At 43.1% G+C, this 57,671-nt stretch carries 49 protein-coding genes, 4 tRNA genes and 1 other RNA gene (2 of these 54 cut by a window edge); 28 read left to right on the top strand and 26 right to left on the bottom strand.

Translation table 11 applies throughout. The features are described from left to right. Position 1 carries a 1-nt sliver of a sodium:alanine symporter family protein gene (locus FTU72_RS00855; protein ID WP_180052286.1) on the top strand. 1,346 nt of this gene lie to the left of the window's left edge, so just 1 of its 1,347 coding nucleotides falls inside the window; its start codon lies beyond the left edge, outside the window; the stop codon is cut by the window's left edge — 1 of its three bases falls inside, at position 1. A 73-nt stretch (positions 2-74) separates the two neighbouring features. Here the strand turns inward: FTU72_RS00855 and FTU72_RS00850 are convergent, their stop codons facing one another. Continuing rightward, on the bottom strand, positions 75-500 hold the full coding sequence (locus tag FTU72_RS00850) for a hypothetical protein (RefSeq protein ID WP_180052287.1): 426 nt from the start codon (positions 498-500) through the stop codon (positions 75-77). Positions 501-689: 189 nt separating this feature from the next. On the opposite strand from FTU72_RS00850, the gene radA reads away from it, so the two are divergent. The 10 genes from radA to FTU72_RS00800 all read left to right on the top strand — a co-directional run bounded on the left by radA (position 690) and on the right by FTU72_RS00800 (position 14,833). Further along, on the top strand, positions 690-2,078 hold the full coding sequence (radA, locus tag FTU72_RS00845) for a DNA repair protein RadA (RefSeq protein ID WP_005236740.1): 1,389 nt from the start codon (positions 690-692) through the stop codon (positions 2,076-2,078). A gap of 117 nt (positions 2,079-2,195) precedes the next feature. Beyond that, complete coding sequence (locus FTU72_RS00840; RefSeq protein ID WP_180052288.1) at positions 2,196-3,200, top strand: Tim44 domain-containing protein; 1,005 nt, start codon at positions 2,196-2,198, stop codon at positions 3,198-3,200. 249 nt (positions 3,201-3,449) lie between these two features. Further along, the gene (locus FTU72_RS00835) at positions 3,450-3,974 is read left to right on the top strand and encodes a tetratricopeptide repeat protein (RefSeq protein ID WP_180052289.1); all 525 of its coding nucleotides are present in this window, start codon (positions 3,450-3,452) and stop codon (positions 3,972-3,974) included. Positions 3,975-4,279: 305 nt separating this feature from the next. Beyond that, positions 4,280-5,662 (top strand): adenosylhomocysteinase, encoded by a 1,383-nt coding sequence (gene ahcY, locus FTU72_RS00830; RefSeq protein ID WP_180002089.1) that lies wholly within the window; start codon positions 4,280-4,282, stop codon positions 5,660-5,662. Positions 5,663-5,855: 193 nt separating this feature from the next. Then, positions 5,856-6,692 (top strand): methylenetetrahydrofolate reductase [NAD(P)H], encoded by an 837-nt coding sequence (gene metF, locus FTU72_RS00825; protein ID WP_005236747.1) that lies wholly within the window; start codon positions 5,856-5,858, stop codon positions 6,690-6,692. 31 nt (positions 6,693-6,723) lie between these two features. Further along, positions 6,724-7,434, top strand: a complete 711-nt coding sequence (locus FTU72_RS00820; RefSeq protein ID WP_166137762.1) for a 16S rRNA (uracil(1498)-N(3))-methyltransferase — start codon at positions 6,724-6,726, stop codon at positions 7,432-7,434. 177 nt (positions 7,435-7,611) lie between these two features. Beyond that, a complete protein-coding gene (locus FTU72_RS00815; protein ID WP_180052290.1) occupies positions 7,612-10,488 on the top strand; it encodes a bifunctional diguanylate cyclase/phosphodiesterase in 2,877 nt (958 codons plus the stop codon). A 141-nt stretch (positions 10,489-10,629) separates the two neighbouring features. After that, on the top strand, positions 10,630-12,909 hold the full coding sequence (locus tag FTU72_RS00810; RefSeq protein WP_179992796.1) for an NADP-dependent malic enzyme: 2,280 nt from the start codon (positions 10,630-10,632) through the stop codon (positions 12,907-12,909). 83 nt (positions 12,910-12,992) lie between these two features. Next, the gene (locus FTU72_RS00805; protein WP_180052291.1) at positions 12,993-14,225 is read left to right on the top strand and encodes a multifunctional CCA addition/repair protein; all 1,233 of its coding nucleotides are present in this window, start codon (positions 12,993-12,995) and stop codon (positions 14,223-14,225) included. Positions 14,226-14,392: 167 nt separating this feature from the next. Next, positions 14,393-14,833 carry a GNAT family N-acetyltransferase gene (locus tag FTU72_RS00800; RefSeq protein WP_180052292.1) on the top strand — a complete coding sequence of 147 codons (441 nt, stop codon included), beginning with the start codon at positions 14,393-14,395 and terminating at the stop codon, positions 14,831-14,833. A 39-nt stretch (positions 14,834-14,872) separates the two neighbouring features. Here the strand turns inward: FTU72_RS00800 and epmA are convergent, their stop codons facing one another. The 3 genes from epmA to FTU72_RS00785 form a co-directional block, all read right to left on the bottom strand. Further along, complete coding sequence (epmA, locus tag FTU72_RS00795; RefSeq protein WP_166137777.1) at positions 14,873-15,853, bottom strand: EF-P lysine aminoacylase EpmA; 981 nt, start codon at positions 15,851-15,853, stop codon at positions 14,873-14,875. After that, entirely contained in the window at positions 15,850-16,917 is a 1,068-nt protein-coding gene (locus tag FTU72_RS00790; RefSeq protein ID WP_179992799.1) for a 4-phosphoerythronate dehydrogenase, read from the bottom strand. Before FTU72_RS00790 ends, epmA begins: the two co-directional genes overlap by 4 nt. A gap of 211 nt (positions 16,918-17,128) precedes the next feature. Continuing rightward, positions 17,129-18,352 (bottom strand): acyl-CoA dehydrogenase, encoded by a 1,224-nt coding sequence (locus tag FTU72_RS00785; protein WP_179992800.1) that lies wholly within the window; start codon positions 18,350-18,352, stop codon positions 17,129-17,131. 257 nt (positions 18,353-18,609) lie between these two features. Here FTU72_RS00785 and FTU72_RS00780 point away from each other — a divergent pair, with 257 nt between their 5' ends. After that, a complete protein-coding gene (locus FTU72_RS00780; RefSeq protein ID WP_179992801.1) occupies positions 18,610-19,563 on the top strand; it encodes a LysR substrate-binding domain-containing protein in 954 nt (317 codons plus the stop codon). 55 nt (positions 19,564-19,618) lie between these two features. On the opposite strand, the gene FTU72_RS00775 is transcribed toward FTU72_RS00780, so the two are convergent. The 3 genes from FTU72_RS00775 to greB form a co-directional block, all read right to left on the bottom strand. Then, positions 19,619-19,709, bottom strand: a tRNA-Ser gene (locus tag FTU72_RS00775). Positions 19,710-19,969: 260 nt separating this feature from the next. Further along, positions 19,970-20,060 (bottom strand) — tRNA-Ser (locus tag FTU72_RS00770). An 88-nt stretch (positions 20,061-20,148) separates the two neighbouring features. Then, the gene (gene greB / locus FTU72_RS00765; protein ID WP_159123487.1) at positions 20,149-20,643 is read right to left on the bottom strand and encodes a transcription elongation factor GreB; all 495 of its coding nucleotides are present in this window, start codon (positions 20,641-20,643) and stop codon (positions 20,149-20,151) included. Between the two features lie 364 nt (positions 20,644-21,007). Between greB and FTU72_RS00760 the strand changes: the two genes are divergently transcribed. Next, positions 21,008-22,123 carry a transglycosylase SLT domain-containing protein gene (locus tag FTU72_RS00760; RefSeq protein ID WP_179992802.1) on the top strand — a complete coding sequence of 372 codons (1,116 nt, stop codon included), beginning with the start codon at positions 21,008-21,010 and terminating at the stop codon, positions 22,121-22,123. Between the two features lie 93 nt (positions 22,124-22,216). Here FTU72_RS00760 and FTU72_RS00755 read toward each other — a convergent pair whose 3' ends face one another. Further along, positions 22,217-22,603 carry an SCP2 sterol-binding domain-containing protein gene (locus FTU72_RS00755; RefSeq protein ID WP_004784757.1) on the bottom strand — a complete coding sequence of 129 codons (387 nt, stop codon included), beginning with the start codon at positions 22,601-22,603 and terminating at the stop codon, positions 22,217-22,219. A 218-nt stretch (positions 22,604-22,821) separates the two neighbouring features. After that, positions 22,822-23,748, bottom strand: coding sequence for a tRNA 2-thiocytidine(32) synthetase TtcA (gene ttcA, locus FTU72_RS00750; RefSeq protein WP_005236792.1), 927 nt, complete (start codon positions 23,746-23,748; stop codon positions 22,822-22,824). Positions 23,749-24,249: 501 nt separating this feature from the next. On the opposite strand from ttcA, the gene FTU72_RS00745 reads away from it, so the two are divergent. Both FTU72_RS00745 and htpX read left to right on the top strand, forming a co-directional pair. Then, a complete protein-coding gene (locus FTU72_RS00745; RefSeq protein WP_200228892.1) occupies positions 24,250-25,122 on the top strand; it encodes a lytic transglycosylase domain-containing protein in 873 nt (290 codons plus the stop codon). A 178-nt stretch (positions 25,123-25,300) separates the two neighbouring features. Beyond that, positions 25,301-26,206 (top strand): protease HtpX, encoded by a 906-nt coding sequence (gene htpX, locus FTU72_RS00740; RefSeq protein ID WP_166137792.1) that lies wholly within the window; start codon positions 25,301-25,303, stop codon positions 26,204-26,206. Between the two features lie 74 nt (positions 26,207-26,280). Here the strand turns inward: htpX and FTU72_RS00735 are convergent, their stop codons facing one another. From FTU72_RS00735 to FTU72_RS00715, 5 genes are all read right to left on the bottom strand, one after another. Then, a complete protein-coding gene (locus tag FTU72_RS00735; RefSeq protein ID WP_005236796.1) occupies positions 26,281-26,862 on the bottom strand; it encodes a DUF4112 domain-containing protein in 582 nt (193 codons plus the stop codon). Positions 26,863-26,937: 75 nt separating this feature from the next. Further along, the gene (gene mgtE, locus FTU72_RS00730; protein WP_180052293.1) at positions 26,938-28,272 is read right to left on the bottom strand and encodes a magnesium transporter; all 1,335 of its coding nucleotides are present in this window, start codon (positions 28,270-28,272) and stop codon (positions 26,938-26,940) included. Between the two features lie 41 nt (positions 28,273-28,313). Continuing rightward, positions 28,314-31,439 (bottom strand): efflux RND transporter permease subunit, encoded by a 3,126-nt coding sequence (locus tag FTU72_RS00725; protein ID WP_180052294.1) that lies wholly within the window; start codon positions 31,437-31,439, stop codon positions 28,314-28,316. A gap of 172 nt (positions 31,440-31,611) precedes the next feature. Further along, positions 31,612-34,707: a multidrug efflux RND transporter permease subunit gene (locus FTU72_RS00720; protein WP_179992804.1), complete on the bottom strand. Its 3,096-nt coding sequence runs from the start codon at positions 34,705-34,707 to the stop codon at positions 31,612-31,614. Positions 34,708-34,963: 256 nt separating this feature from the next. Continuing rightward, a complete protein-coding gene (locus tag FTU72_RS00715) occupies positions 34,964-36,565 on the bottom strand; it encodes an isocitrate lyase (protein WP_159123482.1) in 1,602 nt (533 codons plus the stop codon). 680 nt (positions 36,566-37,245) lie between these two features. Here FTU72_RS00715 and FTU72_RS00710 point away from each other — a divergent pair. The 3 genes from FTU72_RS00710 to FTU72_RS00700 all read left to right on the top strand — a co-directional run bounded on the left by FTU72_RS00710 (position 37,246) and on the right by FTU72_RS00700 (position 40,023). Beyond that, positions 37,246-38,235 carry a LysR family transcriptional regulator gene (locus FTU72_RS00710; protein ID WP_004784775.1) on the top strand — a complete coding sequence of 330 codons (990 nt, stop codon included), beginning with the start codon at positions 37,246-37,248 and terminating at the stop codon, positions 38,233-38,235. A gap of 131 nt (positions 38,236-38,366) precedes the next feature. Beyond that, entirely contained in the window at positions 38,367-39,689 is a 1,323-nt protein-coding gene (locus FTU72_RS00705) for a hemolysin family protein (RefSeq protein ID WP_004784777.1), read from the top strand. 55 nt (positions 39,690-39,744) lie between these two features. Beyond that, on the top strand, positions 39,745-40,023 hold the full coding sequence (locus FTU72_RS00700; protein WP_180052295.1) for a hypothetical protein: 279 nt from the start codon (positions 39,745-39,747) through the stop codon (positions 40,021-40,023). 38 nt (positions 40,024-40,061) lie between these two features. Here the strand turns inward: FTU72_RS00700 and FTU72_RS00695 are convergent, their stop codons facing one another. Then, entirely contained in the window at positions 40,062-40,568 is a 507-nt protein-coding gene (locus FTU72_RS00695) for a hypothetical protein (protein WP_159123480.1), read from the bottom strand. A 168-nt stretch (positions 40,569-40,736) separates the two neighbouring features. Between FTU72_RS00695 and FTU72_RS00690 the strand changes: the two genes are divergently transcribed. The 3 genes from FTU72_RS00690 to FTU72_RS00680 all read left to right on the top strand — a co-directional run bounded on the left by FTU72_RS00690 (position 40,737) and on the right by FTU72_RS00680 (position 42,503). Further along, on the top strand, positions 40,737-41,465 hold the full coding sequence (locus tag FTU72_RS00690; protein WP_159123479.1) for a hypothetical protein: 729 nt from the start codon (positions 40,737-40,739) through the stop codon (positions 41,463-41,465). Positions 41,466-41,635: 170 nt separating this feature from the next. Next, a tRNA-Leu gene (locus FTU72_RS00685) sits at positions 41,636-41,721 on the top strand. Between the two features lie 92 nt (positions 41,722-41,813). After that, positions 41,814-42,503, top strand: coding sequence for a hypothetical protein (locus FTU72_RS00680; protein WP_005236809.1), 690 nt, complete (start codon positions 41,814-41,816; stop codon positions 42,501-42,503). Positions 42,504-42,531: 28 nt separating this feature from the next. Here FTU72_RS00680 and FTU72_RS00675 read toward each other — a convergent pair whose 3' ends face one another. From FTU72_RS00675 to rlmE, 5 genes are all read right to left on the bottom strand, one after another. Next, on the bottom strand, positions 42,532-42,846 hold the full coding sequence (locus FTU72_RS00675; RefSeq protein WP_125278212.1) for a DUF5713 family protein: 315 nt from the start codon (positions 42,844-42,846) through the stop codon (positions 42,532-42,534). A gap of 105 nt (positions 42,847-42,951) precedes the next feature. Next, the gene (gene folP, locus FTU72_RS00670) at positions 42,952-43,803 is read right to left on the bottom strand and encodes a dihydropteroate synthase (protein ID WP_005236811.1); all 852 of its coding nucleotides are present in this window, start codon (positions 43,801-43,803) and stop codon (positions 42,952-42,954) included. 78 nt (positions 43,804-43,881) lie between these two features. Next, a complete protein-coding gene (locus tag FTU72_RS00665; RefSeq protein WP_159123477.1) occupies positions 43,882-44,496 on the bottom strand; it encodes a GNAT family N-acetyltransferase in 615 nt (204 codons plus the stop codon). 106 nt (positions 44,497-44,602) lie between these two features. Beyond that, the gene (gene ftsH, locus FTU72_RS00660; RefSeq protein WP_034170205.1) at positions 44,603-46,492 is read right to left on the bottom strand and encodes an ATP-dependent zinc metalloprotease FtsH; all 1,890 of its coding nucleotides are present in this window, start codon (positions 46,490-46,492) and stop codon (positions 44,603-44,605) included. A 133-nt stretch (positions 46,493-46,625) separates the two neighbouring features. Beyond that, entirely contained in the window at positions 46,626-47,276 is a 651-nt protein-coding gene (gene rlmE, locus FTU72_RS00655) for a 23S rRNA (uridine(2552)-2'-O)-methyltransferase RlmE (protein WP_004784794.1), read from the bottom strand. 196 nt (positions 47,277-47,472) lie between these two features. On the opposite strand from rlmE, the gene yhbY reads away from it, so the two are divergent. Both yhbY and FTU72_RS00645 read left to right on the top strand, forming a co-directional pair. Further along, positions 47,473-47,796 (top strand): ribosome assembly RNA-binding protein YhbY, encoded by a 324-nt coding sequence (gene yhbY, locus FTU72_RS00650; protein WP_004784797.1) that lies wholly within the window; start codon positions 47,473-47,475, stop codon positions 47,794-47,796. A gap of 11 nt (positions 47,797-47,807) precedes the next feature. After that, complete coding sequence (locus FTU72_RS00645; protein ID WP_180052296.1) at positions 47,808-48,347, top strand: DOMON-like domain-containing protein; 540 nt, start codon at positions 47,808-47,810, stop codon at positions 48,345-48,347. 276 nt (positions 48,348-48,623) lie between these two features. Here FTU72_RS00645 and FTU72_RS00640 read toward each other — a convergent pair whose 3' ends face one another. Beyond that, a complete protein-coding gene (locus FTU72_RS00640) occupies positions 48,624-48,848 on the bottom strand; it encodes a hypothetical protein (protein ID WP_159123475.1) in 225 nt (74 codons plus the stop codon). Positions 48,849-48,950: 102 nt separating this feature from the next. Continuing rightward, complete coding sequence (locus FTU72_RS00635; RefSeq protein ID WP_004784804.1) at positions 48,951-49,439, bottom strand: hypothetical protein; 489 nt, start codon at positions 49,437-49,439, stop codon at positions 48,951-48,953. 310 nt (positions 49,440-49,749) lie between these two features. Between FTU72_RS00635 and carA the strand changes: the two genes are divergently transcribed. From carA to greA, 3 genes are all read left to right on the top strand, one after another. Continuing rightward, positions 49,750-50,889: a glutamine-hydrolyzing carbamoyl-phosphate synthase small subunit gene (gene carA / locus FTU72_RS00630; RefSeq protein WP_005236823.1), complete on the top strand. Its 1,140-nt coding sequence runs from the start codon at positions 49,750-49,752 to the stop codon at positions 50,887-50,889. Between the two features lie 13 nt (positions 50,890-50,902). After that, entirely contained in the window at positions 50,903-54,133 is a 3,231-nt protein-coding gene (carB, locus tag FTU72_RS00625; RefSeq protein ID WP_159123473.1) for a carbamoyl-phosphate synthase large subunit, read from the top strand. 85 nt (positions 54,134-54,218) lie between these two features. Then, the gene (gene greA, locus FTU72_RS00620) at positions 54,219-54,695 is read left to right on the top strand and encodes a transcription elongation factor GreA (RefSeq protein WP_005236827.1); all 477 of its coding nucleotides are present in this window, start codon (positions 54,219-54,221) and stop codon (positions 54,693-54,695) included. Positions 54,696-54,771: 76 nt separating this feature from the next. Here greA and FTU72_RS00615 read toward each other — a convergent pair whose 3' ends face one another. Further along, positions 54,772-55,353 (bottom strand): TetR/AcrR family transcriptional regulator, encoded by a 582-nt coding sequence (locus FTU72_RS00615; protein WP_159123472.1) that lies wholly within the window; start codon positions 55,351-55,353, stop codon positions 54,772-54,774. Between the two features lie 139 nt (positions 55,354-55,492). Between FTU72_RS00615 and FTU72_RS00610 the strand changes: the two genes are divergently transcribed. Then, positions 55,493-55,897, top strand: a complete 405-nt coding sequence (locus tag FTU72_RS00610) for a RidA family protein (RefSeq protein ID WP_159123471.1) — start codon at positions 55,493-55,495, stop codon at positions 55,895-55,897. 98 nt (positions 55,898-55,995) lie between these two features. Beyond that, entirely contained in the window at positions 55,996-56,622 is a 627-nt protein-coding gene (locus FTU72_RS00605) for a CatB-related O-acetyltransferase (RefSeq protein WP_180052297.1), read from the top strand. Here FTU72_RS00605 and FTU72_RS00600 read toward each other — a convergent pair. The 3 genes from FTU72_RS00600 to rnpB all read right to left on the bottom strand — a co-directional run. Beyond that, entirely contained in the window at positions 56,606-57,397 is a 792-nt protein-coding gene (locus FTU72_RS00600) for a hypothetical protein (RefSeq protein WP_252720837.1), read from the bottom strand. The genes FTU72_RS00605 and FTU72_RS00600 overlap by 17 nt on opposite strands. Before the next feature lie 53 nt (positions 57,398-57,450). Next, positions 57,451-57,527 (bottom strand) — tRNA-Met (locus tag FTU72_RS00595). A 72-nt stretch (positions 57,528-57,599) separates the two neighbouring features. Continuing rightward, positions 57,600-57,671, bottom strand: an RNA gene (rnpB, locus tag FTU72_RS00590) — RNase P RNA component class A; it runs 306 nt beyond the window's last position.

Genomic DNA, 57,671 nt, shown 5'->3' with positions numbered 1-57,671 from the left:
ATAAAATTTAAAACCCTTAATAAAAAAGCCACTTTCTTAGTGGCTTTTTTATCAATTTAAGTTTGCTAAAACTATCAGTTCACACGGCCAGAAAATTCATCATCATGAGCTTGATTTAGATTTAAGAACTCTTCACGATCGGCTTCAATCTCAAGAGCAGTTTCTAGAGATAATACAAAGAACAGTACACCCGGAATTTTCATTTCCCCTTCGGCATCTTCCAGATGTTCACTGACCATTTGGTAAATTGGATTGGCTTCATCAAATGGCACATCGATATAAAGATCACCTGAATAACTTTCAATTACGCCAGGCTGTTCTATGCCCATACAGGGTGCAAAATTAATTTGGCGTTGCTCTAGCCATTCCATCAGGTTCTGACGTAAATGATAGGACTCAGCATCTGCATTTTCATGTTCGTAATTTTCAAAATGTACAAATAATACATCACGGTCTTTTTCACGTGCGATCGCATCGATATGTTTTAAAAGTTGTGGCATGTCAGGTTTCCTGTACCCGTGATGAATTTTCTCATTATAGAAGATATTTTACTTTCATGTAGAAAGGTGCATCCATAAGCGTCATATGTTGACGTAAATCACTGACTTTTTTCAGCTAAAGGTCTTGGTTTTCAGTCTCATTCACCGCTATGCTGTAGCCCCCATTCCCAATATTTATTTTCGGAAATTATGGCTAAAGCAAAAAGTGTGTATCGTTGTGAACAATGTGGAGCAGACCATCCCAAATGGGCGGGTCAGTGTTCTGAATGTGGGGAATGGAACAGTCTGGTAGAAGTCAGTATTGCGCCTGCAACGACACATCGTGCTCAGCCAAAAATTGGGGGCTATGCCGGTCAGGCAGCTGCGATTACTACCTTAAATAAAGTGTCTGTTTCACATGAAACCCGTCTGCAAACCGGGATTGGCGAATTTGACCGAGTCTTAGGTGGTGGTCTGGTCACAGGTTCCGTGGTGCTAATTGGTGGTGACCCGGGGATTGGTAAGTCAACTATCCTATTGCAAACCGCAACCCATATGGCAGCAGGCAATAGCTCTGCCCTGTATGTGACAGGTGAAGAATCTTTATCTCAGGTGGCATTACGCGCCCAGCGTCTGGACTTACCAACTAACCAACTGAAAGTCATGGCAGAAACCTGTGTGGAACGCATTTGCGAGGTGCTTGCACAGGAACGTCCTGCTGTTGCGATTTTGGACTCGATTCAGACTTTATATACCGAAACCTTGCAGTCTGCACCAGGTGGTGTGTCACAGATTCGTGAATCTGCAGCCCTACTGACCCGTTTCGCCAAAAATAGCGGCACTGCCCTGTTTATTGTTGGTCACGTGACCAAAGAAGGTGCCTTAGCAGGTCCGCGTGTATTGGAACATATGGTGGACTGTGTGCTGTATTTTGAAGGCCAGTCGGATTCTCGTTACCGTATGATCCGCGCAGTCAAAAACCGTTTCGGTGCAGTCAATGAACTTGGCGTCTTTGGCATGACCGATAAAGGTCTGCGTGAAGTCGCCAATCCATCTGCCATTTTCCTCAGTCGTTATGATGAAGCGATTCCAGGTTCCATCGTCATGATTAGCCGTGAAGGAACTCGCCCACTTTTGGTTGAAGTTCAGGCTTTGGTCGATGATGCCCATGGTCAGCCACGCCGTGTAGCCTTAGGTTTAGAACAGAATCGTCTGAATATGCTGCTGGCTGTAATGCATCGTCATGGTGGCGTACAAACATCCGGTCAGGATGTCTATGTCAATATCGTCGGTGGTTTAAAAATTACCGAAACCGGTTCTGACCTGGCTGTACTTTTAGCCTGTGCATCCAGTATCCGGACTAAAGCCTTGCCTCAGCAACTCGCTGTTTTTGGTGAAGTTGGTCTTTCTGGCGAAATTCGTCCGGTGCCGAATGGTCAGGAACGTCTGAAAGAAGCCGTCAAACATGGTTTTAAATATATTATTTTACCGCGTGCCAATGCACCGCAAAAACCGATTCCCGGCGTACAGGTCATTGCTGTAGCCCGATTGCATGAAGCCCTGAGTGAAGCCATGAGCCTAAGTGATGAACTCAGTTAGTTTTAATCGATAAATCTTGCAAAAAGCTTAAAAAAATACACATTTTTGATTGAAATCCCCTATAAAGCCTATATAAATAGAGTATTCAAATAAGTTTTTTTCACATAGGAAAATTGAATGGAAGTTCGACAGCGTGGTTTGGTTGCAGGTCTTTTAACAGCAGCATTACTGGTTGCTCCTTTAACTGCTGAAGCAAAACGTGCCGGTGGCGGTAAAAGCCATGGTATGCAACGTTCTGCTGCGCCTACTCAATCTTATCAACAACCTCGTCAAGCTGCGCCAGCACAACAGGCTCCAGCCGCTGGTGCTGCAACTCAGCAAAGATCTGGTCCAGGTGTAGGTAGTATGGTTGCTGCCGGTGTAGCAGGTGCTGCAGTGGGTGCAGTTGCTGCCAATGCGCTGGCTGATGACAAAGAAGTACAAGCGGCTTCTGAAGCTCAAGCAGCTCAACAGCAACAAGAGGAAAAAGGTGGTATTCCTGGCTGGATCTGGATCTTGCTTGCTGCCGCTGTTGCCTTCTTCATTTTCCGTAAGATGGGCGTAAAAAAAAAAGTAGCTTCTAATCCATACGCTCCAAATAGTGGTGCTGGTCATTCAGCACCATTTGGTCAGACACCTCCTCGCGGTGGTGACAACACCAATATTTTTGGTCAGAACGTGGGTGGTAGCACACCAAGCACAAATGCTCCGTTTGGTTCAGCTCCGGTAAATAACGCGCCATTTGGTGCAGCCTATACTAATAGCGGCAACCAGCTTCCAGATGGAACAGAACCTGCGACTTTCTTACGTGTTGCACGTCAGCGCTTCAACCACATTCAGTCAATGAATACGGCGAGCAACATTTCAGAAATTAAACGTTACCTGACCCCTGATCTTTACCAGTCGATGTATAACGATATTATGGCAAATCAGGATCAGGACGTAGCTGAGTTCTCTAACCTGAATGCAATGGTTGTGGATTCCTCGAATGAGAATGGTCAATACGTAGTAAGCGTACGCTTCACTGGTACTGTAAGTGAAGACTTGAATAGCCAACCTCAACCGTTTGCTGAAATCTGGCACTTTGTCAAACCTGCCGGTTCTCAAAAAGATTGGGTGGTTGCAGGAATCCAGCAAGACTAAATTCTTATCTCATTAATCGTATATCAACAGCGGCTTTCGGGCCGCTGTTTTGCTTTCTGAATCATTGAAAACTATTTAAATTTATTCTTGTTCTCTTTCTATTCGTTTTATTGTTATTCCTCTAAACAAATAGCTTAGTTTGCGTGTTTTAAGCTCTATCAGTCGACTTTTATACAAAAGCCAGTTTTCGGATTGGCTTTTTTATTTTGAACCTTTTAATCTAGATACAAAGATATTTGAGATACTGACATGACTGAGCGTGTTTCTCCCCCTGCCACGCTGGCAAACCGCGCACTGGCAGGCAATGCCGAAGCCCAATTTGAGCTTGCCGAACTCTATATGCAAAGCGAGCATGACGAAGACATCATGCTGGCTGAAGAATGGGCATTGAAAGCAGCCAATGGCGGCTGGGTTGAAGCCATGTACTGGCTCGGTGAGGGTTATACGGTTTATGCCAAAGAAATCGCTGAGGAAGACCCTGAAGATTCTAAAGCTCACTTTGAGTTAGCCTATTACTGGTTGAGTAAAGCCAATTTCGAAAAACACCCTGCAGCGACTTTAGAACTGGCTAGTTTTTACCGTCGTGGTAATGTGGTCGAAAAAGATGTTGAAAAATCTATCGCTCTTGTAAAGCAAGCAGCTGAATGGGGCGAAGTTCAAGCCATGCGTGATCTTGCCTTTATTTATGCCAATGGTCTTGGTGTGGCCGCTGATGACATACGGGCAGATTACTGGACTAAGAAAGCAGATGAAATTGAGCAGGACATAGAATAAATAACAAGCCCGTCAGATGATGGGCTTTTTTACGAGAATAAAACTTTATTTCAGTTTTCAAATATCAGGATATTTCTCAAAATATTTTCAAAATTTTCTTATTAGTCAGATAATAAACAATTTCGGATTGGAACCAAATTAATTTCCAAGTACAATACCTCGCTAGTCGAGGGATGCTGCGACGTTTTACAGGTACGAAATGTAAAAGCGCCAGGCTCGACGATCGGTCCAACTTTTTCTAGACAGACCAACAACGGCATCCGCGAACTGAATGATCAATTATTGTTTTTTATAAGGAGATCGTGATGAACGCGGTTAATGCTTCATTTACAGATTATAAAGTTGCTGATATTTCCCTAGCTGACTACGGCCGTAAAGAAATCAAACTTGCAGAAGCTGAAATGCCTGCCCTAATGGGTCTGCGTAAGCGCTACTCAGCTGCCAAACCGCTTGCTGGTGCCAAAATCCTTGGCTGTATCCACATGACTATTCAAACTGCAGTTTTAATTGAAACTCTGGTTGAATTAGGCGCTGAAGTTCGCTGGACTTCTTGTAACATCTTCTCTACTCAAGACCACGCTGCTGCTGCAATCGCTGCTCGTGGTATTCCTGTATTTGCTTGGAAAGGCGAAACAGAAGAAGAATACATGTGGTGTCTTGAACAACAGATCAATGTGAACGGCAAACCTTGGGATGCCAACATGATTCTGGATGATGGCGGTGACTTAACTGCTGTTGTTCACGAAAAATATCCTGAACTGATTGCAAAAATCCACGGGATTACTGAAGAAACAACTACAGGTGTAGCGCGTCTTCTGGAAATGTGGAAAGATGGCTCTCTGAAAGTTCCAGCGATTAACGTCAACGATTCAGTAACCAAGTCTAAAAACGACAACAAATACGGTTGCCGTCACTCTCTAAATGATGCGATCAAACGTGCAACTGACATGCTGCTTTCTGGCCGTCGTGCGTTAGTGATCGGCTATGGTGACGTAGGTAAAGGTTCTGCTCAGTCTCTTCGTCAAGAAGGCATGATCGTACGTGTATCTGAAATCGATCCAATCTGTGCGATGCAAGCATGCATGGACGGTTATGAAGTGGTTTCTCCATACAAAAACGGCGTTCAAACTGGCAAAAAAGAAGATGTGAACGTTGATCTTCTTCAAAATACCGACCTGATCGTGACTACCACTGGTAACTACCACGTATGTGACGCTGCAATGTTGGATACACTGAAAGCTGGTGCAGTAGTTTGTAACATCGGTCACTTCGACACTGAAATCGATACCAACTACCTACGTAGTTATAAATGGGTTGAAGTGAAACCTCAAGTACACCAAGTATATCGTTCAGAAAATGAAAATGATTACCTGATCCTGCTTTCTGAAGGTCGTCTGGTAAACCTGGGTAATGCAACTGGTCACCCATCACGTGTGATGGACGGTTCATTCGCGAACCAAGTATTGGGTCAAATGCACCTGTTCGCTGAGAAATTTGCGGATCTTCCTGAAGATCAAAAACAAGCAGCGATTCGTGTAGAACTGCTTCCTAAGAAATTAGACGAAGAAGTTGCTGCTGCAATGGTTGCCGGTTTCGGTGGTGTTCTGACTCAATTGACTCCAGAACAGGCAGATTACCTAGGTGTACCTGTTGAAGGTCCATTCAAGTCTGATGCTTATAAATATTAATATCCCTCACCCCATCCCTCTCCCTTAGGGAGAGGGTGACCATCCAAATTATTTTCAATGAAGTTTTAATGACTTCAAGTGAAAAAAATATGGGCTTAAACCCTGCATAATTCAGTAATGAATTCTCCTCTCCCTTTGGGAGAGGTCAGGGAGAGGGTGATAAGTAAAAAGTATTTATAAAAAGGATTTGAACATGTCTAAACAGATTCCAATTTCTTTTGAGTTTTTCCCGACCAAAACCGATGCGGGTGCGGAAAAGCTCAAAACCGTACATCAAGAACTACAACTGCTGAACCCAGAATTCTTTTCTGTGACGTATGGCGCGGGTGGTTCAACACGCGAACGTACTTTATCTACGATCAATGACTTTAATGGTAAAGGTACACCCGTTGCCCCTCACCTGTCTTGTATCGGTGATGACAAGGCACGTATCGCTGAACTGCTTGATTTGTATAAGGCACAAGGAATTAACCGTATTGTCGCGCTGCGTGGTGACTTGCCATCTGGTCAGGTGGGCCTGGGTGAATTGCCTTATGCACAGGATCTGGTTCGCTTTATCCGTGAACATTCAGGTGACCACTTCCATATTGAAGTTGCCGCTTATCCTGAAATGCATCCACAAGCAGACAGCTTTGATAAAGATATTCAGCACTTTGTGGATAAGGTAAATGCAGGTGCCAATGCTGCATTAACGCAATTCTTCTTTAATCCGGATGCTTATTTCTACTTTGTAGAACGTATCCAGAAAGCTGGAATTGATATTCCAGTAGCGCCAGGTATCATGCCAATTACCAATGCCAGCAACCTGATTCGCTTCGCAGATGGTACAGGTGCTGAAATTCCACGCTGGATTCGCAAGCAACTGGCAACTTATGGAGATGACACTGCAAGCATTAAAGCCTTTGGTCATGAAGTTGTGGTGAAATTCTGTGAACGCCTGATTGCTGGCGGTGCACCGAGCTTGCACTTCTATACCATGAATACCACTGATCCAACCCGTCAACTTGTTAAAGACCTCGGTCTTGCATAAGTAAAATACCTGATTTGAGAGTAAAACTTTAATGCCACGTTTTTTTATTGAAGCTGATTTAGCAGTAGATACCACTGTAGAACTGACTGAAACAGTGTTTCATCATTGGGTTAAAGTTTTACGTGCTCAAGTCGGCGAAAAAGCCACCCTGTTTAATGGACAAGGTGGTGAATATGAAGTTGAACTGGTTGAAGTTTCCAAAAAGTCGGCTGCTGTACAGGTCAATAGTTATAACCCTACGGATCGCACACCAAAATTTAAAGCCTTGCTTGGCCAGGTCATGAGTAAAGGTGACCGCATGGATTATGCGATCCAGAAAGCGGTCGAACTGGGTGTATCTGAAATTCAGCTTTTAACCTCTGAACGCTGTGAGATGCGCCTGAAATACGACCGCGACCAGAAGAAACTGGATCATTGGCAAGGTGTAGCCATTGCCGCTTGCGAACAGTGTGGAATGAATATTGTTCCTAAAATTTTAGCGCCAATGTCACTTGAAAAATGGCTGGAAACTGATCTTCCTACTACCAAACTGGTGCTAGCGCCAAATAAAGAAGAAATTGATGTTCTGGTGAATGCCACGCTGGATATTGCCTTGCTGATTGGCCCTGAAGGCGGCTTGAGTGAAGCAGAAATCCTAGCGGCGAATGCGCAAGGCTTTGTCAATTGGTGTATTGGTGAACGTGTCCTGCGTACCGAAACTGCTCCTGTCGTTGCCCTCTCAATTTTGAATTACACTATTTAAGCGGTCAAAATTGTAAAATTTAGTTATTAATTTTATTGATTTTTATTTATAAGCGCTCTACTCTTGAGTCAATAATAATGAAACACATATTGATTGATTTAAGAATCATTCAAGCTTGAATAAAAATTAAAATCTAGGATAAAAACCGTTCAGGACGAATACAAGGCACTTAATTATATGATTGATAATCAAGAGGCTTATATCAAAGAGCACTTGCATCGTGCTCAGGTTGCGAACACGCTTCGACATAGCCGATATTTTCTGTTAAGTATCATGATTATTTGCCTCTATATTTTCTGTGTTTATCACATTCAATATAGCTCATCGAATAGTTACTTTAATCTCTGGTTTATCCTGACTGAAATTACCGTCAGTATGTGCTGGCTCATCAATACCCTGTATTTTAAGCCTGAACAATATCAACTGAAAAATGCACATTACTGGTTACAGATTCAGAGTTTTGCGGTAGGTTGCTGTATCGCTTCCGGTATTTCCCTGATCTATTATTACTTGCCGCAGGCCAATATTAATTTTGATGAAATAGAAGCACTAACCCTTTCGGCTTTGCTATTAATCGTGACTCAAGCCTTCGGTCTGACTTATTTAACCCAGAAGCTCAGTTACTTTTCACTGGTATTTTTACCTTCATTAGTACCCTTTTTACTCTTTCAGTTTTTTCATATTTCTGGTGCCAATCCGGTCTTTGGTCTAGCTCTAAATTTTGCAGTTATTGTGATCCTGCTCTGTGCCAATAGTACCTATCGTATTCACACACGTACTTCCCGCCTTTATGCGGAAAATGAATTACTGGTGAGCAATGCCGAACAGCAGGTCGCCTGGACGGATGAACTGTGCAAACAGTTACAGACTGAAGTCAATAAATCAAAAGATATCGAACTGGAGCTACAGCTCAGCAATCAGTTACTGGAACAGAAAGTTCGTGAACGTACTTATGATATCGAACAGATTAATATTGATCTGAAAAACCAGCAGCAAAACCTTGAGCTGACCCATGAAATCGCCGGCATCCGTCCATGGGACTGGAATATCAAAGACCGCAGTATTTTGCTGACCAATCATAAAGATGAGAAGGTACAACGGAAATCCAGTGAGCATCATTTGCAGTTACAACATATGATTCATCCCGATGATCTGGCTGCATTCAAAAGCAATATGAAACAGCATCTGCGTGGGAAAACTGAGCGCTATGAAGTAACTTACCGGATTCAGCAAGCGCCGGGAGTCTGGAGTTGGGTACATGATGTAGGTCGGGTGATCAGTCGCGATCCCGAAACTCACCGTCCTTTACGCATGGTGGGAATTTTGCGTGATATTCAACAGGAACGTAGTTCTCAAGAACGCCTGAAACTGGCAGCCAGTGTAATTGAGCAAGCAGCTGAAGGGATCTTCATCCTAAATGATGAATTACGTTATATCGAAGTGAACCCTTATTTCGAAAATTTGTCCGGTTTTGAACGTAATGACATCTTGGGTAAATATCTATTTGATATTACTGCGAGTCATAAGTCACAGCAGCGCAGCATTCATTCCAATATCATCAAACAAGTTGTGAAAATCGGTTCTTTTGATGGCGAACTGAGTGAGAAATTCCTGTCTGGCAAAGAGATGCCACTCTGGTTACATATCAATGCAATTACCGATGATGAAGGCCGTATCACTCACTATATCGGCATTGTCTCTGATCTGACTGAGCGTAAATTACAGGAACAGCGCCTGTCTTATCTGGAAAATTACGACACACTGACTGATTTACCGAACCGTTTTTACTATAACTACCAGCTGCATCAATATCTGATGACGCAAAAAGATTCCATCAAGAAAATGGCGGTGATCCGACTCAATATCGATCGTTTCCGTCCATTGAATGAATATCTGTCTAATAATGGCGGTGATGAGCTGTTGCGTCAGGTGGCACAACGCTTACGTCTGACCAATGCTGAAGCTCTATTTGTTGCTCATCTAAATGGCGATGACTTTGCGATTTTGTATGAAATCTCGCATATTCGCCCTTCTGTACAGGAACATTGTCAACGTATTGCTGAAGCTTTCCAGGCTCCTTTCCATATTTTCGGCCAAGATTATGTGATTACCCTGTCGATGGGTGTAGCCTTCTATCCAGATCATGGTCGTCAGTTAGACTATTTAAATAACTGTGCAGAACAGGCGCTGAGTGAAGCCAAAAATCTAGGCGGGAATACTATCCATTTTTACTCTAATGAAAATACAGCTTTGCTAGAGCAAGGAATTTTCATTGAACGTGATCTGCGTAAAGCCATCCAGAATGGTGAACTCGTAGTCTATTATCAGCCGAAAATTAATTTTAATGACCAGCACATTTATGGCTTTGAAGCTTTAGTGCGCTGGAAACATCCAGAAAAAGGCATCATCCCACCGGGCCTGTTTATTCCTTTAGCCGAACAGACCAGCCTGATTTCCGAGATTGGCCGTCTGGTGATTCAGCAAACTGCCAGACAGATTCGTGAATGGAATGATCTTGGCTTTCATAATATCTGTGTCTCTGTGAATATCGTGGCGCAGCAACTGCGTCGTGGTCAGTTACTCGATGATCTGGATCAGGCCATTAGCGAAAACCAGATTTCTGGCACTAGTCTGGAACTAGAAATTACTGAATCTTCACTGATTGAAAACTCTGAATCTGTCAAAAATCTGCTGAACCAGATCAAGCAGCGCCAGATTAATATCTCGCTGGATGATTTTGGAACCGGTTATTCTTCTTTATCCTATCTTGCCGATTTTCCTATTGATATTCTCAAAATTGACCGCAGTTTTGTCTCTAAAATTGGCGAACATAAACAGGAAGCAATTGTCAGCGCCATGGTCGCGATGGGCAAAGCCATGGGCATGACTGTCGTCGCTGAAGGTATTGAAACTGAAGAACAGCTGCAATATCTACGTGATTTAGATTGTGATATTGCCCAAGGCTACTTCTTCTCCAAGCCATTGCCTGAACTGGAAGCAACTGCGTATTTAGAACAGAATCGCGTCGCTGAAACTTATATATATCAAGTCTAAGTCTATATCTACCTCGAATAATATTGTCGCAAAAATGGTCGACTTTGACTGGGCTAAGTGCTTAACAAATGTTATATTCAGAGCCATAAATGCAATTTTTTACCCGCTTTCTGGGTAATCTTTACAACGATAGAGATACAGATGGACGAACAATCTTTAAAGCAGCAGGCTCTTTACTATCACGAATTCCCTACTCCAGGAAAAATCAGCGTTACACCAAGCAAACAATTGGTCAACCAACGTGACTTAGCCCTTGCTTACTCGCCTGGCGTTGCCGCACCATGTCTTGAGATTGAACGTGATCCTTCAACAGCTGCCCTATATACCGCACGCGGTAACCTGGTTGCAGTGGTCAGTAACGGTACAGCAGTTCTTGGTTTGGGTAATATTGGCCCATTGGCGTCTAAACCGGTCATGGAAGGTAAAGGCGTACTGTTCAAAAAATTTGCGGGTGTTGATGTATTCGATATCGAAATTGCTGAAAATGATCCAGACAAGATTGTTGATATTGTCGCTTCTCTAGAGCCCACTTTTGGCGGGATCAACCTGGAAGACATTAAGGCTCCAGAATGTTTCTATATTGAACAGAAACTTCGTGAACGCATGAAAATCCCTGTGTTCCACGATGACCAGCATGGTACTTCAATCATTGTAGGTTCTGCTCTTCTGAATGCTTTGCAATTAAACGGCAAAAAAATTGATGAAATCAAGATCATTGCTTCAGGTGCCGGCGCTGCTGCCCTGTCTTGCTTGAACTTGCTTTGTGCCCTTGGCGCGAAAAAAGAAAATATCATCGTTGCTGACTCACGTGGTCTATTAACAACTAAACGTGAAGGTCTGGACGAATCTAAAAAAGCATATGTACAAGACATTGATGCCTCTCAGATCGGTGACGTGATTGCAGGTGCAGACATGTTCCTGGGTCTTTCTGCAGCCGGTATTCTCACCAAAGAAATGGTGAAACTGATGGCCAAAGATCCAATTATCTTTGCCTTGGCGAACCCGGATCCAGAAATTCTGCCTGAACATGCACACGAAATTCGTGATGACGTCATCATGGCGACTGGCCGTTCTGACTATCCGAACCAAGTGAACAATGCACTGTGCTTCCCTTATATCTTCCGTGGTGCATTAGACGTTGGTGCCACCACCATTAATGAAGAGATGAAAATTGCCTGCGTACACGCGATTGCACGTATGGCACACATAGAAGCAGATGCTGCATCTTATGGAGAAAAATCAGCTTCTTTCGGCCGTGATTACCTGATTCCTGGTCCACTGGATCAACGCCTAATTCTGGAAATTGCGCCTGCAGTTGCACAAGCTGCAATGGATTCTGGCGTGGCGACTCGTCCGATTCAGGATTTCTCGGCATATCGTCAACGTCTGTCTGAGTTTGTTTACAACTCAGCCTTCATGATGAAACCAATCTTTGCACAAGCTAAAACAGATCCTAAACGTATCGCTTATGCAGAAGGTGAAGACCTGCGTGTACTGCGTGCTGCGCAAATTGCAGTGGATGAAGGCTTGGCAAAACCGATTCTGGTGGGTCGTCCAGCAGTCATCGAAGCCAATATCAAGAAATTAGGCTTACGTCTTGAAGATGGTGTGAATATCACTATCGTGGATCAGGAAAAGAACCCAGATTACGAAAAATTTGCAGACGACTATTACAACCTGATGCAACGCAAAGGTGTAACGCCTGAATATGCACACCGTGAAGCGCGTCGCCGCTCTACCCTGATCGCTGCGATGCTGGTTCGTCATGGCATGGCGGACGGTATGTTATGTGGTACTTACTCAAGCTATGACATCCATCTGGACTTTGTCAGCAATGTCATCGGCAAACAGGATGGCCATAATACCTTCTTCACCTTAAACGCATTAATGCTTGAAGAGCGCAACCTGTTTATCGCGGATACCTACATCAACCGTAATCCAACGGCTGAACAGCTTGCTGAGATGACGATTCTGGCTGCTGAAGAAGTACGTCGTTTCGGTATTACTCCACGTGTTGCCCTACTTTCTCACTCTAGCTTCGGTTCAGACCAGCACGATGCCAGCGCACAAAAAATGCGCCGTGTATATGAAATCCTTTCTGAAACTGCACCTGAGCTTGAAGTTGAAGGTGAAATGCATGGTGATGCAGCACTGGACGAAAATATCCGTCAGTTTGCATTCCCGAACTCTCGTTTCAAAGGTTCTGCAAACTTGCTGATCATGCCAAATCTGGATGCAGCCAATATTTCGTTTAACCTGTTAAAAGCAACTTCAGGTAATAACGTGACCATTGGTCCTATCCTGCTTGGTGCTGCGAAACCTGTTCATATCCTGACACCAACTGCAACGACTCGTCGCGTAGTGAATATGACTGCGTTAACTGTCGCTGAAATTCAGGAAGCAGAAAAAAACGCGCTTTAAGGAATGTACGCATCAGCGTAACTTCTTGACTTGAGAAAACCTCTATTCTGTAGCATGATGCTTGTAAGAATAGAGGTTTTTTCATGCAAGTTTATTTAGTAGGCGGTGCAGTTCGGGATCATTTACTTGGACACCCCTATCACGAAAAAGATTATGTGGTTGTCGGCGCGACGCCGGAACAATTGCTTGCTAAAGGTTTTCAACCTGTTGGCAAGGACTTCCCTGTTTTTCTTCATCCTGAAACCAAAGACGAATATGCTCTGGCACGTACCGAACGCAAGTCTGGCTATGGTTATCATGGTTTCGAATTTTATACCGATATCAATGTCACCTTGGAAGAGGATCTGATCCGCCGTGACCTGACCATCAACGCCATGGCCATGGATTATTCAGGTAAGATTTATGATCCTTATGGCGGTCAAAAAGATCTGGCTGATCGTGTACTGCGTCATGTATCAGAAGCTTTTGTCGAAGATCCTTTACGTGTTTTAAGGATTGCCCGCTTTGCTGCGCGTTATCAACATCAGGGTTTTAGCATTGCAGAAGAAACGTTGGTGCTGATGAAGCAGCTGGCGGAATCGGGCGAGCTTAATGCATTGACACCTGAGCGGGTCTGGAAAGAAACCACACGCGCACTGATGGAACAGGATGCAGATGTGTATTTTGAAGTATTACGTAGTTGTGGTGCTTTAAAAGTGCTGTTCCCGGAACTGGATGCCTTATATGGCATTCCGCAACGTCCTGAATATCATCCGGAAATTGACTGTGGTATTCATACCATGATGTCTTTACAGCAAGCCTGCCGCCAAAATTATACTCTGGATGTTCGTTTTGCAGTTCTGGTTCATGACCTGGGTAAGGCATTAACCCCTGTTGAAGAATTGCCACGCCATATCATGCATGAAGAACGTGGGATCAAACCGGTAAATGAGCTGTGTGAACGTTTAAGAGTTCCGACTCATACCAAACAGCTGGCATTGGCGGTCTGTAAAGAACACTTAAAATGCCATCAGGCTTTTAACTTAAAACCTGGCACTTTATGGCGTTTATTACAGCGTCTGGATGTATTGCGTCGTCCTGAACGTGTTGAAGCGTTTGTACAGGCCTGTGAATGTGACTCTCGCGGACGCTTGGGTCTGGAAAATCGTGCTTATCCTCAGGCTCAATATGTGCTGGATGCCATGCAGGTTGTACGTAGCATCAAAGCACAAGATTTACCACCGGAAATTCAAGGTCCGGATATTGGTGAAATGCTGATTGAACGACGGATTGCGGCTTTGGCAGAACTGAAAGAACAGCATAGTGCCATACTTTAAACATCAGGCTCCTTCAAGGGGCCTTTTTATTTAATATCTGAAATCTCATTCATCTCGATTTTCTATATAGATAGCAATAATTCTTTGAAGCTACTGTGCACTTGCAACACTTAAGCAAAGTAAATATTGATTATGATTGATATTATTTTTAGCTAAGAATATGTCTAATGACTTATCTCATCCGTCAACTGGATCTTGAAAAAGACCTGTATGACGTTCATCAACTCACGATTCAGCTTGGCTATCCCTCTACGCTGAAAAATATCAAACAGCGTTGGGAACGGATTCATCAAGACAGTCATTATCAGACACTAGTTATAGAACAGGATTCACATGTGATCGGCTATGCCGGTTTTATTCAGGAATACACCTGGGAATTTGACGGTGGATATTTAAGGATTCAGGTTTTTGTAATTGATCAGGCCTATCGTGGAAAAGGTATAGGCAAGCAATTAATGGCTGCTATTGAACAGATTGCAAAAGAGCAAGTCTTCAAGATGATTCAGCTCAACAGCGGAAATCGCGAAGAACGCTATCCTGCGCATACCTTTTATCAAGGACTGGGATTTGACAGTTACAGTATTGGATTTCGCAAGCATCTGGAATGATCAGCCAGTCATAACCAGCTGATCAATCGTGGGTTTAATTTATGAAATTTCAGCAGGGAAAGTAATCACTTTTTCCAATTTCATCTGATTGGTTGCAATCATCAGCAAGCGATCAAGACCTAGGGCAATACCTGAACATTCCGGCATTTGTGGCAATGCCGCCAGCAAATACTCATCAATCGGCATGACATGCAAGCCAAGCACTGCCCGTTCTGCATTATCTGCTTCAAAGCGGGAACGCAAAACTTCAGCATCAATCAGCTCATCATAAGCATTGGCCAGTTCCAGCCCTTCGATATACAACTCGAAACGGGCCGCAACCAGTTCCCCATCTTCATCGATTCTGGTTTTAGCCAATGATGCCAGTTCCGGTGGAAAATCTGTCAGAAATACAGCCGTATCGAAACCCAGGCTTGGCTCGACCATATGCGAGAATAAAAGGTCGATATACCCTAAACGGTCATCCCCCAAGTCCAGATTGAGACCTACCCTGCGACAGCAATCTTTGAGTTGCTGCAAAGTGGCCTGTAAAGGATTGAGATCCAGGCGATCCATAAAGGCATGTTTATAGCTGAGCACAGTGGGGCGGATTTCTCCAAAACGTGCCTTAAGCGTCACATTTAACAGATCTGTCACTTCAAACATCAGATCTTTCAGACTAAAGGCCGGACGATACCATTCCAGCATGCTGAATTCACTATTGTGCTTGCGGCCGTGTTCATCATCCCGAAACACCTTACAGATCTGGTAAATCGGTCCACTACCACTCGCCAATAAACGTTTCATGGCAAATTCAGGTGAGGTCTGTAGATAATGTGTGCCGAGCTTACCCATGACATGACGCTGGGCCTGAATCGAAGCCAGGTGCACATCGGTCACACCAGCCTGAGATAAAATCGGTGTTTCTACTTCCAGCACGTCACGTTCAGCAAAAAACTGACGGAGCTGGGCATACATGTTGGCACGTGCTTTAATGGCTTTTAAGTCGCAGGTCGGTTGATAAGATACAATCTGACTCATGCCTTTGGCCCTCCATGAGCGGCCCATTCACGGCGTAAAGGATAAGTCTTGCGTAAATGATCAAATGCTTTCTGATCGACTTTGCCATCTTTTAAACAGGCACGCAGATTGGCATCATCACGGGCGATATCATAGATCTGGGTTAAATGCTGCTGTAGCGCCAGTTTTAAATCCTGATTCTGGAAAAACTGTTCACAGACAGGCAACTGGCTTTCAAACTGCTTATTAATCTCAAAGCCGAAAGTCTGGCAAAATGCGTCGTAAATCATTTGAGTACCGCGTGCCTTACCTTCCAGACTATAACCTGCAATATGCGGCGTCACCAAAGTAATCAGATTCAGCAACTGTTCAGAAATTTCCGGTTCATGCTCAAACACATCCAGTACAACCTGACGTTGAGTTGCCTGAATATCAGCAATTAGTGCTGCTTCTTCAATGACTGGCCCACGCGCTGAATTAATTAAAATGGCTTCAGGCTTCATTTGTCCAAGAGCATTAGCATTAATTAAATGATAAGTTGGATGCTGACCTGTTTTGGTTAAAGGTACATGAATGGAAATGGCATCTGCAGTTTTTAGCAGTTCTTCAAATTCAACCTGATGAACCTGATCGCGCTGTACAAAGGGATCATAGGCAATCACATTCCAGCCTAGCAATTTGGCCATTGTTGCTAAACGCGAACCGACATTTCCTAGACCGACAATACCCAAGGTGAAATCTTTATTTGCATTGATCAATTGGGGTTGTAAATATAATAGAGCCGTAATCACATATTCAGCTACCGCCTGCGCATTACAACCGGGTGCATTGCTCCAGCGGATGTTCTGTTGTTCTAGTGCAGCAATGTCCAGATGATCTGTACCAATGGTGGCACTGCCGACGAATTTAATCTGACTGTCCTGTACGAGTGCTGCATTGACTTTGGTCACGGAACGGACCAATAAAGCCTCGGCATCTTTTACATCTTCCGAAGTGAGAGTTCTTCCTGCACGATGCTGAATATCGCCAAATTCTGCAAAGAAATAATCGGTAAATGCCAGATTTTCATCTGCGACAATTTTCATAATCTGTTCCAACGCCTGAATCTGTCTATCATACCGCGTCAACCGGGATGTGACTATTTTCACTCAAGCTTTAGATGAATTCTTGCAAACATAGAGATATAAAAAATGCCGAAGTCAAACATCACTTCGGCAAAGGAGTGTAATTGGAGTAAGAAAATGACGCAGGGTTAGGCGATTGAAAGCCATACCCTGCACGAAAAAGTTTCCTTTTTTAATTGGAGAATGCAGCAATACCTGTTTGCGCACGACCTAGAATCAAGGCGTGTACATCATGTGTACCTTCATAAGTGTTGACCACTTCCAGATTCACCAGATGACGAGCTACACCAAATTCATCAGAGATCCCGTTACCACCCATCATGTCACGCGCTAAACGGGCAATGTCTAAAGCTTTACCACAGTTATTACGCTTGATCAGTGAAGTGCCTTCTACTGAAGCAATGCCTTCGTCTTTCATACGGCCAAAACGTAAAGCCACTTGTAGACCTAATGCAATTTCAGTTTGCATGTCTGCCAGTTTTTTCTGGATCAGCTGATTCGCAGCCAATGGACGGCCGAACTGTTTACGGTCCATGGTGTATTGATGCGCTGTATGCCAGCAGAATTCAGCTGCACCCATCGCACCCCAGGCGATACCATAACGAGCACTGTTCAGACAGGTAAATGGACCTTTCAAACCACGGATTTCCGGGAATGCATTTTCTTCTGGTACAAAAACATTGTCCATCACGATTTCACCGGTGATCGAAGCACGTAGGCCAACCTTACCGTGAATCGCTGGTGCAGAAAGCCCTTCCCAGCCTTTTTCTAAAATAAAGCCGCGAATATCACCGACATTGCCTTCAGGAGACACTTCTTTCGCCCAAACCACAAAGACATCCGCAATCGGACTGTTGGTAATCCACATTTTTGCGCCAGTCAGACGGTAACCACCATCGACTTTTTTGGCACGAGTAATCATGCTGCCCGGATCAGAACCATGATCTGGTTCAGTCAGACCGAAACAACCGATATATTCACCGCTCGCCAGTTTTGGCAAATATTTCTGTTTCTGTTCTTCAGAACCAAATTCATTGATGGGCACCATCACCAGAGAACTTTGCACGCTGGCCATAGAACGGTAACCCGAATCTACACGTTCTACTTCACGAGCAATCAGACCATAGCTGACATAGTTTAAACCTGCACCGCCGTATTGTTCTGGAATGGTTGGACCCAACAGACCGAGTTCACCCATTTCACGGAAAATGGTTGGATCAGTTTTTTCATGGCGGAACTGTTCTAGTACACGTGGCATCAGCTTATCCTGACAGTACGCATGCGCGCTGTCACGGATCATGCGTTCTTCTTCAGTCAGTTGCTGTTCCAGTAAAAATGGATCCTGCCAGTTAAAATAGACTTTGCTGGTTTTTTTCGTATCGACCATTTGATTCATAATATTCCCTGCCAATCCTTCATCTATTAGATGATGTTGTTTTATCCTTCAGATTGACTCTAGGCATGAATCATGACTTGTTCAAACAATAAATTTGCATGTAGCTATGCACTTTATGCATACCTTATATAAGTTGCTATTTCTAGAAATTATTTTCATAGCTAATTTGCCTATTTTTTATACCAAAGTCGTATAGTAGTATTAGATTGATATACCATTTATTGATATCTGACCATTTTAAGTTCAAGGAGGAACAGGTGCGTAGAAAAATACCTTCCCTGCAAGCGCTGATCTGTTTCGAAACTGCTGCACGTCATGCCAGTTATACCTATGCTGCACAGGAACTGTTTTTAACCCAAAGTGCAGTTTCACGCCAGATCCAGCAACTGGAGGAGTATTTAGGCACGGCTTTATTTACCCGTACGCGGCATGGTGTAGAACTCAATCATGCTGGACAGCAATATTTAAAAAGTATCACTCCGCATCTCAAAGGACTGGAACAGTCAACACTGGATGTCATTACGCATCAAGGGCGCGGCGGTACTTTAAAACTGGGCGTAGTGCCTACGTTTGCGACTCGCTGGCTATTACCTAAACTCCAGAGCTTTAATCGGCTGTATCCTGAAATTACGATACATCTGGAAACCAGCACCCGCCCTTTTCTGTTTCAGGAACAGATTTTCGATGCTGCTATTTATGCAGGAACACCTCAACAGGTCGAACAATGGCCTGGTACGCATAGCCATTTTCTAATGCATGAAGATGTAGTTGCTGTCTGTGCACCTGACCTGATTCAACAGTATTTTCCCGATGCACAAAAGATTAATGACTACAGCTATGACTTAAGTGCTGAACAACTGGTTCAACTCCCTTTATTACAGCAAACCACCCGGCCGAATATCTGGGAAGACTGGTTCAAGCTACATCAGATCCAACATCCAAATCCTTTGCAGGGGCAACGACATGAACTGTTTTCTATGCTCGCTGTAGTGGCTAGCCATGGCATGGGAATGGCCTTGATCCCGCAAATGCTAATTGAAAAAGAATTAAAGCGACAGGAATTGGTGCTGGTATCCAGTAAGACCTTAGAAAAGAAACGAGGCTATTATCTGGTCCATTCCAGTCAGGAAAGCTCACCGCTGATTGAAAAATTTGTTGCATGGATACAACAGGAAATTCAGGGCAGCCTTCCATCTGAGTCTGACCTATAAACCCCAATGATCAGACAATAAAAAACCCCAATCAATGATCGGGGTTTTTCGTATCTGGCGGAAGCGGTGAGATTCGAACTCACGGAGGGGTATAAGCCCTCGTCGGTTTTCAAGACCGGTGCATTAAACCGCTCTGCCACGCTTCCATGGCCGCCATCATATAAATATTTCTGTTTTTTGGCAATAAATTTTCGCAAAACTTCTGTAAAAATCAGTTCATTCAGTTAAAAATCAGACGAAAATTTTAGAGTAGATAAAATTTTATACATAAGATTTAGGGGCTGATATTTTTATTTTCAGAATGAATTTAGCCTTAATATTCACATCATTTTGAACAATGAAAATTTAAAATCATTTTAATGAGTTAAAAATAAAAACCCCGATCAATGATCGGGGTTTTCGTATCTGGCGGAAGCGGTGAGATTCGAACTCACGGAGGGGTATAAGCCCTCGTCGGTTTTCAAGACCGGTGCATTAAACCGCTCTGCCACGCTTCCATGGCCGCCATCATATAAATAAAAATTGCGCTTGGCAAATATTTTTCCAATTTCTCTGCATCAACTGCACAAAATAAAATCAATTTCATTAATCTTCTGAATTTTCTGGCTTTTCATAGCGAATTGAATTGATAAACCAGAGTTTCTTGCCGGATGGTGTCATCACCTCAGCTTCATCATCCACTGACTTGCCTAACAGGGCACGTGCCATGGGTGAATCAATCGAAATATGCTGCGGATGATGATCATAAATTTCATCGACGCCCACAATCCGAAGGCTCTTTTGCTCACCCTGTTCATTTTCAATTTCGACCCAGGCACCAAAATAAACTTTGCCTTCCTGTTCAGGAGAAAAATCGACAATTCGCAGCTCTTCCAAACGCTTGCCCAGATAACGAACCCGACGATCAATTTTACGTAAAAGCTGTTTGTTATACTGGTAATCTGCGTTTTCCGAACGGTCGCCGAGACTGGCTGCCCAGTTCACTTTTTTGGTAATTTCAGGACGTTCTTCATGCCAGAGATTTTTAAGTTCTGCCACCAATTTATCATGTCCACCACGGGTAATCAGGTTAGATTTCATGTATTTTAATTGCCAATTTTGAACCAGTTTTTAGACATTAAGAGCTTATTTTATTTGGAGTTTTAGGACAAGCCAGAATATGCAATTTTTTTCTTCAATAAATTTAATAACTTAAATTACATTTAAAAAATAAATTATGTACAAAATTTGACAATTCATTTTTTGATCTTTAATATGCACCCTACTTTTGGAATCGCTTATTTTTTAATCTATGTAGTTTTTCTACATATTTCCCGATCAATTTAGTCATTTTTGAATGACGTCATGACTGCCCAACCCTTATTGAATTTATCAAACTTTTAAAAGTTTCTGGCTAGTATTGGCTGTGATTTTTAGGGCATAAATTACTTGTAGCGGAGACAACATGCACAGTAGTTCAACCACTGGGTCGAGGCTTTGCCTTAGCTCTTTTATCTCTTCTCTCCCTGTAAAAGCACTGGTACTGAGTACGGCACTTATCCCCTTTCATAGTATCAATGCCACTAAAACCACATTTCAATATGATCATGTGGTCAATAGCAACAAACTCACCGTCGTCACAGTTCAAAGTCCAACGACTGTGTTTCAGGATGGACAACATCAGCATGGCTTTGGTTATGACCTGGTTCGTAACTATGCCAACAGCCTGAATGTTAAGCTGGATTTTAAAACTGTTCCGGATAATGCCACGGCCCTGAAATGGGTAGCCCAAGGCAAAGCCAATCTGGCCATGACCACCACTGATCTGGGTACGATTGAACAACAGCGTTTAACAGCTTTTTCTGCCACTTGTGGTGATGAGTCTGCACTGGCCAGTAATGGACTGAATTCCAATCTGAATCTGGTATTTAAATCAGCCAGTGATCCCTTGAGTCAAACCGCCAGTGCTTTTGTATGTCAAGGCAAACAAAGCGGTGCGATCAAGCAGCTTGCATCCTTCTACAATCAGAATGTGGTAGAAGAACATTCTTGGGATGAAATTCAACAGGACCTGAACCAGCGCCTCCCCACATACAAGGCAAGCTTCCAGAAATCTGCTCAGCAGTACGATCTGGACTGGCACCTGCTCGCCGCGATCGGTTACCAGGAATCCTATCTAAAGCCAAACTCCGTATCTCCCACCGGTGTCCGCGGTCTGATGATGCTCACAAGCTCTACCGCAAAAGCGATGGGGGTTAGTAACCGGACAGACCCAGGCGAAAGTATTGATGGGGGTGCCAAATACTATGACCAGATGCTGAGCCGTTATGAACATATCCCTTATCCGGATCGTAACTGGTTTGCTTTAGTTGCCTATAACATGGGCCCAGGTGCTGTGAATCAGCTGCAAAAACGTATTCAGGCCCAAGGCAAGAATCCGAATAACTGGGTAAACCTGTATGCTTATCTGGAACAGAATAAAGCCAGTAATGGTCGTTACCGTCAGGCCCTGCAATACGTGACCCGTATCCGTGCCTATCTGGAACACATCAAGACTACTCCACAGCTGGTGAATATTTAAGCCTGATCAATTTAAATCTAGTTATTCAGCCATAAAAAAAGCTTACCTCAGGGTAAGCTTTTTTTGTTACTACAGCTTTTTAGATCAAGACTATTAAGCTGTGGTATTTTCAAGTACTTTCTTGAACAGGTCTTTTTGTGCTTGGCTTGGCTTCGCTGTTTGCAATGCCATCAATTGAGACATATCGCCTTGCACCTTGATTTTACCTGTCATGAAGGCTTGCATTGCAGCCGCCATATCAAACTCAAGGAAAACTTTACGTAAGGTTTCACCATCCATGTTCAATGTTGTTTTCGCATTTGGAGATAAACCTTTTTTAATCGCGCCACCTTCCAAAGATAATTCTGTATTACCTGTAGTGTCTGCAACGACCAAATTAATTGCCAGATTCGCCAAAGCAGGTGGCAAATCCAAATCACCAGCTTGTGCAGTGAGCGTGTCTACAGTCGAAAACCAATCATCAGTTAAAAAAGCAGGCATGATCTTTCCTCAATTTATTTATTCATTTGTGTCGACTATCCAGACGACATCAGGTTGAAGCTATTATGCTTGTGACTTGTTATAACATGATCATTATGGCAAAGGCTAACGAATTTTGTACGCACCGTTCAATTTTTATAGTTCTTATCTTGTGTTATTTTTGATTCAGGCATCGGCCGTAGCCCATGCCTGTATCGGCTTAACTTTATATAGGTCGATTAGTCCGCTGCAAAGCCCAAATTGACCATATTGATGCGGCGGTTCTCACCTTCTACCGCCTCTTCAGTTGAACAGCTGCCTTTGAAATCGAATTCGCGCTGGCTATCCAGAATTTCAAAATCAAATAATTCGCGGTCAACTAACTGAGATGGTGAAACATTTTGCAAGGCACCAAAGATGCTGTGCAGACGTTTTGGATGTGCATTATCCCATTCACGTAACATGTCATTGATAATGGCACGTTGAAGATTTTCCTGAGAGCCACATAAATTACATGGAATAATTGGAAATTGACGCATCTGTGCATATTTGATGATGTCTTTTTCTTCCACATAGGCCAATGGACGAATCAGGATATTCTTTTTGTCAGAAGACAGCAGTTTTGGCGGCATGGCTTTCAGGCTGCCCCCATGGAACAGGTTCAGGAAGAATGTTGCCAAAATATCATCACGGTGATGACCCAGCGCCACTTTAGTCGCCCCAATTTCCTGAGCAAAACCGTACAAAGAACCACGGCGCAGACGTGAACATACTGCACAGTAAGTCTTACCTTCCGGTGTCAGTTTTTTGGTAATGCTGTAGGTATCTTTTTCCAAGATGTAATACGGAATGTTATTTTCTTCTAAATAACGCGGTAATACATCTTCCGGGAAACCGGGCTGTTTCTGGTCCAGGTTAACCGCCACCACATCAAAGTTGATTGGTGCAATGCGTTTAAACTGAAGGAGGATATCAAGCAAGGTATAACTGTCTTTACCACCAGAAATACACACCATGACCTTGTCGCCGTCTTCAATCATCTTGAAGTCGCGAATGGCATGTCCGACCTGGCGGCGAAGCTTCTTCAACAAACGGTAGTAGGCAGAGCTTGTTGGCAGTTCAGGTTTGAAATTAAATCCTTGCTCGGATTCAACTGGCGAGTACATAGACGAGAATAACCCATAAATAGAAATACCGCGCAATTTTAGCTGATTCGGTTCCGTATCGCATCAAAAGAATTTATTTTCATACAAATGCCATATTAGTTTCATTTTCATGTTTTATTTAGATTGATATATTGAACGATTTAGTTCAATTTTTAAGCGAGATGCTTATCTTTTGGACTTTTCCACAGTTGTCCACAAAAGCTGTGGATAACTTTGTGGATTGAAATGGACTTGACAACTTGTTCACCTCAAAATTTAAGGCTTTTCTTTAAATTGATCATTTTTTAATCAATTTATTTTATTATTAAAATCAATAACTTAAAGCTGTCAACCCTAAGGTTTTAAATTAAATAAAAAAAATATTTTAATGTTCAAAATATTGACAGCTGTTCCCGTTTACATACTCGTTTATAAATGCAGCGTATAAGGCTGTGCATTACGTAATTTTTTGTTAAACTCATCCATGAATTTTTCTAGCTTATTATTTATCAAATATAAACAATGAAAATAAAGACGTATTTCTTGGGGTGTCAACTGATCGGTAGCTTGCTTATGCTGGGCTGCAGTCATTTGGTGTATGCCGGCGAAACCATCTATCAGTTGCGTGATAAAAACGGCAGTACCTTATTGACCAATAAGAAGAGCCGTTATAATCATCTTCAGGTCGAAAAGAAGACTTATTATCCGGATAGCAATATTCATAGCTATAGTAACTGGGGCAGCAGCGAGTCGTCAGTTTTGCCTAGCTATAGCAAGAATAAGAACGCTTTTGATTCGATCATTCGTCAGGCCGCCCAGACTTATGGTGTGTCTGAAGGTTTAATTAAAGCAGTCATGCATACTGAATCCGGCTTTAATACCCATGCCCGCTCCCCTGTGGGTGCACAAGGTTTGATGCAGCTGATGCCGGCCACAGCACGTCGCTTTAATGTCAGCAATGCCTATGATCCTCATCAGAATATTATGGCGGGTGCTAAATATCTGGCTTGGTTATTAAAGCGTTTTAATGGCAATACCAGCCTGGCACTGGCGGGCTACAATGCCGGTGAAGGCAATGTCAGCAAATATGGTGGAATCCCGCCTTTCCGGGAGACTCAGGATTATGTACGCCGTGTGACCAGCCGTTATCAAAATCTGTATACTCATGGCCTGAGTGCAAGTACAACCACGTCTAGCACATCATCCAGTGAAGGTCGCATCATTGCCAGTTCAGCGAACTACTCCAATGATAGCAGCAGTACTTCACACATTCAGGCAGCCAAGTATCAGCGTCAGATTATTATGAATTCTGATGGCAGTTATACCGATGCACCGATGGGTTCTTATGCAACGGCGAATGCAACAGCAGCAGCTAAAATTTATTTAAGTGAATAAATAAATCAAAATCATTTGATTCTAAATAGCCTTAGCGAAAATGCAGCAAAAAATAAAGCTGTGTTTTGTGATCTAGGGCCATTTTTTTTCTTGAATTTTTAGTCATTTCACCCCATATTGATTTCAATGATTTTCATTTGCTAATCAGATTATTTTTTTATAATAAGAGGATTTCTCAATGATGCGGATTGGTTTGTTCTTGCTAACCAACCTCGCGGTACTGGTTGTAGCTGGCATTATCCTGTCACTCTTCGGTGTCGGTAGTTACCATGGCGCGGGTGGCTTGAATCTAGGCAACCTGTTGGTGATCTGTTTTGTGTTCGGTATGGTGGGATCACTGATTTCCCTGTTCATGTCTAAATGGATGGCGAAAAAAACAACCGGTACTGAACTGATTGACCCAAATGCCCCTCGTAACCAGGCAGAAGCATGGTTATTACAAGAAGTTGCGCAACTTTCTCAGCGCGCTGGCATTAAAATGCCGGAAGTGGGTATTTTCCCATCTTATCAGTCAAATGCCTTTGCAACAGGCTGGAACAAGAACGATGCGCTCGTGTCTGTGTCCACGGGTCTGCTTGAACGCATGAATAAAGACGAACTTCGTGCAGTACTGGCACACGAGATTGGTCACGTTGCCAATGGCGATATGGTGACACTGGCCTTGATCCAAGGTGTAGTCAACGCATTTGTCATGTTCTTTGCCCGTGTAGTTGGCGACTTTGTAGACCGTACGATCTTCGGTCGTGAAGAAGGTGAGGCACCGGGTATTGGCTATTTTGTGATTACCATTGTGCTGGATATCGTATTTGGTATTATGGCTTCAGCGATCGTGCTGTGGTTCTCACGCTACCGTGAGTATCGTGCTGATGAAGCAGGTGCACGTTTGGCAGGCAAACAGGCGATGATTTCAGCGTTATTACGTTTACAGGCGGAATCAGAAATGCCGGATACTATGCCGAAAGAAATGAAAGCCTTTGCAATTTCTGCTGGTCAGGAACAAGGTTTTAGTCTGGCGGCACTGTTCCAGACTCACCCAACGATTGAACAACGTGTTGCTGCTTTGCAACAACTCGATTGCCCTTAAGCAACGCATTGATTGCTTGATAGAAAAAAGCCTGCATTTGCAGGCTTTTTTATTAAGTTTAGGTTTATAAACCTTCAGGCTTTAAACCATTGAAAGAGCTGCATTGTGCCCCAGCCAATGGCCATAATTAACAGAATCAAAAAGAAAGTTCCTAAGATATCTGGTAGATGAATCCAGATCCAGGCCACCACAGGATTACGCCAGAAAGCAGATTGCTGTTGTCTGCGTTCCAAACTTTCATGCAGAAATGGATGTACCACATGATGATCGGTACGGATCTGGTATTCGTCCCGGATATGCTGATGCACAATATCCAGTGCCTTACGGCTAGGACGAATAAAAATATCAAATATTGTTCCTGCTACAGGAATAAAGCCGACCACAGCATCCATGACGGCCATTTTCAGGACTGGCTTTAATTTTTCACTTGGCACCCCGATCTGACGGGCTTTATAAATCGCATAACTGGTCAATACAAAACCTGCGATATCTCCAGCTACCGGAATGGTACTCAAAGCAGCATCTGCCCCGACGCCCTGCTTGGTAAATGGAATCCGTACCACCGAATCCATCATATTGGCAAACTTGGCCAGATCCCGCTCCAGACGAATGACATCCTGTTGGCTCAATTTATTTTTTTGTCCGGGATCAGGCATAGGTTCTTCCAGAAATGAAGCTGATGTAATTGAGCATAAAGTATTTTTTCTATTTAAGCTGTAATTGCTAGGTATTTAAAACAATAATTGAGAGGCAATAAACAAGTAAATAATCACCCCAGTGGCATCACAAATCGACGTTACCAGCGGTGCTGATGCACTGGCTGGGTCCATTTTCAGCTTGTTGAGAATAAAGGGTAAACTCATGCCAATCAGACAGCCCATCAGCACAATACCTAACATACTTAAAGCAAGTACGATGGCGACCATCCAGTCACCTCGAATATAACCCAAGATTGATACAGCAATGGCCATCGTTCCACCCAGACATAACGCAACCAGGGATTCACGACCCAGCAGGCTAAACCAGTCCTTAAACTGCACATTGCCTGTTGCCAAGGCACGCACCATCAAGGTGGCAGATTGCGAACCAGCATTCCCGCCGCTTCCCACCAATAATGGCAAGAAAAATACCAGCACAATATGGGTGGAAATAATATCTTCAAAATGAGCAATCCCGATTCCGGAGAGCAGACTGCCAAACACCAGAATGACCAGCCAGAATACCCGTTTTTGATACAATCTGAGAATCGGTGCGGTTTTCAGACTCAGTTCATTCAAAGGCGTCACTGCACCGGATTTTAAAATATCTTCAGTACTTTCTGCCTCTGCAATATCCATGGCATCATCATAGGTAATAATCCCGACCAGCTTCTGGGTCGCGTCGACCACTGGCAAGGCAATAAAATCATAATAGGCCAAGGTACGGGCGACCTGCTCCTGATCCTCATCCACTGTGGCATAGACCACATCTGTGGTCATGACCTCATTAATGGTGGCATCCGGCCGTGCCTGAATAATTTGTCGCAAGGAAATCACACCGAGCAGATGCTGTTTCTCATCCACGATATAGATCAGATATAAAGTGTCATGATTCCCCGCAATATCACGTAGCGTTTCAATCGCCTCCATCATGCTCAGTTCGGGAGCAAACGTGACGAAGTCTGAACTCATTAATGCACCGGCTGTTTCTTCCGGATAAGCATGCAGCTCTCGCAGGGTTTGTAGCGACTGGGTAGATAATTTGCCAAGTAACTGCTGCTGTACTTCACAGGGCATCTGCTTGTATAAATCAATGAAGTCATCGGAATGCATGGCATCCATCAGACTGGCCAGTTGCTCCAGAGGAAATTGATAGGCCAGCTGGATTTGCATGGCCAGTGGTAAGTACTCCAGTACTTCTGCCTGACGTTCCAGCTGCTTGAAATGGTGACAGCGTTCTGCTGGTCCAAGCTCAGACAAAATTCTGGCCTGATCGGCAATATTTAGCTTTTGTAGAAGCTGATGAATATTATTTTCCCCTGTCAGCAGAGTCTCATGAAGTTGCTGTATTTTTTCTTGGTGCTGCATTTCCCTACCATCATTCCATGCAGGTATGAAACATACCCGCCCTAGAGTGAGTATTCCTCATTTTCCTGATTGATTTGTATAACTTTATTTGTTGCTTTGACACGAAACAGGTTTCGGATTAACACATACATAAACGGGATAAAGAATAATACCAAAATAGTTGCAAAAATGACCCCGCCCAAAACGCTGGCACCAATTTCCTGACGGCTGATCGCACTGACCCCAGAAGCAAAAATCAAAGGAATCACTCCCGCAGCAAAAGCAATAGAAGTCATGAGAATAGGCCGTAAGCGCAAACTTGCTCCTTCTAAAGCTGCAACTATTGCGGTTTTTCCTGCTTTCTCTGCCTGTGCAGCAAACTCCACAATCAGAATGGCATTTTTACAGGACAGACCAATCGTCGTCAGCAAGGCAATATGAAAAAAGATGTCATTGGCGAAACCAAAGATCCAGCAAAATAAGATACTGCCACCTACGCCCAATGGAATGGCACTGATCACGGCCACAGGAATGGTCCAACTTTCATATAAAGTGGTTAAACACAGGAAAATAAAGGCAATCGAAATCACATACAGGAAAATCGCCTGACCGCTGCTGCGCTTTTCTTCCAATGCGGCTCCGCTCCAAGCCAGATTCACACCTTCCTGGGCATCTACCAATGCTTCAACATCCTGCATGGTCTGACTGGAAAACTTGTCCTTTGGAATCCCGGCATAGACTGGAACAGCGTTATAGCCCATATAGCGGTTAATACTGTTCGGCCCGCCCTGCCAATTCAGACTGCTAAACTGGTTAAATGACAGCATTTCACCTTTTTGATTGCGTACATGCCAGAAGGCCAGATCTTCAGGTTTGGAACGGTATTCTGCTTCACCCTGCATAATCACACGTTTAATCTGCCCGCGATCAATAAAGTCATTGATGTAAGTTCCACCCCACGCTGCGGCCAAAGTACTGTTTACATTTTGCTGAGGAATGGAATGCTTTAACACGCGTTCTGCATCAAGTTTGATATTCAGCTCAGCACTTTCTTTGGGTTGGTCCAGCTGTAAAAATTCAATCGATGATTTGCCTTGGGCACGCGCTTCAATCTGGCCAAATGCCTCCTGTAAAAATTCAGCTCCTTTATAATCCAGGTCTTGCAACCAGAAATCGACTACACGACCATTACTCGACATGGAAGGCGCCATAAAGAAAATTTGGGCATTGGCATGATTGGCAAAGTGTTTCTGTGCTCGATCGACAATGGCAAAGACCGAATCTTCAGGATTTTTACGTTCAGCCCAGTCTTTTAATACCACAAAGAGCTGCCCACGATACGGGCCTACACCAACGTTGTTGCCGCTATACCAGACGCCTACACTCTGAATGCGTTCTGATTCATGTTTCATTAAATAGTCTTGTACTTCACGCCCGACTTTTTCGACTTCTGAACGCGGTGCGTTGCCCGGCATGACGATCTGCCCCATGACAAAGCCCATGTCTTCGGTGGGCATCAAGCCTTCCGGCAAATGCTTATATACCCAGCCGCAGCCCATTATGCACACACCAAACAGTGCCAACATCGTGAATTTCAATTGCATGCTTCGAGCTGAAACTTTTTGGTAACCGGCATTGAGCTGATCCATGCCATGGTTAAAGCGCTGCGCCCAGCGAGCCTGATGATATTTGCGTTTCAATAATTGTGCCGCAAATGTCGGGGTAATCACCAAGGCCACGAATAAAGACAGCAACATCGCTACCACCAAAGTGATGGAAAATTGACGATAAATCATCCCAGTGATGCTGCCAAAGAAAGCCATCGGGATAAATACTGCGGTAAGTACCAATGTAATACCGACCAGTGCCCCACTCATTTCCTGCATGGACTTTAAGGCAGCCGCCTTGGCATCCAGATATTCGTCCTGCATCAGGCGTTCAATATTTTCCACCACTACAATGGCATCATCGACTAGCAGACCAATGGCTAAAATCAGGGCAAATAAGGTAAAACTATTCAGAGTCATATCCAAGACATACAGCACTGCAAAGGTCGCCAAAACCACAATCGGAATCGTAACGGCCGGAATAATCGTGGCACGCCAGTTTTGCAGGAAGATAAACATCACCACAATGACCAGAATAATGGCTTCAACCAGAGTTTTAGCTACCTGTTCAATTGAGCTGGTAATAAATGGAGTTTTGTCCATGGTCATTTGCAACTGATAGTGCGGTGGCAAATTGGCCTGAGCGTTTTTTAATACGTCTTGAATCTGTTTGGACACGGCAATAGCATTACTCCGCGGCGCCAAAGTAATCGATAAAGCTGAAGAGAGCTGTCCGTTGGTATAGTTAATGTGGTTATAACTTTCTGCACCTAGTTCTACCCGTGCCACATCTTTTAAATACAGCAATGAACCGGAATCTGTGGTTTTAACGATGATATTTTCAAATTCTTTCACACTGCTTAAACGTGAACCGGCACTAACCTTGGCATTGAGATATTGATCCTGCATGGTTGGCAAACCACCAATTGCGCCTGAAGCCAATGGTGCGTTCTGGGTTTCAATGGCATTACGAATATCACTTGGCATCAGGTTAAACTGATGCAACTTATGCGGATTTAGCCAGATCCGCATGGCATAACCTGCCCCGTACAGATCAATTTCCCCTACACCTTCAATACGTGACAAACGCGGTTCGACATGCACCATCAAATAATCTGATAGTTCGGTAACGCTACTCTGCCCACTCTCATCATATAAACTTAATAGTGCAAACTGGTCATACCCTGATTTATAAACATTGACTCCGCCCTGCTGCGTCTCTTCAGGTAAGCGGCTCAATACACCATTCACGGCGTTTTGAACCTGTAACTGGGCTTGATCAAGATCGACTCCTGGCTCAAATTGCAGCGTAAGTTGGGCCCGTCCCACCGAACTGCTGGAGTGAAAAGTTTCCAGACCTTCAATGCCTTTTACCGCCTGTTCCAGAATCTGGGTCACCGATTGCTCAACTGTTTCAGCCGATGCACCACGATAACCTGCGGAAACGCCTAAAGCTGGCGTATCCATATTTGGCATATGTTCAATGGGAATTTTTTGAAGTGCAAATACCCCAAGGGCCATCATTAAAATTGCAATGACCGCTGCAAACTTGGGACGATAAATAAAAAAGCGCGACAACATAAATCAGAAATCCCCATCAAATGCATCTTTAGGATGCACACGCCATGAATAGATGATTTCTATAGCAATTTTCACACCATGCTTAAATTTAAGCCAATCTTTACCTTTTTATTTCCGATAAAAAAATCCCCGTTATAACGGGGATTTTAGAATGCTATATTCTCAATTGATATTATGTATGTGATTTCTTCATCGTCATTTGGCGAATTAAAACGTACATAAATGGAATAAAAATTAGCACCAGTATCGTTCCAAAGATCACTCCACCAAAAACACTGATTCCAATCTCACGACGACTGGCTGCACCAGCACCAAAAGCAAAGACCAGTGGCAGAATCCCAGCACCAAAGGCCAGAGATGTCATCAGGATTGGGCGCAAGCGCAGTGAAGCACCTTCAAGTGCAGCTTCAACTACCGATTTACCTTTTTCCTGAGCCAATGCCGCAAACTCTACGATTAAAATTGCATTCTTACAGGACAGACCAATCGTGGTCAGCAAAGCAATCTGGAAGTAAATATCATTCGGAAAATCTGCCAGAAAACTAAAAATGATATTCCCACCAATCCCTAGAGGAATAGCGGACATGACCGCAGTCGGAATCGTCCAGCTTTCATATAAAGCGGCCAGGCACAGGAAAATGAAACCAATCGACACCAGATATAACCAGATTGCCTGATTACTGGATTGTTTTTCCTCAAAGGATAAACCGCTCCAGACCACGTCAATGCCATCCTGTTCTGCCACCAGATTTTCAACATCTTGCATCGCTTCACCAGAACTGGAACCTTTGACCATATCCGCTTGCATTTGCAGCGAGGTATAGCCCATAAAACGGTTGACCACCTCAGGACCACCACTCCAGTCCACCTGAGCGAAATTACTGAAAGGCACCATCTCGTTCAGGTCATTACGTACATGCCATTGCGCCAGATCTTCAGGTTTGGAACGGAATTCTGCATCGCCCTGCATAATCACCCGTTTAATCCGGCCACGATCAATAAAGTCATTAATATAATTACCCCCCCAGGCCGCTGAAAGCGTACTGTTGATTGCGGATTGACTCAGACCATTGGCCATAGCCTGTTTCTGGTCAATATTGACTTTCAGTTCGGCTTTTTCCGGATTGGAACGCTTATCCAGATTTTCAAAGCTACTATATTGAGCTGCTCCAGCCTGCATATTCTGGAACTGCTCTTCCAGATACTGACGGCCATTACCGTTAATATCACGAATCCAGAAATCCAGGCCGTCGGTTTGCCCTAAACCATTCACTGAAGCCGGCATGCTGATATTGACTTGAGCATCGCGGTTACTGCGAAAATGCTTCATAGCACGTTCACGAATCGCCTGCGCGGTATTTTCTTCTCCAGCACGGTCATCCCAATGCTTCAAGGCAACAAAACCGGTCGCCAGGTTCTGACCGGTACCTGAGAAGTTACGGCCATAACGTAGCATGACCAAGTCGATATTGTCCTTTTCTTCTTCCAGAAAATACTGACGAATCTGCTCACCGACCTGAATGGTGTTTTTCATTGGCGCGCCTTCCTGCAGCCGGATTTGCAGATTCAGAATACCCTGGTCTTCACTCGGCAAAAAGCTGGTGGGTAAGGCGCGATAAAATAAAGCAAATACGCAGAGCAATCCGGCAAACAGCACCAGACTAATGGCCTTATGTTGTAGAGTGACATTAGAAACTTTCAGATAACGATGCTTCAAACCATCCAGTTTCTGGTTAAACCAACTCGCCCACTTGGCAGGTTTTGGATTTGGTTTTAGAATCAGCGCACAAAGTGCAGGTGTCAGAATCAGTGCGACCATCAGCGACAGAGACATCGCTGCCACGAGCGTAATCGAGAACTGACGATAGATCACCCCGGTTGAGCCACCAAAAAATGCCATGGGAATAAAGACCGCGGTTAAAACCAGGGTAATCCCGATCAGTGCGCCGCTGATTTCCTGCATGGATTCCAGCGCTGCTTCTTTGGCTGTAAGCTGCTGCTCATGCATCAGACGTTCAACGTTCTCTACCACCACAATGGCATCATCGACCAGCAAGCCAATGGCCAGTACTAAGGCAAACAAAGTCAGCGTATTAATACTCAGTCCCAAAACATAAAGTACTGCCATGGTTCCGAGTAAAACTACAGGCACAGTTACAGTCGGAATTAAGGTGGCACGCCAGTTTTGCAGGAAGATAAACATCACGATGACGACCAGAATGACCGCCTCGAATAAAGTTTTAACGACTTCTTTAATCGATTCTTTAACAAACGGTGTATTGTCACGCGGATAGGCAATTTTATAGCCTTCCGGCAACTGCTGGGAGAGTCGCTCGATTTCAGCCTTGATCAGACTCGACGTCGCAATTGCATTGGCACCGGAGGCCAGTGAAATACCCAGACCGGCAGAAGGATAGCCGTTGGTGGTGCTATATGACTGATAATTTTCCGCACCCAATTCAACCCGTGCAACATCTTTTAAGTAGATAAAGCTACCATCCCGGGCAGACTTCACAATAATATTTTCAAATTCTTCGACTGTTTTTAAACGGCTGCCTGATGTGACTTTGGCATTCAGATACTGATCATCGACTGTTGGCAAGTCACCAATTGCGCCGGCTGCCACTTGAGTATTTTGTGATTCAATCGCTGCCCGCACATCACTTGGCATCAGGTTATATTGTTTCAATTTTGCTGGATTCAGCCAGATGCGCATCGCGAACTGTGAACCAAAAACATCCACTTCCCCAATGCCATCAATTCGGGAAATATCCTGTTCCAGATGCGTGGTCAAATAATCAGACAGTTCAATATTGCTGCTACGCCGTGACTCATCATACAAACCGATGACCATATGGGTATCGCCAAGAGATTTGAAGACATTCACGCCCTGTCGCTGGACATCTTCTGGCAAACGATTGAGAACCCCGTTAATCGCATTTTGAACCTGTACTTGTGCTGTATCTGGATCGGTACTATTTTCAAAACTGATGCTGATCCGGCTTCGACCTGAGGAATCACTGCTTGAGCTGAAATACAGCAAGCGGTCGATACCTTTAATTTGCTGTTCCAGCACCTGGGTCACGCTTTCTTCTACTGTTTCTGCAGATGCACCGGTATAGGTTGTTGCCACAGTAATACGAGGCGGTGCAATATCCGGATAACGTTCAACAGGTAAATTCATCACCGCAAAAAGTCCAATGGCCATGACTACAATGGCCAGCACACCTGCAAAAATAGGACGATGAATGAAAAACTTAGACAGCATAAGTCTGAATCACTTTGAATTTAATGAATTATGGAAAGCGTTGCATTATTGAGTCAGCTTAAGGATATTCAGGCAGTGGCCTAGAGAATGCAAGGCTTGATCACAGAAAAATATGTATAAAATTGAATCATGAAGAAAATATGAAGATTTTGCCTTTCATCTAGCTATTTCAACAATTTATAAGGTTATTATTTTTATTTTAGGCATAAAAAAACCCTGCTTGCGCAGGGTTTTTTTAGAATCGATTCAGAGCTGATTAAGCAGAGAATTGGTTCATTGTGTTTTTCGCATCGTCACCCGCTTTAAGCGCGTTGTCACCAGCGAAGATTTCTTTGTGGTCGTCACCGATGTCAGAACCAGCCATTGCTTGGTGTTTCACACAAGCGATACCACCGCGGATTTCTTTACGTTGTACGCCAGCAACATACGCCAACATACCTTCAGAACCGAAGTAACCTTGAGCAAGCTCGTGAGTAGAAAGAGCAGCTGTGTGGTAAGTAGGCAGAGTGATCAAGTGGTGGAACACACCTGCTTCACGAGAAGCGTCTGCTTGGAATGTACGAACTTTTTCGTCAGCTTCAGCAGCCAATTCAGAATCGTCGTACTCAGCGCTCATCAGTTTAGCGCGGTCGTATGCAGATACGTCTTTACCTTCAGCAACCCAACGGTCGTACGCTTGTTGACGGAAGTTCAGTGTCCAGTTGAATGATGGAGAGTTGTTGTAAACAAGTTTCGCATTTGGCACAACTTCACGTACACGGTTAACCATGTGGGCGATTTCAGCTACGTTTGGAGTCGCAGTTTCGATCCAAAGAAGGTCAGCACCATTTTGTAAGCTAGTGATACAGTCAAGTACAACGCGGTCGATCTGAGTGCCTTCACGGAACTGGTACAAGCCAGAAGCAAGACGTTTAGGACGGTGAAGTTTGCCATCACGTTTGATCAGGATTTCGTCTTCTTGTGCTTCAGAGATGTCAATTTCTTGAGTGTCTAAGTAGCTGATGTATTGAGAAGCGATGTCGCCTGGCTCTTTAACCACTGGGATTTTTTGAGTCAAGTCAGCGCCTTCAGAGTCAGTACGTGCAACGATGATACCGTCGTCAAGACCCATTTCAAGGAATGCATAGCGAAGAGCGTGGATTTTTGCGATGAAGTCTTCGTGTGGAACTGTAACTTTACCAGCTTGGTGACCACATTGTTTCGCGTCAGAAACCTGGTTTTCGATTTGAAGTGCACAAGCACCCGCTTCGATCATTTTCTTAGCTAGTAAGTAAGTCGCTTCTTCGTTACCGAAACCAGCGTCGATGTCCGCAATGATTGGCACAACGTGAGTTTGGAAGTTGTCGATTTGTGAAGTGATTTCAGCAGCTTTAGCTGTATCACCAGCGTCTTGAGCTTTTTTAAGTGCGCGGAACAGGTCGTTCAGTTCTTTCGCATCAGCTTGACGTAAGAATGTGTAGATTTCTTCGATCAATGCAGGAACAGAAGTTTTTTCATGCATAGATTGGTCAGGAAGAGGACCGAATTCTGAACGAAGTGCAGCAACCATCCAGCCAGAAAGGTAGATATAGCGACGTTCAGTTGTACCGAAGTATTTTTTGTTCGCAATCATTTTTTGCTGAGCGATGAAACCGTGCCAGCAGCCTAGTGATTGAGTGTATTTGCTAGAGTCTGCATCATAAGCAGCCATATCACGACGCATAATCGCCGCTGTATATTTAGCAATGTCTAAACCAGTTTTGAAACGGTTTTGAAGTTGCATACGCGCAGCATCTTCAGGACTGATGTCTGCCCAAGTGTTACCGAATTTCGCTTTTAATTCGCGGATTGCATCAATCGCTGTTTGGTATGTAGTCATGATATATTCCTGTATTAATATTAGGATTTTTCTGCAACGAACCGCTCAAATCACACCCTCAATGACTTGTTCAGATTTTCGACGATCCGTTGGGATAGCTAAAGATTAGTGGGCTTCGAAAAATTAATCCAATATTCTGCAAGAATTATCATTATTTATTTAAAAAATATGTAGATGAAAGTCTAATTATATATTGATCAGTTTTTTATAAGTTATTGTATTTAATATTTTATTTTTAAATTTTTAAATTTGTATTTTGCCTAAAACATCAGCAACATGAGTAAAAAATATTCATTAGACTTAAGTCTTGCAAGACTTTAGCAGCGCTTAATTTCAGCAAATTTTGTCTATTTTCTAAGCCTTAAAACCTAGAATACTTATTTCAAAAGAATTATTTTTCATTTATTTGTTGAAATATTTTTTATCAAACCTGGCACATTATTTGCTAATTCCCTCTGTTTCTTAGAAATACTTTTCTTTCGTTTCGAAGGCAGCCAGATTTCCTTTCTGCTCTTAAAAATAGAGAAGGATTCAGACTGGCAAAATCTGCGGTGAAAGAGACTCTAAAAAGGTATTTCAGTACAATCAGCTGGGCTTTTTTTCATCAGTTGCGTACACAAGTTATAGTAGTTATGGCATAATCCATATAATTTCATAATTTTATTTTCGGTATTTTTTTTATGAATCTGGAGCGGGTCGATCTTAATCTCCTCATTTATCTTGACGTACTTCTACGTGAAAAAAATGTCACGCGTGCTGCAGAACAACTTGGGGTAACCCAGCCTGCGATGAGTAACATTTTACGTCGCTTACGAAATTTATTTAATGATCCCCTCCTGATTCGCTCTTCTGAAGGTATGACCCCAACAGAACGTGCACTAGAACTCCAACCTCGTATCCGTGATGCCTTAGCGGATCTTTCCATGATTCTGGAACCGCGTACCGAGTTCCGTCCTTATACTTCAAACCGTGTCTTCCGCATCATGACTTCAGATTATGCTGAAGCCACACTGGTACCACGCCTGGTGAAAGCATTACGTTCAGAAGCACCGAATGTGGTTCTCGACTTCTTAACCCCAAGTGATGTGTCCTATCGTGACATGGAACAAGGTAAAGTTGATCTGGCGATTAACCGTTTTAATGAAATTCCGCAAAGCTTCCATCAGGTACTGGTTTGGCGTGACAGCTTTTCTTGCCTGTTAAATAACAAGCATCCGGCTGCGGGCAACCTGAATCTGAAAAGCTATCTGGATGCACAGCATATCTGGGTATCGAAAACCGGTATGGGCGTTGGCTTTGGGGTAAACCCTGAGAAACAGGCGGGTCTCGGCTGGATTGATCAGGCTCTTGAACGTATTGGCCAAAAACGTAAGATTTCGGTATTTACCCGTCATTATCAGATGCCTGGTCTTCTGGCTGCCAATGTCGATCTTGTAGCAACATTACCGACCCGTATTGCACGTCTGCAAGCCAAAAACCAGAACTTACTCATTAAAGATCCACCATTCTATATTCCTGAGTTTGAATTGAAGATGGCGTGGTGTCCTTTATTGCATCATCATCCCGCCCATCGCTGGTTACGTCAGCTGATTCTATATGTAGCCCGTCAGATGATCGAAGAAGAAAATCGTGAATTTTTAATGAATAATTCGCAATTTTCGCATTATTAAATTGAATATTAGCTAAATTGCTCATTTTTAAGCTTATACTCTAGAGACTTGAGTTGCTTTATTTGTACCTCAAGTCTTTTTTTGTGTTAAAAATATTTTTAGCTAGATCATATTAATCCACAGGTGGATTCGTGAGCCTCTTTCAAAACATCGTGATTATCTTATTACTCATCGCGGGGGCCGGTTTTTTATCATTAACAGAAATCGCGCTTGCAGGTGCCCGTAAGGTCAAATTGAAAATTTTGGCTGAATCGGGAGATATTCGCGCTCAAAAAGTTTTAGATTTACAAGAAAACTCTGCTGACTTTTTTGCAGCTTCCCAAATCGGTTTAAACGCCGTTGCCATTTTAGGCGGTATTTTAGGTGAAGGCGCCTTCCGCCCTTATATCATCAATTTACTTTCCAGATTTTATCAAGGTCCTTGGACTGAAACGATTGCATTCAGCCTGTCCTTCACCGCAGTTACTTCATTATTTATTCTGTTTGCGGACTTGATGCCGAAACGTCTGGCCATGATCGCTCCAGAAAAAATTTCTGTCTCGGTGATTAATCCGATTCAGGTATTTATCAAAATCTGTAAACCATTGGCTTGGTTCATCAATGCCATTGCGAACCTGTTGTTCCGCTTATTTAAAGTGAATACCATCCGAGACGACAATATTACCTTTGCGGATATTTCAGCGGTAATGGATGCGGGTGCTCAGGCAGGTGTATTACAGAAACAGGAACATCACTTTATTGAGAACGTGTTTGAGCTTGAAGAACGTAATGTTCCTTCCAGTATGACGACTCGCGAAAATGTGGTGTTCTTTACCTTGAAAGAATCAGAAGCCAGTATTCGTCAAAAACTGGCTGAATTTCCTTATTCCAAGTTTTTGGTCTGTAATGAAAATATCGACGATGTGATTGGATATGTCGACTCCAAAGATATTCTGGTTCGTATTCTGAATAATCAGTCTTTACTTCAGTTAAATGAAAATACCATCCGTACGGTTCTAACCATTCCAGATACACTGACTCTATCTGAATTACTGGATCGCTTCCGTTCAACCAAGGAAAAGTTCGCCGTCGTTATTAATGAATATGCCTTGGTCGTAGGTGTGATTACCCTTTCCGACATTATGATTACCGTGATGGGCGACTGGGTTACTCCCCTGGAAGAAGACCAGCAGATCATTAAGCGTGACAGCAATTCATGGTTGATTGATGGCAGTACGCCCATTGAAGACATCAAACATGCGCTGGAAATTGATGAAATGCCAGATGAAGAGAATTATGAAACTCTGGCTGGTTTTATGATGTTCAAGCTGCGCAAGATTCCACGTCCTGCAGATATTGTGCTACATGCGGGTTATAAGTTTGAAGTTGTCGATGTTGATCATTTCAAGATTGACCAGTTACTGGTTACACGTATGCTAGAAGTGAAAAAGCCACCGACAGAAGAATCAGAATAATCTGGTTCTTCTTCAATTTTTTTAAAACTCGAAAAACAATAATAATGAGACTTTTATGAATATTGCTGCGCTACTCGCCTGTCTGAGTTTTTATTCGGCCTTATATTTAATCTATTTCTTCTTTATGCAAGATCAACAGCCTGTATTTCTGATCCTAGCAATTGTGCTCATTTTACTTTCAATCTGGCTGACTCCCTATCCTTATGAGCGGCGTCGGCAAGGATTTGATTCGACTTTAAGAATAGGCGAATATTTTTATTATCCACTCATCACTTGGTGGCGGCTGTTTATCTTTCCTGTGCGTTGGCTGCTTTCCCTATTTTATTCTCATTAAAAAAGCACCCGAAGGTGCTTTTTTATATTCAATTCAGTTTAGATTTTTGATAAAAGTGCTTCAAGGACTGCCTGATAATGGATCTGGATATCTTCCTGCAAAATTTTGTAGGTATTATCAAATTGCACCATTGGCCAGCCTTCTTTCCAGAATGGGAAAATATTATGTAAGTCATGAGTGACGACCGCATCTTCACGTAGAATCGCCTGTGCAATCTGTGCCAGTACAAAGGCAGTTTCCGCACCATCAATTGCCAGGTAATCAACGCCACGCGCTTTTAAAATACGGATACGGTCTTTCTTATAGCGGATTTTTTTGATTTGGGCTTCATTCAGATTCAGGGCCAGAGAAACTGCTTCAACAAATTTTTCTTCAAATGACTGATTCAATACAACCAGCGCCTGTTTATGCGCTTCCTGACGACCCGCTTTACCACCCTGACGAATAACTTCTTTTGCTTCCGTATCTAGCTCATCATTCTTCATGGTTTGAAGGATGTCTAAAATTTCGATGTCGCTTAGCGTCGCAGGAGATTGATCAGTCATAAACTGTCCCTAAAAAATAAATATGCAATGGACTATTTTCGCATAAATCCTCACTAAAAAATTAAAATCTTTAGCTTCAACTCTAATAATTGCAAAATCCGGATCATCTCTATCATTCTGGCGTAAATTGGCTATAGTAGGCGGCAAGTTTCTTATTTACTTTTTATCATGCAAACCAAACAGATTGATCTTTTATTGCAGCAACTTAAACTGCTTTATCCCGCTGCCTTCAAAAGAAATTATCTGTTTTATGGCCAGATCAAGACCAAGGGTATTTTAAGTGATCTCAAGGAACTGATTCCCTGGGTGCTGGCTGCCATGATCTTTGTACCGATTAGCCTGGTTCTCAAAGATGTTTATTCCTCTAAGCTATCAACTGCCCCAGACTTTCAGGCGCAAGCTTATGCAATTCTGACTATTCTGTTATTTCTGATGCTGGTGGTTCCACTAGTGATCAAGCAGATCCGGCACTCTTCTCATTCCCTCTATCAGTTTTTAAGACATACACCGATTAAACTCACTGTAGTCATTGTGCTGGAAGCGCTGAATCTGGTTTTTCTACAAAGCAGTATGACCATGTGGATTCTATTCTTTTTCGGGATCAGTTTTGGTTTTGTACGGTTCTATAAAGAAAATATGTTCCGCCCTGCTACCAATAGCACTGAACAATATCAACTGCAGCAGTTACGTCGCATCTGTTTCTGGGCTTATCAACAAACCTGGAAACTACGTCTGAAATTATTTTTTCATTCCAAGCCGACCTCCCCAAATGAAGAATTGAAAAATCAGCTTCAGCACTATGCGGATTTACATACCCGCTTGTTTAAACTGGAACATGAGCAGTGCAAGAAGATTAAATACATCGATATCGATACTTATCTGGACGAGCACCTGTAAATGTTTTATGAATCACGGCCTGAAATAGAAAATTACATGACTTCTCACGCTTATCATCTAGCACTATGGATTTAATTTTTTAATTTAAACTACTGAATTGCTTGAAAATAAAGCAAACGTATTGAAATTTACTTGCCAAGCTTTATTTCGTCCTCTATTATTGCGCACATGCCCGAGTGGTGAAATCGGTAGACACAGGGGATTTAAAATCCCCCGCCCACAAAGCGTGCCAGTTCGAGTCTGGCCTCGGGCACCATTTTAATTCTGATTAGAATGGTGCAATGAAAATCTCCAGCATTCAGCTGGTTTTTTTATGCGTGATTATCACCAATAGAATGTGCCCTTCCCATGTCTGCATCCCGTTCTTTTGATCTAGCCAGATTGCAATTACGCCATCCTGATGCATTCTTTTGCAGCCTCAGCTATGGCCGTTATAAATATTTGAACCAGACCACTGATCTCTATCTGTATTTACGTATTGGTATTCTGATCATGATCACAGGATTTTGTTGCCTGTGCTTTTCGCTGCCGTTTTACCCTGACTTTGTGACTTCAAAATATCAGGCGCTTAGTGCAGGTACTATTGTAATGATCGGCATGCTCTATCCTTATATCTGGCGCGCCCAGTTTCAGGCGAAATACAGTTCTGTTCGCTATGCCAAGCGTTTGCAACTCTGCCTGTATATGCAAACCCTGATTGCGATTCTGTCATTTATAAATTATCAGTATTTTCACTCAGCATTTATTACCTTGCCTTGTTTGGCCCTGCTTGCTTTCAGTAGCCTCGTACCGGTTTTAGTTGAGCCCTGCTTTAGAGTTTCGACTCGCAGCACCCTATTGGTACGTTTGCAGAAAATCCGTCAGCTGGCTTACTGGTCTTATCAGCAATCGCAAAGCAAAGAGCCGGAACCGGTGCCTTATCAAAAAGATTTAAAACAGTATTATCTGGATTTGCATCATAGCTGCATGCTGGAAGAGCAGAAATTACTGGATGAAATTCATTATAAAAATTTAAAAGACGTATTTTCAGATTATTAAAAAAAAGCCCTGTTTAACAGGGCTTTTTTTACCATTCGCGATTAACGACCAGTTCTTCCATTTCAATATCAAACAGACCCTGCTCTTGCACGACCATCATCATGGCCTCGGCAATATAGTCTGCGGCAGTATCATCCAGAGAAGAGTCCAGATCTTCAAACTGTGGCTTCATGGCATTGATGTCTGCCACAGTCTCATGGGCCAGCTGATATACATCCTGATCTGATAAACCCGATTTAGATACTTTTGAAGCAAAACGTTCGATGTGTTGCTTGATTTCTGCAACCAGAATATCGGGATAATATTCATCATCGAACATGGGGAGAAGTAAATCTGCAAACATTACAGGCACTCTAAAAGATGACAATCTAACTTAAGCGTGCCTGTATAGCACATTGCTGTTTAAAAGCCAAACAGCTTGTGCTCCTATATGTCTTTCAGCCCAGATTTAGGCATTTTGCATAGCTTTCCAGATTTTGATGGCGTCTGCTGTTACCTTGACATCATGTGCTCGAACCATACAGGCACCTTGCTGAATGCTCAGCAAATGCGCCGCAGCCGAACCTACTGCACGTGCTTGTGGTTCTGCACCATTCAGAGCAGCACCAATAAAACGTTTGCGGGATAAAGCAGACAAAATCGGATAGCCCATTTCTGTCAATTTATAAAACTCTTGCAACAGCTTTAAATTTTGCTGGGCATTTTTTGCAAATCCAAAACCAGGATCAATCATGATATGTTCAGCTTTAACACCCACATCTAGAGCATCTTGAACCCGTTGTGACAGTTCCCGAATCACATCCTGAGTCACATCATCATACTGATCCAGATTATTCATCGTAGTCGGCTCACCACGCATATGCATGATGATCACCGGAATATTCAGTTCTGCTGCCGTCTCTAACGCTTGTGGACGAGTGAGCGCGCGTACATCATTCCAGATATGTGCGCCCGCTTTCACGGCTGCTTTAATCACTTCTGGCTGTGAAGTATCAATCGAGATGATCACATCATGCTTGGCCAGTTCTTCAACTACAGGCACAACACGACGGATTTCTTCTTCAACTTCCACGACTGATGCACCTGGACGTGTAGATTCACCACCCACATCAATTACGGTGGCACCATCAGCAATCATTTCCAGGGCTTTTACTACTGCCTGATCTTTCTGATTGTGCAGCCCCCCATCGCTAAAGGAATCCGGAGTCACATTTAAAATTCCCATCACATGCGGCTGAGACAAATCCAGTTTCAAATGACCGAAAGTCCAGATCTGTGGTCGTAGTGGCTTCAGCTGCATGGTTCAATCCTAGTTCACAATAACCCCGGTATTGTCTTATGGAAAGATCAATAAAGCAAAGCTCAATCTATTCAATAGCTAGATTTCAAAATAGTTCTTATTGGAATATTGCATCAGCTTGGATTGCAGTAACGCTTTTACATCAACCCATTCGCTTTTTAAAATACTATAGATATAACTATCTCTGAGTGTCACGCCATCTTTACGCAGCATATGACATCTAATGATGCCATCCTGTTTGGCACCCAGAGCTTCAATAGCTTTTTGACTTTTAAGATTCAGATGATCAGTCCGAAAGCCTACCACTTGAGCATTCAGCTCTTCAAATGCATGCTGCAACAAAAGATATTTACAGACCCGGTTTACATAGGTTCGTTGATAAGGTTTGGCATACCAGGTAAAGCCAATTTCAACGCGTGGAATTTCCGGCTTGATATCATGAAAGCTGGTGGTGCCGATTGCTCGGTCTGAAGTTAAATCAATCACGGCAAAAGCCATTCTTTCACCTTTGGACTGCTGTTCAAAAGCTTGGGTAAAGTAGTGTTTAAGTTTATGTAGGTAAGGTACCGAATTATATAACACTTCCCCCAAGTCCCCTTCGGCACATGCATTTTCTAAGTCTGCAAAATGTTCCCAGCTCAGTGGCTCCAAACGTAGCTGATAAATACTGGATTCCAGAACAAGTAAATTCATTCTTATTTTTACTCATTGATTTTTATAAATTGACTATAGCATTCAACTAGATATGACAAAACAATAGCCATAAAAAAACCACCCGAAGGTGGTTTTAATTGTTAACTTAGTTCGCTGGTAATGGCGGAGGAGTCATTGGACCATCAGTCGGTGTTACATCAATCACTGGATTGTCTGAAACATAAACTTTAGGTGGTTTTGGCTCACGACCTTCCATAATGTCACGAATCTGTTCACGATCAATTGTTTCCCACTCAAGCAGCGCTTTCACCATGGCATGGGCAATATCTTTGTTATTTTCAAGGATATCGCGTGCAACCTTGTATTGCTCATCAATGATGCGACGAACTTCCGCATCTACCTGTTGTTGGGTTGCCTCAGAAATCGTACGGGTACCAATGCTACCCATAAATGACTGTTGAGAGTCATCTTCATAGACCATGACGCCTAACTTGTCCGACATACCATATTTGGTCACCATTGCACGTGCCATTTTAGTTGCACGTTCAAAGTCATTCGAAGCACCAGTCGACATCTGGTTAATGAAGACTTCCTCTGCGATACGACCACCGAACAGGATTGAAAGTTCATTCAACATTTTGTCTTTATAATGGCTAGTCTGGTCAAATTCAGGCAACTGCCAGGTAACACCCAATGCCCAGCCACGCGGCATGATGGTAACTTTATGCACAGGGTCTGTACCTGGAAGCATTTCTGCCACAATCGCATGACCTGCTTCATGGTAAGCCGTAGCACGACGTTCTTCTTCACGAAGTACCATCGATTTACGTTCAGGACCCATGTACAGTTTATCTTTCGCATCTTCAAAGTCATGCATATCGACTGTGTTCTTGTTACGACGGGCAGCAAATAATGCCGCTTCGTTTACAAGATTCGCCAACTGTGCACCTGAGAAGCCTGGCGTACCACGAGCAAGAACTTTGACATCTACACCAGTAGTAGAAGGAAGTTTCTTCAAGTGTACATTCAGGATTTGCTCACGACCTTTAATATCTGGCAGACCTACCATTACTTGACGATCGAAACGACCTGGACGAAGTAAGGCTTTATCCAGTACGTCAGCACGGTTAGTTGCTGCGATGACGATAATGCCTTCATTGCCTTCGAAACCGTCCATCTCCACCAGCATCTGGTTCAAAGTCTGTTCACGTTCATCATGACCGCCACCTGTACCTGAACCACGATGACGACCGACTGCATCAATCTCATCAATGAAGATGATACATGGTGCATGTCGTTTTGCCTGTTCGAACATGTCACGTACACGAGATGCACCGACACCCACAAACATTTCAACGAAGTCAGAACCTGAGATACTAAAGAATGGAACTTTTGCTTCACCTGCAATGGCTTTAGCCAGCAAGGTTTTACCTGTACCTGGAGGACCCACCATCAGGACGCCTTTAGGAATAGTCGCACCCAATCGTTTGAATTTTGCAGGATCTTTTAGGAAGTCAACAATTTCGACTACTTCCTGTTTTGCTTCATCACAACCCGCCACATCAGTAAATGTTACTTTGATCTGGTCTTCAGATAGCATTTTCGCTTTAGATTTACCAAAGCTCATTGGGCCATTCTTGCCGCCTGCACCGCCACCCATGTTGCGCATAAAGAACATGAATAACAAAATGATTAGAAGCACAGGGAAACTTGCAATCAGCAATTGCATGAGCAAGCCTTGACGTTGAGGCGCTTCACCTTCAACGACCACATTATTTTTAATCAGGCTTGGCATCAGTTCTGGGTCTTGAACTGCCGGGCGAATGCTTTCAAACTCTGAACCGTTTGATTTTTCACCGCGAATTCTTTCGCCATCAATTGTAACTTGTTTAATTTGGCCAGCATTGACCGCGGCAACGAACTCCGAATAGTTCATTGTAGTCGGTTGATTGCGGTCACTGACGTTGCTGAAGATTAACACCAGCACACCCAGTATCACGAGCCACAATACGGCATTCTTAAAAAGATCGCTCAAAGCTTTATTTCCCATTCCAATCTAATTTGATCATGCCCTCGAAGGGTGACCTTAATCAATAAGCTGCAAATCAATTTGCAATAATGTAAAAACCTACAAAATGCACAATTTTTAACGTGTTGGCAAGTAAACTTTATTTCAAAGCCTTCTTGCGCCCCTGTCCGACCAGAAACACTTCTTTCGAACGGGCACGTGATGCAGCAGGTTTAATCGTCTTCAATACATCAAAACTGTTGACGACTTCTTTACGAAATTCATCAAAACCTGAACCCTGGAATACTTTCACTACAAACTGTCCTTTCGGGCCGAGTACCTTGTTGGCAAAATCCAGAGCAAGTTCACATAAATAAATCTGACGTGGTTGATCTACAGCTCTATTACCTGATGTATTGGGGGCCATATCTGAAATTACAACGTCTACTGTGCGTCCGTTTAAAATATTTAACAATTTATCGAATACTTCTTGTTCACGGAAATCGCCCTGCAAGAAAGTCACATCAGGTAGCGCATCCATTTCCAAGATGTCTGATGCAATCACCAGACCTTTATCACCGACCAGTTTTCCGGCAATCTGGGACCAGCTTCCTGGGGCAGCACCCAGGTCCACTACAGTCATGCCGGGTTTGATAATGCCGTATTTTTCCTGAATTTCTAGCAACTTGTACGCAGCACGGGCACGATAACCTTCTTTTTGTGCTTTTTTCACATAAAAGTCATCAAGATGCTCTCTCATCCACGCACGACTACTTTTAGATAACTTTTGGTTGGTAATGCGTGTTGCCATAACTCTCTAAATAAAAAAAACTTCTAATGATTCATTGTACGGGAAAAACACATTTTTTGCAGTATACATGTGTATCTAAATCTGAGTATTCCGGTGTAATTTGCGATTATTTACAAGTGATTATTTCCTGAGAATTTACAGCGTTTATTTTTCGCTTTTGCTATACTAAGCCGTTTTAAAAATCAGGTTATCTCTCATGGCGTCTTTATCTATTCAGGAACGTAAGCGTTTACGTCAAATTGGACATGCATTAAACCCGGTTGTAATGCTTGGTGACAAAGGCTTAACCGAATCTGTAGTTGAAGAGCTAAATCGTGCCCTTAATGATCACGAACTCATTAAAGTAAAAGTGGTGGCTGAAGACCGTGAAGCACGTGCAGCACTCATTGCTGAACTTTCAGAAACTACAGGTGCTGAAGTGGTACAAACTATTGGTAAAATTGCGCTGCTTTACAAGAAAGCACCAAAGCAAAACCAGAAGTTATCCAATCTTGTCCGTTTTGCCCATCTTTCTAACTAAGTACAGGATTTATGGCCAGTTACGAACTCAGCGCATTTGATCGCCGTTTTCAGGCAATCTCATTGGTCGGTGCCATCGAACAGCAAAATCCATGCAGCTTGAATGTCGGATTTTGGTTGCGTGATCCCAACCAATACGTGCTGTGGCCAGAAATGGTTACTGCACATCCCCGTCGTGATTTTTTGTGGGAACAGACCTGCTTTGAAATCTTTATCGGGGTTCAGGGTGAAGATTATTATCGCGAAATCAATCTCTCCCCTTCTCAGGCCTGGCAAGCCTATCAGTTTGAGGAATATCGCTATCCGGAAGATATGCCGCCACCTGCTGCATACGATATCGAACTGGATCAGCTTAAACGCACCCATTATGGTCTGAATGTCAGTCTGGATCTGACCGAGTTTATGGTTGAGCATAAACTTAAATGGGCAGACCTGTTTATTGGTCTGACAGCAGTATTAAAAACCTCACAAGGTGATCAATACTTTGCGATGCAGCACAGCAGCCCAGAAGCAGACTTCCACAATAAACGGGATTGGCTGCATGTCTTTTAATGCAGATTAAAAGCATTTGCTGGATAACAAAGATATTAAAAAACGTGAGCATTAAAGTCTCACGTTTTTTTATGGGCTTTTCCGGCTCATCCGCTCAAAGTTCGCTGTTATAGCTTGAAGAAAATATTTTTCTGTATTTTCTCTACGTAGATTCAGGTCAATATTAAATTGAAATAATTAGCCTGCTCTCAACACTTAGGGCTGGCTATTTTGATAATGATTTAAACGTTATTTAAGCTGATAGACTAAGAGTTCATTTTAATTGTTTTCGACATTTTAGTGATGTAAGCGGTAATTGTCCTGCACTGATTTTACCGCGGCATAAAAAATTACAGTTAACGTGAAGATGATCAGGATAATCGTTCCAAAAGTTAGTCCAAAGAATCCCAGACATAACATCATCACACCGAGATAAAGTGCACGCATCAACCAACTTTCCAGATTAAGCATCATAATCAGCGTCAGTAAACAAAGTACACCTACAAAATAATGCTGCTGCATCGTGACCCCCTTTCATTATTATTGTGAGTCCGTTTTGCCTCAAAAAGACAAAGGAGAACGTATCCAGTTCTCCTTTCATGCAATTTAAGTCAGCGTCTTCCCTTAACTCTTCAGCTCAGGGCTTTTTTCTGAACTTTCAGCTTTTACCATGGGTTTGACCTTTTTTAGAACTTCAATGGTACTGTCTTTTGAGCGCTTGAATGTACCAGTCAGATGCTCTTTATGTTTGGTCGAGATCTGGCTGACATCTTCTTTCAGTTCCTTACCCATATTGGATAAGTCTTCAATGACTGCAGTAAATTCGGTTTTGATAAAGCTGGTTAATTCAGTCAGTTCTTTTTGCGAACCAAATAACTGCTCTTTCAAAGTATCGATCCGTTGCAACAGATCCTGTTTTAACTGACGTAACTGCTCCTGCACAGTATCACCCAGCTGTTTCGCTTCGACTTCAAGTTTCTCTTTGCTTTCTTCGATGGTTTCCACCACCTGTTCTTTGGCTTCAGCTGCTACTTTTTCAAGCTGTTCAGTCGTTTCTGAAACCACAGTATTGATTTTTTTCTTGGATTGGGAAGATTTCGCTGCTGTAGTCATGTGTCTTATTCCTATAGTTATATTACGACTCATCCATATTAGTAGTTTTGATAAAAATTAAGATTTGATTTGTTAGACAATTCTTAATTGCTTACATTTTTTTACGTTGTTCGTAAAACAGACTTTCAAGCAAAAAGCAAGCCATTTATCTCATACTTTTGCTGTAAAGCTATTGGACTTGGGGGGTGGTTCTGCGTATAATGCCGTGTTAAGTTCAAGCGAGCAGACATAGGAGGGTAGGTTTAAAAATTAACCTTCCTTTTTTTTCGTCTACTCGCTTTTTTACAGCCTAAATTTCAGGAGCTTTGGTTTGAGCACCCCAGCAATTTTAGCCCTTGCCGACGGAACTATCTTTAAAGGTACTTCAATTGGCGCATCGGGTTGTACGACTGGTGAAGTCGTTTTCAACACTGCCATGACTGGCTATCAAGAAATTTTGACTGATCCTAGTTATGCACAGCAGCTTGTAACGCTGACTTACCCACATATCGGTAACACAGGTTGCAACGAAGAAGACGCTGAATCAGGTCGTATTCATAAAGTATGGGCAAACGGTTTAATTATCCGTGACCTTCCTTTACTACATAGTAACTTCCGTGCGAATCAATCACTCGGTGATTATTTAAAACAGCACAATGTAGTTGCCATTGCTGACATCGACACGCGACGATTAACTCGAATTTTGCGTGATAAAGGTGCACAAAACGGTTGTATCCTTGCGGGTGAAAACATCACTGAAGAAGAAGCAGTCGAAAAAGCACGTGCATTCGGTGGTTTAAGTGGTTTAGACCTTGCGAAAGAATGCTGTGATCCGACCGGTTTCGAATGGACTGAAGGCTCATGGGCACTTGGCAAAGGCTTTACTCAACCTGAACTTAAATTCCATGTGGTTGCATACGACTACGGTGTCAAAACCAACATCTTGCGTATGCTCGCAGACCGCGGCTGTAAATTGACTGTGGTGCCTGCACAAACTCCTGCTGAAAAAGTACTTGCGTTAAATCCAGATGGCGTATTCCTGTCAAATGGTCCTGGCGATCCAGCTGCATGTGACTACGCAATTGAAGCTGTAAAAACAATTGTTGAAACAACTGAAATTCCAGTATTTGGTATCTGCTTAGGTCACCAGATTCTTGCTCTTGCATCGGGTGCTAAAACGGTAAAAATGCCGCACGGTCACCATGGCGCTAACCATCCTGTACAGAACATCGAAACTGGTACAGTGATGATTACTTCTCAAAACCACGGCTTCGCAGTGGATGAAAGCACCTTGCCTGCGGTATTGCGTGTGACTCATCGCTCACTGTTTGATGGTACAAACCAAGGTATCCATCGTACAGACAAACCTGCGTTCAGCTTCCAGGGTCACCCTGAAGCAAGCCCTGGTCCACATGACTGCGCACCATTGTTCGATCATTTCATCGAACTTATCGAAGCATCTAAGAAGTAATTAAGGAAGCATCATGGCTAAACGTACTGACATTAAAAGCATCTTGATCATTGGTGCTGGTCCGATCGTCATCGGTCAAGCATGTGAGTTTGACTACTCAGGTGCTCAAGCATGTAAAGCGCTTCGTGAAGAAGGCTACCGCGTTATTCTGGTGAACTCTAACCCAGCGACCATTATGACCGACCCTGCAATGGCAGATGCGACGTATATCGAACCGATTACCTGGCAGACTGTTGCAGCAATTATTGAAAAAGAACGTCCAGATGCTGTGCTTCCAACGATGGGTGGCCAGACTGCACTGAACTGTGCCCTTGCACTGGATGCCAACGGTATTCTTGAAAAATACAACGTTGAACTGATCGGCGCGACCAAAGAAGCGATCGAAAAAGCAGAAGACCGTAAACTGTTTGACGAAGCAATGCGTAAAATTGGTCTGGAATGTCCAAAAGCGGCTATTGCTGAATCTATGGAAGAAGCACTTGAGATTCAAGCGCGCTTCGGTTTCCCTGTGATTATCCGTCCATCATTTACGATGGGTGGTTCAGGCGGTGGTATTGCTTACAACCGTGAAGAATTCCTGGAAATCTGTGAACGCGGTTTCGACCTCTCTCCTACTCACCAATTATTGATCGATGAATCATTGATTGGCTGGAAAGAGTACGAGATGGAAGTTGTTCGTGACAAAAACGACAACTGTATCATTGTATGTGCGATCGAAAACTTTGACCCAATGGGCGTACACACCGGTGACTCGATCACTGTTGCGCCTGCACAAACACTGACTGATAAAGAATACCAGTTGATGCGTAATGCATCTTTAGCAGTTCTTCGTGAAATCGGTGTTGAAACGGGTGGTTCTAACGTTCAGTTCGGTATTAACCCGAAAGATGGTCGTATGGTAATCATCGAGATGAACCCACGTGTATCGCGTTCATCTGCACTGGCATCTAAAGCGACTGGTTTCCCGATTGCGAAAATCGCAGCGAAACTGGCTGTTGGTTATACCCTTGATGAGCTGAAAAACGACATCACTGGCGGTACAACTCCAGCATCGTTCGAACCAGCAATTGACTACGTTGTTACCAAGATTCCACGTTTCAACTTCGAAAAATTCCCGCAAGCTGATGCGACACTAACTACACAGATGAAATCTGTAGGTGAAGTTATGGCGATTGGTCGTAACTTCCAGGAGTCTGTGAACAAAGCACTTCGCGGTCTTGAAGTTGGTGCAACTGGTTTTGATGAAAAAATCGAAGTGGGTACTGAAGGTGCGCGCGAGAAGATTCTTCAAGAACTTAAAGTTCCAGGTCCAGAACGTATCTGGTATGTGGCTGATGCATTCCGTCACGGTTTCACGCTTGATGAAGTATTTGCGGCAACCAATATTGACCGCTGGTTCCTGATCCAGATCGAAGACATCGTTAAAACTGAAGAACAAATCAAATCTTTAGGTTTTGGTGATCTTAACGCTGACAATATCCGTTCATTTAAACGTAAAGGTTTATCTGACCACCGTATTGCCAACCTGATGGGTATTTCACAAAAACAATTCCGTAAGCACCGTTGGAATCTGGGCGTAACTCCAGTCTACAAACGTGTGGATACATGTGCAGCAGAGTTTGAATCTGATACAGCGTACATGTACTCAACTTACGATGAAGAGTGTGAATCTAATCCGTCTAACCGTGACAAAATCATGGTGATTGGTGGCGGTCCTAACCGTATTGGTCAAGGTATCGAATTCGATTACTGCTGTGTACATGCTGCCCTGGCAATGCGTGATGACGGTTATGAAACCATCATGGTGAACTGTAACCCTGAAACGGTTTCAACTGACTATGACACGTCTGATCGTCTGTACTTCGAACCGATTACACTTGAAGACGTTCTTGAAATCGTACGTACTGAAAAGCCGAAAGGTATTATCGTTCAGTACGGCGGTCAGACTCCACTGAAACTGGCTCGTGCTTTGGAAGAAGCTGGTGCGCCAATTATCGGTACATCTCCAGATGCGATTGACCGTGCAGAAGACCGTGAACGTTTCCAACAAATGATTCAACGTCTGCAACTTCGTCAACCTAATAACAGCATCGTAAAATCTGCTGAAGAAGGTATGGCAGAAGCAGCTAAAGTGGGTTATCCACTGGTTGTACGTCCTTCATACGTACTCGGTGGTCGCGCGATGGAAATCGTGTATAACGACGAAGAATTAAAACGCTACTTACGTGATGCTGTACAAGCATCGAATGAAGCGCCTGTTCTTCTGGATCACTTCCTTGATGATGCGATTGAAGTTGACGTGGACTGCGTATCTGACGGTAAAGACGTGGTGATCGGCGGTATTATGCAGCACATTGAACAAGCCGGTATTCACTCTGGTGACTCTGCATGTTCGATTCCTCCATATTCATTGTCTGAAGACGTGCAAAACGAAATGCGTCGTCAAACCATCGCTATGGCTAAAGAGCTTGGCGTTGTAGGCTTGATGAACGTTCAGTTTGCAGTTAAAGGTGATGATGTTTACATTCTGGAAGTGAACCCTCGTGCTTCTCGTACGGTTCCGTTCGTTTCTAAATGTATCGGTGAATCTTTAGCAAAAGTAGCTGCACGTTGTATGGCTGGCCAATCTCTTGAGTCTCAAGGCTTTACCAAAGAGATTATCCCTGCTCACTTCTCTGTGAAAGAAGCAGTATTCCCATTCAACAAGTTCCCTGGTGTTGACCCGATCCTTGGCCCTGAAATGAAATCTACAGGCGAAGTGATGGGTGTTGGTAAAACATTTGGTGAAGCGTTCTATAAAGCTGTTCTAGGCTCTAACGATCGTTTACCTGGTCTGCCAACTGAAGGCGAAGTGAAGCATGCATTTATCTCTGTACGTGATTCTGATAAACCACGTGCGGTAGGTATTGCAAAACAGCTTGCTGACTTCGGCTTCAAGATTCTTGCGACTGGCGGCACATACGATGTGATTAAAGCTGCAGGTATTGAATGTGAACGTGTAAATAAAGTAACCGAAGGCCGTCCAAACATTGTAGACCGCTTGAAAAATGGTGAAATTCACCTCATTATCAATACCACTGAAGGTAAACAAGCTCAGCAGGATTCATTCTCAATCCGTCGCTCTGCGCTTCAAGGTAAGGTATACCATACCACTACCCTGAATGGTGCTGATGCTGTATGCCAAGCTTTAGCAATTAAATTGCCGATGGATGTATATCGTTTGCAAGATTTAACAGTAGGTTAATTCGTTACTGAGAAGTCCCGTCACCTTCTCGGTGGCGGGCTTTTTTTCATTTATAGACTTTCATTTTTATTACTGAGGGACAACTATGCAACGTTATCCTATGACTCCCGAAGGCAAACTTGCCTTAGAGAAAGAATTACACCAACTGAAAACTGTGGATCGTCCACGTATTACTGCAGCGATTGCAGAGGCACGTGAGCATGGGGATTTAAAAGAAAACGCAGAATATCATGCAGCACGTGAGCAGCAAGGTTTCTGTGAAGGCCGTATTCAGGACATCGAAGGTAAACTGGGCGCTTGCCAGGTGATTGATGTTAAAGAACTGGAACAAAACGGTCGTGTAGTTTTTGGTGTCACTGTGACTATTGAGAATCTAGACACTGAAGAGCGCAAAACTTACAAAATCGTGGGTGATGACGAAGCAGACTTTAAGATTAACAAGATCTCTGTGAACTCTCCGATCGCGCGTGGACTGCTGGGTAAAAACGAAGGCGACGATGTGAAAATCGTGACTCCACAAGGTGAAGTTGAATACGAAATCGTAAGCGTTGAATATATCTAATATTAAATAGATATTTTAGGCTGTAAGACCCCTCAGATGAGGGGTTTTTTATTGATACTAGAAATTTCTATCGGCTTTATTTTAAGAAGCCAGATGCCAAGGCTTCAAATGCCTGTAAAGCCTGAGGTAAGACCTGTGCAGGATCCTCACTAGAAGCGACCCATAGTGCTGCATTCATTGCTGCACCATTTAGCAAGACTGCCGCAGTAAGTGCATCGACTGGTTTTAATCTACTTTCAGCCAGTAACTGTTCTACACATTCACGTGTCGACTGCAGGCATTTATTTTGACTTGGCCAATGTGCGGGGTCCCCTAATACTGCCGGACCATCACGTAGCACAATCCGTTGGAACTCAGCATTTAAAGCATGTTCGATATAGGTACGCCCTTCAAGCATCAATCCCTCCCATAGATCATCAGGCTGCTCCAGATGTTGCCCGGCATATTCAGCCATTTCTGAATCAATCTGATCGACCACGGCAGCAAATAAGCCCTTTTTATCACCAAAATGATGGTATAGCGCACCCCGGGTTAGCCCTGCTTCTGCCGTGAGCTTATCCATGGAAGTGTCCGCATAACCGTATTCAGCAAATGCACGACGTGCGACTTCTATGAGTTTTTTGCGGGTTTCCGCCATTTTTTGTTCACGTACAGACATATGTTGTTTCCATCAGCATTGTGAAAAATTTTAATTGACATACGCATCGTATGTCAATTATGTTTACATACGAAGCGTATGTGAAGATTTGAACTGCTTTCTAAAATACGTATAAATTAAATATTGAGCGAGGATTATCATGGCTAGAACTGCAATATTTCCCCAAGATCGCCATGCCCTGTATGAACAGCATGGTTATTCTGCTGCCATCAAATCAGAAGATTTATTATTTGTTTCTGGTCAGGTTGGTAGCCGTGAAGATGGCAGTCCTGAACCTGACTTTGAGAAACAGGTAGAACGTGCTTTTGAAAACTTGGCTGCTACATTGGCAGCGGCTGGTTGTACTTTCGATGATATTGTCGATGTCACGACTTTTCACACCGATCCTGAACAGCAATTTGAAAGCATTATGAAAGTTAAAAACCAGATTTTTATGCAAAAGCCCTATCCAAATTGGACCGCTGTAGGCGTGACTTGGCTAGCGGGGTTTGACTTCGAAATCAAAGTCATTGCTCGTATTCCTCAATCCGCTAAGGCCATATAAAACTTAATCCTGATCAGGCCAGTTGTTGAATGGGATTGTTCTCCAGCTTAAAGATCAATTCGCTATAATGGCGTATTCCTTATTTTTGTATCCCGGTTATGGCTGAAAAGTTGATTAATTCCCCTGTGAACCATTGGTGTGAGTTCGAATTCATCTCGAAAACGGTGAAGAATCCAAATATTCATATTAAGGGCAATTACAGTTATTACTCAGCCTATTGGGATCAAGGTTTTGAGCGTTGTGTGGTGCGTTATCTGCATGATAAGCCAGCTACACCAGAGAAGCCGATTGACCAGCTTTATATCGGCAATTTCGTCTGTTTTGGCGCAGAATGCGTGATTATGATGGGTGGTAACCAGTTACACCGAACAGACTGGATTTCTGCGTTTCCATTCGATACACGTAGTTTTGTGCCTGCAGGTGATACAGTCATTGGAGATGGCTGCTGGATTGGCTCACGTGCCATGATTATGCAAGGTGTAAAGCTCGGTGAAGGTGCTGTGGTGGCAACAGGTGCTGTCGTCACAAAAGATGTGCCACCTTATGCGATTGTCGGTGGTGTGCCTGCGAAAATTATTAAATATCGCTTCCCTGAAGAAGATATTAAGAAACTACTTTCTCTAAAGCTCTATGACATGGATGAAAAGCAGTTTTTAAAAATGCGTGAGCAGTTGCAAACGGATGATGTTAGATCACTGCTACATGCCTTTACTGCGCTTGAATAAAAGGGATTAACGCCAAACTCCGCTGTTTATATTCGTCGATTTTATTATTCTTAAGCCAGTTTATATTCAAATAACTTAAACGCCATTCATAATAAGCCAATCCTACATCTCTATAGCTGATCTTAAGTACGGTCTCCTTCTGATCATCACAATAATTATTCTTTTTATCTTTCATATCTTTGTAGCAGGAAAGTCGATTCTGGTATTCGTAAAAAGGTAAATGCTCGAAGACCAGTTTTGTCTTTCCTTTTGGAAGTAATTGAATAAACTGTGCATTCTGTTCACCTGCATCATTTGAAACCCAGCCATGAATTAAGGCAATAGCATAACTATGCCGATTGAGTGGGTATAAGGCAGGATATATAAATTCTATACCACTCTTATCCTCTTCAAGCGCATAAACCTGTTGATACCTGGTTAGATCCCAATAATCAACGATTTGATACTTTCCAAGATGTTTTGAAAGCTGAATCATTTGTAAATTTTCATTAATTAAATAATATTTTTCAGCTTCAGCAATTTTAACTACCCAAAGTTTTGCACCACTCTCATCACAACTAAGTTTTATTTTCTGACAAATTGATCGTATTTCTGCTTTGGAAATACTTTTTTCTTTAAAAGGAAGTGACTTAATTGAATCTGCAGCAAAAACAGGTAAAGCAATAAAGAAAATCAGAGTTGATAGCATTAAATTTTTAATCATCATACATATTCTTGTTATTTGTTTTATTTTAACTATTGTAAGGCTTTTTAGATTTTCCACCAACATCATCATCAAATATCAGACATAAAAAAACCCACTCAATCGGAGTGGGTTTTTTCAGAATATGGTGGCTATGACGAGACTTGAACTTGTGACCCCCGCATTATGAGTGCGGTGCTCTAACCAACTGAGCTACATAGCCTTAAACTGTGCGCGCATTATGAGTTTTTCTAAAAAAAACGTCAAGCCCATATTGCGCTGATTGATCAAAATTTGGTGAAGTGAGCCGATAAGCCGGGTTCTGTCGAGAACGATCATTCCTCTAGGCGTACAATCACTCATACGC

It is taken from the genome of Acinetobacter sp. YH12137 (assembly GCF_013418535.1).
Lineage (GTDB): Bacteria > Pseudomonadota > Gammaproteobacteria > Pseudomonadales > Moraxellaceae > Acinetobacter.
The sequence above is the reverse complement of the archived record's forward strand: the minus strand, read 5'-3'. Positions and strand labels throughout refer to the sequence as shown.

What these genes read in the sequence shown, in the direction of transcription:
- FTU72_RS00850 (WP_180052287.1), bottom strand. Translation starts at nt 500, where the DNA reads ATGCCACAACTTTTAAAACATATCGATGCGATCGCACGTGAAAAAGAC.
- radA (WP_005236740.1), top strand. Translation starts at nt 690, where the DNA reads ATGGCTAAAGCAAAAAGTGTGTATCGTTGTGAACAATGTGGAGCAGAC.
- FTU72_RS00840 (WP_180052288.1), top strand. Translation starts at nt 2,196, where the DNA reads ATGGAAGTTCGACAGCGTGGTTTGGTTGCAGGTCTTTTAACAGCAGCA.
- FTU72_RS00835 (WP_180052289.1), top strand. Translation starts at nt 3,450, where the DNA reads ATGACTGAGCGTGTTTCTCCCCCTGCCACGCTGGCAAACCGCGCACTG.
- ahcY (WP_180002089.1), top strand. Translation starts at nt 4,280, where the DNA reads ATGAACGCGGTTAATGCTTCATTTACAGATTATAAAGTTGCTGATATT.
- metF (WP_005236747.1), top strand. Translation starts at nt 5,856, where the DNA reads ATGTCTAAACAGATTCCAATTTCTTTTGAGTTTTTCCCGACCAAAACC.
- FTU72_RS00820 (WP_166137762.1), top strand. Translation starts at nt 6,724, where the DNA reads ATGCCACGTTTTTTTATTGAAGCTGATTTAGCAGTAGATACCACTGTA.
- FTU72_RS00815 (WP_180052290.1), top strand. Translation starts at nt 7,612, where the DNA reads ATGATTGATAATCAAGAGGCTTATATCAAAGAGCACTTGCATCGTGCT.
- FTU72_RS00810 (WP_179992796.1), top strand. Translation starts at nt 10,630, where the DNA reads ATGGACGAACAATCTTTAAAGCAGCAGGCTCTTTACTATCACGAATTC.
- FTU72_RS00805 (WP_180052291.1), top strand. Translation starts at nt 12,993, where the DNA reads ATGCAAGTTTATTTAGTAGGCGGTGCAGTTCGGGATCATTTACTTGGA.
- FTU72_RS00800 (WP_180052292.1), top strand. Translation starts at nt 14,393, where the DNA reads ATGACTTATCTCATCCGTCAACTGGATCTTGAAAAAGACCTGTATGAC.
- epmA (WP_166137777.1), bottom strand. Translation starts at nt 15,853, where the DNA reads ATGAGTCAGATTGTATCTTATCAACCGACCTGCGACTTAAAAGCCATT.
- FTU72_RS00790 (WP_179992799.1), bottom strand. Translation starts at nt 16,917, where the DNA reads ATGAAAATTGTCGCAGATGAAAATCTGGCATTTACCGATTATTTCTTT.
- FTU72_RS00785 (WP_179992800.1), bottom strand. Translation starts at nt 18,352, where the DNA reads ATGAATCAAATGGTCGATACGAAAAAAACCAGCAAAGTCTATTTTAAC.
- greB (WP_159123487.1), bottom strand. Translation starts at nt 20,643, where the DNA reads ATGAAATCTAACCTGATTACCCGTGGTGGACATGATAAATTGGTGGCA.
- FTU72_RS00760 (WP_179992802.1), top strand. Translation starts at nt 21,008, where the DNA reads ATGCACAGTAGTTCAACCACTGGGTCGAGGCTTTGCCTTAGCTCTTTT.
- FTU72_RS00755 (WP_004784757.1), bottom strand. Translation starts at nt 22,603, where the DNA reads ATGCCTGCTTTTTTAACTGATGATTGGTTTTCGACTGTAGACACGCTC.
- ttcA (WP_005236792.1), bottom strand. Translation starts at nt 23,748, where the DNA reads ATGTACTCGCCAGTTGAATCCGAGCAAGGATTTAATTTCAAACCTGAA.
- FTU72_RS00745 (WP_200228892.1), top strand. Translation starts at nt 24,250, where the DNA reads ATGAAAATAAAGACGTATTTCTTGGGGTGTCAACTGATCGGTAGCTTG.
- htpX (WP_166137792.1), top strand. Translation starts at nt 25,301, where the DNA reads ATGATGCGGATTGGTTTGTTCTTGCTAACCAACCTCGCGGTACTGGTT.
- FTU72_RS00735 (WP_005236796.1), bottom strand. Translation starts at nt 26,862, where the DNA reads ATGCCTGATCCCGGACAAAAAAATAAATTGAGCCAACAGGATGTCATT.
- mgtE (WP_180052293.1), bottom strand. Translation starts at nt 28,272, where the DNA reads ATGCAGCACCAAGAAAAAATACAGCAACTTCATGAGACTCTGCTGACA.
- FTU72_RS00725 (WP_180052294.1), bottom strand. Translation starts at nt 31,439, where the DNA reads ATGTTGTCGCGCTTTTTTATTTATCGTCCCAAGTTTGCAGCGGTCATT.
- FTU72_RS00720 (WP_179992804.1), bottom strand. Translation starts at nt 34,707, where the DNA reads ATGCTGTCTAAGTTTTTCATTCATCGTCCTATTTTTGCAGGTGTGCTG.
- FTU72_RS00715 (WP_159123482.1), bottom strand. Translation starts at nt 36,565, where the DNA reads ATGACTACATACCAAACAGCGATTGATGCAATCCGCGAATTAAAAGCG.
- FTU72_RS00710 (WP_004784775.1), top strand. Translation starts at nt 37,246, where the DNA reads ATGAATCTGGAGCGGGTCGATCTTAATCTCCTCATTTATCTTGACGTA.
- FTU72_RS00700 (WP_180052295.1), top strand. Translation starts at nt 39,745, where the DNA reads ATGAATATTGCTGCGCTACTCGCCTGTCTGAGTTTTTATTCGGCCTTA.
- FTU72_RS00695 (WP_159123480.1), bottom strand. Translation starts at nt 40,568, where the DNA reads ATGACTGATCAATCTCCTGCGACGCTAAGCGACATCGAAATTTTAGAC.
- FTU72_RS00690 (WP_159123479.1), top strand. Translation starts at nt 40,737, where the DNA reads ATGCAAACCAAACAGATTGATCTTTTATTGCAGCAACTTAAACTGCTT.
- FTU72_RS00680 (WP_005236809.1), top strand. Translation starts at nt 41,814, where the DNA reads ATGTCTGCATCCCGTTCTTTTGATCTAGCCAGATTGCAATTACGCCAT.
- FTU72_RS00675 (WP_125278212.1), bottom strand. Translation starts at nt 42,846, where the DNA reads ATGTTTGCAGATTTACTTCTCCCCATGTTCGATGATGAATATTATCCC.
- folP (WP_005236811.1), bottom strand. Translation starts at nt 43,803, where the DNA reads ATGCAGCTGAAGCCACTACGACCACAGATCTGGACTTTCGGTCATTTG.
- FTU72_RS00665 (WP_159123477.1), bottom strand. Translation starts at nt 44,496, where the DNA reads ATGAATTTACTTGTTCTGGAATCCAGTATTTATCAGCTACGTTTGGAG.
- rlmE (WP_004784794.1), bottom strand. Translation starts at nt 47,276, where the DNA reads ATGGCAACACGCATTACCAACCAAAAGTTATCTAAAAGTAGTCGTGCG.
- yhbY (WP_004784797.1), top strand. Translation starts at nt 47,473, where the DNA reads ATGGCGTCTTTATCTATTCAGGAACGTAAGCGTTTACGTCAAATTGGA.
- FTU72_RS00645 (WP_180052296.1), top strand. Translation starts at nt 47,808, where the DNA reads ATGGCCAGTTACGAACTCAGCGCATTTGATCGCCGTTTTCAGGCAATC.
- FTU72_RS00640 (WP_159123475.1), bottom strand. Translation starts at nt 48,848, where the DNA reads ATGCAGCAGCATTATTTTGTAGGTGTACTTTGTTTACTGACGCTGATT.
- FTU72_RS00635 (WP_004784804.1), bottom strand. Translation starts at nt 49,439, where the DNA reads ATGACTACAGCAGCGAAATCTTCCCAATCCAAGAAAAAAATCAATACT.
- carB (WP_159123473.1), top strand. Translation starts at nt 50,903, where the DNA reads ATGGCTAAACGTACTGACATTAAAAGCATCTTGATCATTGGTGCTGGT.
- greA (WP_005236827.1), top strand. Translation starts at nt 54,219, where the DNA reads ATGCAACGTTATCCTATGACTCCCGAAGGCAAACTTGCCTTAGAGAAA.
- FTU72_RS00615 (WP_159123472.1), bottom strand. Translation starts at nt 55,353, where the DNA reads ATGTCTGTACGTGAACAAAAAATGGCGGAAACCCGCAAAAAACTCATA.
- FTU72_RS00610 (WP_159123471.1), top strand. Translation starts at nt 55,493, where the DNA reads ATGGCTAGAACTGCAATATTTCCCCAAGATCGCCATGCCCTGTATGAA.
- FTU72_RS00605 (WP_180052297.1), top strand. Translation starts at nt 55,996, where the DNA reads ATGGCTGAAAAGTTGATTAATTCCCCTGTGAACCATTGGTGTGAGTTC.
- FTU72_RS00600 (WP_252720837.1), bottom strand. Translation starts at nt 57,397, where the DNA reads ATGATGATGTTGGTGGAAAATCTAAAAAGCCTTACAATAGTTAAAATA.